A 51108-nucleotide genomic window follows, 5' to 3' on the forward strand; every position below is an offset into this window, starting at 1 on the left:
CTTCCGCCGCCTCGCCAAGGATTACGAGCGCTATCCCAGCACACTCGCCGATCTCCACATCGTCGCCTTCGTCTGCCTCATGCTCAAACAGGCCGCTCAACTGGCAAACGGTTCATAACAGCCTCTAGGCTCGATGCTTCGGCAGAATTAAAGCCTTCGTGGCGGTCAAACGAAAAATCCGCCTCAACGCGAGACTGCCGGGTGACGTTGTTCATGAAGATGAGGCGTTCCGGAGACCACCGGACACCGTTCATTGTGGCATGCCAGACTCACGCGTCGAACGTGAATAGTACATTCTGAACGAATCAAGCTTCGGCGATGGCAACGTCGTTTGGGATGATCTTGTTGCCAGCCGCGACGCAGGGGAAGGTCGTGTCCCTTGACGTGGGATAGCTCCCTGAGAGTCACCTCGATGACCGGCGTGAGCCGGAAGGATCAAGTTGCCAGGGTCGGCAGGTTGACGAGCGGATCATCGCTGATTGGGGGGATACTTTGTCGGGTCATGGAACGTGACTGTGCTCAATGACCCGGTCGTCAATCCACTCCAGCGGGACGCGCCGACGAGCCTGCCTCGACGGGCCGTGACAACCCCGGTTTCGTGGGAGAAATTAGGCCGAGGCGCCGGCGGAAGAATCGAACAAGAAATCGTCGGCGGCTGGGACTGGGACGGACAGGCCTGAGCCGTAGGCGGCTTTCGACAGGCGCCATGGGCGATCGACCTGAGCGCGGATGGCCTCGGACGGACGCAGGCGCCGCAATGCGCCGTCCTCTCCCAGTTCTTCCACAGTGAGAAAGCCGTAGACCTGCAGACGGGCAGCGATCAGCTTGGTCTCGCGGTCGCCGGCCGCAACCGCAAGCGTCCCGCTGGCATAGACCGCATCCATGAGCGCGCGCTGGTCCACCCGCCTCGCGGCGAGGGAGGGCGAAACGACCGGAGCCTGGGGCTGGGGCCTGCCGGGACGCCGGAAGGGAACCACGTTGTCGATCGCCGTGTGAACGCTACGCATACACCGTTACCCTTGAAACCATGCGTGGGGATCAGCGAACGCCGCTGCAGCCCCACGATCGCTAGGTTTCGACGAGTCGGATTAATGGGCGGTTTACGGTAAATCCCGGACCTGTCTCGAAGGAGCACTGACTGGCTGCGGAGCGGGGAGACGAATGGCGCGCTTCGCCCCCGTCGCCGCCCCGTGACAATGCCCTACCGCAGGGATTGCCGCCCGCTCAGCGGGATTGAGGGCGCCGCGGAATTGGTGCTCTCCTTGTAGATCGGCACGATCAGCCGCAGCCAGCCGCGGGTCTCGCGGCCACCGTAATTGCGCTCGGCCACGTCCCGGGTGACGTAGGCCTGGACGTTCACCGGCCCGAAATTGTAGCCGACGAGGCCGCCCACCGCGATTTGACCCTGGCGGCGATACCCGGGGAAACGCGTGGGCAGATCGGTGGAGGCGAACGCCACCGGACCGACCTCCCATTTGCCGAACTTCTTCGTCGCGGTGAGATCGAGGTTGAGATAGTCGGGATAGACTACGCCCTGCGCGGTCACCGGATCGACGAAGATCCCGTAGAGCAGGTTCGCAGTCAGGTTGAAGCCGTTGCCGCTATACGTCGCGGCGAAACGGTGGCTCAGCGACGCGTTCTGGGTTAGGAAGCCCGTCTCGATCGGCAGGTATCCACCGAAGAGATAGCTCACCCCTAGATCGTTGCCGAGATTCCAGGCGAGCTGGGCAGCGAGCAGAGGCTGGCCAATGCCGCTCTGGTAGGGCGTGCCACGCGGGCTCGAGGCCACGACCGGCTGGATCGCCGCGAAGTTGAGCCGTGCGCCCAGCAGGTTCCACGGTGTCGCCCAAAGGAAAGTGGGTAGGTTGATGTTCGATTCGGAATCGAGCGGCCGGGTGTCGCGGACGCCGAAGCTCGACGTGTTGACGAAGTAGAGGCCGACGGGAAGCTGCGCGCCGACCGGAAGGCCGACCGTCTGTCCGGGTTGCGCCGCCGAACCGGCCTGGGCTGGCCCGGAAGCGACAGTCGTTAGGCCAAGGCCGACGCAAAGGGTGAGACCGAGCGTGGAGGTTGCGTGGCGGAAACCGTGAATCATCCAGTACCTCTTCCGGGAGCGTGATAGGGAAAGCGCCGCATTCGAGCGAGCTCTCCTTCATCGACGCACCAGCACCGGATCCCATTCCCTCCGTACCTCAATCGTAGCGGCGCTGTCACTCAAAGGTCACATTCGTATAGCCCGTCGTTCGACAAAAAAGCCTGCGAATAACAAAGCCATCGATCTATATTTGATCTTTAAATACCGATATTTGAATTATTATTCGCGGTGACTTCGGCGAATGTACCAGCAAAAATCATTGACGGTAGGCCTGCAGTCTCCATCTACGCCGATGCGGGCAACGTTGTCCCGTATTGATCACGGCGTCGGTGCGGCACCGGCGGGGGCCGGCAGGGCGGCCCGCTTTTCGGGGTTCCTAATCTGGCTGTAGACGATGCTGGAGAAGCTCCCGATCACCGTGTGCCAGCCGGGCTTGCCGTAGGCCGGGTCGTCGCGGGCGGCTTGGCAGAACGCCGTGGTCAATCCGTTTACGATATCGTCGTCCTTGGCGCCTCCGGCCGCGGCCTTTACCTTGGGAAGGAGAGCAACGACAACCGGGATAAAGTTCTCCTGCGCCAGCCCCTTCAGGCTCGTTGCGGCGCCTGCGTCGGCGATGGCTTTGGCCACATCCGGTTGAGCGATGACGGCGCAGGATGCGGTTCCCGCCAGCATGGTCTGCGTGGCGGCGCGGGCGGTGCCGACGAGGCCGCGCTGGGCGATGACGGGGGCGTTGTTGCCCCAGGCGTTGCGGATGTAATCGGTCACGTCGGCGACCTCCTGATCGGTCATGCCCGCCCCCACCGCCGGCATCGGCGCATAGCCGTTCTGGGCGGCGAGCCCGCCGAGAATCACGCGGATCACCGTCTCCGGACCCTCCGCCTGGACGGAGGTGTTGCCGGCGAGGGCCGGAATCGCCCCTTCGACGCCCTTGCCGTCCGGCTTGTGGCAGGAGGAGCAGTAGCTCAGATAGGTCGCGGCACCCGGCGCATCGGCCTGGTTAAACGCCCGAAGATCCTTGACCTTATAGCTTTCTTTCGCTTTCTGCGTGCGCAGATAGGCGACCATCGCCTTCAGGTCGGCATCGGTTAGCTTGGAGAGGGATTCCTCGATGGTCTGGCGCATCGGCCCGGCGGCGACGCCCGGCTGGTTGCCCGGAGCGGCGCCGGTTTTGAGGTATTTGACCACTTGATCGTCGGTCCAGGAGCCGATTCCGGTGTGGTCGTCGGGGGTGATGTTGGGGGCGTACCAGCCGTCGATGACGCCGCCGCCGAGTTTTCCGGCCAATCCGCTGTTTCCGACGATCTTGTTGGCGTTGTGGCACATGCCGCAATGGCCGAGCCCCTCTACGAGGTAGCCGCCGCGATTGACCTCAGCGCTGGCATTCGGATCCGGCTTGAATTCGCCCGCGGTGAAGAAGGCGGTACGCCAGGTGATGAGTGCGGTGCGAATATTGAACGGGAACGGGATCTCAGAAGGTTTGCGCGGCTCCTTCACCGGCTCGAGGGAGCGCAGGTAAGCAAAGATCGCATCGGAATCGTCACGCGTGACTTTGGTGTACCAGGCGAAGGGGAAGGCCGGATAGAGGTAGCTGCCCTCGTTGTCGATGCCTTCGTGCAGGGCGCGGTAGAAGTCGTCGGCGGTCCATTTACCGAGCCCGGTCTCGTCGTCCGGTGTGAGGTTCGGCGTGCGGATCTTCCCGATCGGCGTGTTGAGGACGTAGTTCCCGGCAAAGGGCTTGCCGCCCGGCGCGGAATGGCAGGCGACGCAATCGCCCGCCGTCGCCAAGTATTCGCCCCGCTTGATCTGTTCCGCATCTTGGGCTGAAGCTTGGGAAGAAACACCGGTCGCGGCGGCGATGAGACCGGCCGAACCGAGCAGGAGGGCAGATATGCGACGCATGAAGCCGGTTCTCCACTCGTGAAGTCCAGGATGGGACAGCTGTCGTTCAGGCACGCTTCGTGACCGTTCTGCCCGGTTGGCGACGGTCGGGCATGGCCGGATCGGATGCGCCACGCGACCCCCCGAACATGCGCAACGCGACCTCCCCTAGATGCGCCATCAGCGAGGCGAACAGGCAGAGCGCCACCACCGTCCAATCCGACCCGATCAGCGCGGCCCGGATCGCCAGCATCAGCGCCGCGCCCGAGGCGAGATTGCAGAAAAGGGGCGCAAGGAGCGGGCGATCCCCCCCATGAAGACGCCATGCCACGAGGGCGGCGGCCTCCAGGGCCACCAGACCGAGGATCACGTCGATGATCCGCCCGGAGGCGAACAGAGCCGCCAGGGTCGCCGCATCCGGAATCATACCCGGCTTCCGATCGTACGAGCGGGGCGGGCCTCACCGAACGGCCCGTTCAGTCGCACGATCGCCCGGTTCAGCAAGGTCGCGACGCTGACCCAGGCGAGGTAGGGGGCGAGCAGGAGGGCCGCGATCCCCGAGACCTGGGCCGTCACCGCGATCAGCGCCACGATGGAGAGCCACAGGGCGATCACCTCGAGATAGGCCCAGTCCGGCCGGCGCAGGCGGAAGAAGATGCCGCTCCAGGCGATGTTGAGGACGAGGTTGACGCCGTAGGCGGCGAGCAACGCGGCGCGGGCCGAGGTTCCGGCCTCCGCGTGCCAGGCGATCACGGCGGAGATCGCCGTGAGGGTGAAGATCGTGGTCCAGACCGGACCGAAGGCCCAGTCCGGCGGCTTCCAGGACGGACGCCGCAGGGATTGATACCAGGGGCCGGTGGTCGTCAGGAGCCCGCCGGCCAGGGCGGTGACGAGGGCGGCGGCCGCCGCGACCACGACCGGGCCAGTCTCGAACCCGCCGATCACGGGGAGACCCAGCGGAACAGGTGCGCCAGATCCTTGAAGAAGATCCTCACATGGGCGGCGGGCTTTGCCCGCACCAGTTCCTTGTTCATGTAGGAATCCCAGGTGAGCTGCTGGACGTCCTTGTCCTTGCAGATCGAGACGAAGCGCTCGCGCAGGGAATCGTTGCGGTACCAGACCCATTGCATCATCTGCAAAATCAGGAAGACGCGGCCGTGCAGGCGCAGGAAACGACGCCGGGCCAGGGCCAGGGAGGCGGCCTTGCCGGTGGCGAGGAAGGTGTCGGCCGCCTCCGCCGCGAGCCGGCCGCCGAGCATGGCGTAGTAGATGCCCTCGCCCGAGGCCGGGGCGACGATGCCGGCGGCGTCCCCGGTGAGCAGCACGTCGCGGCCATTGTCCCAGCGCTTGAGCGGTTTCAGCGGCAGCGGCGCGCCTTCGCGGCGTATTGTTTCCCCGGCATCGAGGCCGGTAGAGGCGCGTAAAGAGCGGATCGCCCCGCGCAGGGAGAAGCCCTTGCGGGCGCTGCCGGTGCCGATGCTGATCGTGTCGCCATGGGGAAAGACCCAGGCGTAGAAATCCGGCGAGAGCTTGCCCTGGTAGTAGACGTCGCAGCGCGTCCCCTCGACGTCGCCGCTTCCATCCGCCGGGCGCCGGACGATCTCGTGATAGGCGAAGACCTGTTTCATGGCCGCGTGGCCGGGAATCTCGGCCCGCCCGACCACCGAACTCGCCCCGTCCGCGCCGATGACGAGGCGGGTGCGGACCCGGTGCTCCGCGTCGCCGGAGCGGTAATGCACCACCGCCCCGCCGTCGTCGTCGCGGACGATGCGGGTGAAGCTGCCGGCCCGGTGGTCGGCGCCAGCCAGGGCCGCGCGGTCGCGCAGCCAGGGGTCGAAATGCTCGCGGTCGACCATGCCGACGAAACCGTCGCCGATGGGCATGTCCACCCGCTTGTCCTTGGGGGAGATCATCCGCGCCGAGCGCACGCGGGCAACGAGCAGATGATCGGGAATCGCGAAGTCACGGATCAGGCGCGGGGGAATCGCACCGCCGCAGGGCTTGATCCGGCCCGGCTTGTCGAGGAGCAGGACGCGGCGCCCCATCCGGGCGAGATCTGTGGCGGCGGTGGCCCCGGCCGGGCCGCCCCCCACCACCACGACGTCGAAGGTCTCCGGCTCCGGCATGGGTCTCACCTCAGCGATAGCGGGGTTGAAGTACGGGCCGTCGCGGGCGGGCGGCACGGCGCAGCAGCGTGGCGCTCGCGTGCTCGATCCTGAGAGCCAGGAGGGCTCCCACCAGGAACAGGGCGGCCTCGGCCAGGAACACGGCGGCATAAGCATGGACCGGCTCGGGGCTGACGAGGCGGGCGAGGTCCACCGCCATGGTCCCGAGGAAGCCGCCGGCCCCGAAGGCGACGCCCTGGGCCGCGCCCCAGACCCCCATCCGGGTGCCGCGCTCGGCCTCGCCGCCGGCCCCCGCCAGGCCCATCATCGAGCCGATGGCGGCCACGGCAAACATGCCGTTGAACAGGCCGAGGGCGAAGACCGCGACGCGCAGGGGGAAGTCCGGCCCGATGAGGCCGCCACCGGCGATCCCCGCCAGCGCCAGGGCCGAACCGGCGCAGCCGGTGGCAGTCCACAGCTTCAGCGAGCCGAGATAGGAGCCGCCGATCCCCATGGTCAGGCCGGCCACGGTGAGCATGCCGGCGAGCACGCCGCCATGCTGCAGGCCCGAGAGCTTGGTGGTGACGCCGGGCGTCATCGCGAAGACGAGGCCGGCGAAGGGTTCGAGGATGAGTTCCTGCGCGCTGTAGGCCAGCATCGCCACGAAGATGAAGACGGTGAAGCGGCGCGAGGCCGGCTCGGACCAGACCCGTGCCAGCACCTCGCGGAACGGCCGCTTCGGGGCCCTCTCCGCATGGCTAGACGGCGCCCGCACCGGCTCGATGCCACTGACCGCGAGCAAGGCTAGGAGGAAGGCGAGGAGCGAGACCGTCCCCGACACGGCCACGAGCCGGGCGCCGGAGAACGGATCGAGGAAATGTCCGGCGATCGGGGCGGTGATGGCGAAGCCCGCGATCATCATCACCCAGACGATGGTGGCCGCAGCCCCCCGGCGGCGCGCCTCGACGCCGCCCGCCAGGAGCACGAGGAGGGAGGTGCCCGCGGCACCCGCCCCCATGCCCACGGTGAGGAAGGACAGGATCGCCAGAGCGATACCGGAGGCAAGATGGGTTTCCATCAGGGCGGTCGCCGCCGCCGCGCCGAAGCCGCCGAGGCACAGCGCGGCCATACCGCCGACGATCCAGGGCGTGCGCCGCCCGCCCATATCCGAACCGTAGCCCCAGCGCGGGCGCAGAACCTGCACGGCGTAATGGAGGGTCACGAGGGCGCCGGGAATCATCGCCGGCAAAGCGAGTTCCACCACCATGACCCGGTTGAGGGTCGAGGTCATGAGGACGACCACGGCGCCAAGCGCGGTCTGGACGAGACCGAGGCGGATTATGGCGAGCCAGCCCATGGTCGGCGCCATCACGCGGCTCCCTGCTGGACGAGGGCCCTGAGGGCGAAGGCCGCCACCAGCATGCCGAGCACGTAGAGGGTGGTGCCGGTGCCATTGTACCACGCCGCTTTTTCGCGGGGATTCTTCAACAGGCGGGACATCAGGACGAGTTGCGCGGCGAGCAGGCCTGCGACGAAAACCGCATGCCCGGACCGGTCCCAGGCATAGAGGAGGGCGATCACCACCAGCTGGGGCAGGGCCATGACGAGGCAGGCGAGGCGGGCGGCCCGGTCGGTCCCGAGCTGGACCGGCAGCGAGCGGAGATTCATGCGCGCATCCCCTTCCACCGACTTGAAATCGTTGAGGGTCATGATGCCGTGGGCGCCCACGGAATAGAGGAGGGCGACGGTGAGGATGCGGTGGTCGGGCAGGGCCCCGGCCATCACGGCGGCACCGGTGAACCAGGGCAGGCCCTCGTAGCAGAGCCCCACCGCGGCGTTGCCCCACCACCCGTTCTGCTTCAGCCTCAAGGGCGGCGCGCTGTAGATCCAGGCGAGAATCAGTCCGAACAGGGCGGCATAGAGGATCCAGACCCCCAGAGCGGCCGCGACGGAGAGGGAGAGGGTGGTCCAGGCCAGCGCCACGTAGAGGCCCCAGCGGCCGGGCATGCGGCCGGACGGGATCGGCCGGTTCGGTTCGTTGATCGCGTCGACATGGCGGTCGTACCAGTCGTTGGCCGCCTGTGAGGTGGCGCAGACCAGGGGGCCGGCGAGCACGATCCCGGCGACGATGACCGGCCAGTGCCCGCTCGCCGGAACCCCGGAGGAGACCACCCCGCAGGCGAAGGCCCACATCGGCGCGAACCAGGTGATCGGCTTCAACAGCTCCAGCAGGGCGCTGGGAGCGGGCAGTCCGCGGATGGCGGAAGAAGCGGGGGAGACCGACGTTGCCATGACGTCGAAGCTAGGTTCCGACGTCGCGGTGTGTCAAGTTTGATTTACACGTCGACCGACAAATAAGGGCGACAGTCGGACGCAGACCGCCCGTCGCCGAGGCTCATTCGTCGTCGGCCACATCCGGCCCGTCGAGGTCGCCGATCCCGTAGCGGCGCAGTTTGGCGTAGAGCCCCTGGCGGCTGAGGCCCAGCATCTCGGCGGCCGAGGCGCGGTTGTCGCGGGTGATGCGCAGGGCGGCCTCGATACAGAGGCGCTCGATCAGGTCGGTCGATTCGCGCACCAGGTTCTTCATCGAGACCCGCCCGACCAGCTCGGTCATCTGCTCGACGGACCGCGGCAGCTCCCGCCCGCCGGGGGCGGCGGCGGTGCGGCGGGGGGTCGAGCGGATGGTGAAGCCGAGACAGGGCTGACCGCCGCCGGGGACCGAGACGGCGGCGACCTCGACCTCTTCCACCACCCCGTACTCGCCGCGCAGGCTCGTGGCGTAGTGGCGCACGGAGCCGTGGTGGCCGAGGGTCGAGAACAGGGCGGCGGCCTCGGTCTCATCGCGGCCGAGCCAGCGGTCGAGGGGTTCGCCGCGCACCTGCTCCTCGGTGGCAAGCTGCACCAGATCGAGGAAGGCGGCGTTGGCCGCGAGGATGCGCCGCTGCGGATCGGTGACGACGAAACCCTCGGGTAGGCTCTGGATCACGTCGAGGGCCGAGGCCCCGGTCCGGCTCGGGGGAGCCGCGTCGGACGGCTCCGCCGACAGCCGCAGGAGGGCGCTGGTGGCGTTCTCCTGCCGGAACAGCGAGGCGGCGACGCGGGTCTCGCCGCGCCCGTTGCCGAGCCGGGCGACAAGGTCGCCCGCCTGTCCGGTCACGCGCAGACCGGCGAACAGCGATTCGAGCTCGCGGGTGCTGCCCGCATCGAACAGGTCCACCACGTCCTGGCCGATGATGCGCTTCTCCGAGCGGCCGATGAGTCGGGCGGCGGCCGGGTTCACCTCGGTGACCCGGCGCGTGGCGGCATCCACCACCAGGACCGGCTCGCCGGCGAGTTGGAACAGCAGGCGGTAGCGGGTCTCGGCGCCGCGCAGGCGCAGGTAGTCGCGCTCCAGCGCCTGCTGGGTTTCCGCCAGCTTGCGCTGCAGCGCCGCCATGGCGCGCAGGTTGCGGCCGATGACGATCACCGGGCCGCCGGTCTCGAGGCGCATGGCCGAATAGCGCACCGGCAGGTCGATGCCGGTGGCGGAGGGATGGTTCACCTGGCGCCAGCGCGTCACCGCGCCGGGGGCCGCGTCACGCAGGAGCGCGGCGATCTTGGGCCGGCTCTCGACGGTGACCGTGTCCACCCAGAGCTGGCCGAGCCAGGTCTCGCAGCCCTCGTCGGTGAAGTCGGCATTGCCGAAGGCCGCGTCGCGGATCACCCCTTCCGCGTCGATGATCAACGCGAGGTCCGTCGCCGCGGCGACGAGGAGCCCGGCCGCCTCCGCATCGAGGGGACCGAGGGTTTTGCGAAGCGCTGCGAACGTTTCCGCCGCTGCAGGGAGTGCCAGACTGGTCAAGGATCACCACGATGTGACGACGTCGAGCCGGTCTTTCAGCAGGGTCTGGCCCGCGGATCAAGCAAGCTCTCGGCGATGGAAATGGCGACACGGGCATCGCTCGCCGTCGCATCTGCGCCGACGAGAACCGAATGGTCGGGGTTTTCGGTGAAGATCGGCCCACCGACCATGACACGGACCGACGGATTGCGCGAGGCGCGCCGAAGCTCCGTCACCATGCGCGCGAGGGCCGGAAGCAGGGTTTCGGACCCGAGCGACACCCCGATCACGTCGAACCAGCCCGTGCGGGCGGTCCGGATCGGGTCGGGATGGAGCTCGTGCGCCGCGCTCGTGACGTCCCATCCGGCATCGCGGAAGAAGCGCTCGATGAGGGAAAGGCCGAAGCTGTGCGTCTCGCCCGGGCAGGCCATCAGGAAGATGCTGCGCCCGTGCGGGTCCGGTGCCGGCTCCGAGCGGAACCGGGCGGTCAGATCGTGCATGATGCGTTGGAGGCGCCCCATGGCGATGGTGAGCTCCGCGAAATCGCAGAGATCCTCCTCCCACAGGTGGCCGAGATGGCGTGCCGTGGGGGCGAGGAGGTCGAGGAGCAGGCTGTCGAGGGCGAGGCCGTCCTCGATGAGGACGACGATCCGGCTCTCGACATCATCGCAATCGGGCGCGAGCACCAGGGCGGCGAATTCGGCGATCTGGTCCGGCGTCGGCAGGATGCCGGGACGCTCCGAGCGCGGGTCGGCCCGATGGGCCAGCATCAACCGCGGGATGATCTCGGCTTCGACCACGCTGGCGAGGTCGCGGTCCCAGGCCGGGCCCCGATCAGGATATAATGCATTATTACGTCGCGGATGGACTTCGCTGGACGACCTCTCAAACATCGAGGCCGCCCGAAGCGAACTGACGTCATCCATTGGAACCTCCCAATGTTGCTGACGGCTTCTTGATCCAGCTCGATCTTGAGTGTCGAACTTCGCATCATCGACTTGCGAATGCCTTTGACGCTGCTTGCAATGAGAAAATGATTACAAGCGGGCCTTGACGGCGACGATACCGCTTACCATGGATTTGGCAATCCTCCCTCTCACATTATTATGCATCAAATCTGTAAAATGAAAACGACGTAAAGCTAGCTTGACACTCTTCCGACGGGTTCCTAACCTCCCTCTCAACGGGCCTCCGACCATGCGGGGCCGGGTCGAGACGGGATGGAGCCGATGCCTGCAAGAGGAGGCCAGCCGAGACGACCTCTCTATTCGCCGGCCGAGCGCGCCCGGCGCGACGCCTCCGCCTGGACCCTGGTCCAGGGCATCCTCGCGCCGCTGCAGTTCCTGGTCTTCCTCGTCAGCCTCGGCCTCGTCCTGCGCACCTTGGCGACGGGGGAGGGGGCGTCGGCCGCCAACGTCTCCATCGTGGTCAAGACCCTCGTCCTCTACGCGATCATGGTCACCGGCTCGATCTGGGAGAAGGACGTCTTCGGACGCTACCTGTTCGCGCCCTCCTTCTACTGGGAGGACATGGTCAGCATGCTCGTGCTGGCCCTCCACACCGCCTATCTCGTGGCGCTCGCCACGGGCGCCCTCGACACGACGGGGCTGATGCTCCTGGCGCTGGCGGCCTATGCCTCCTACGCCGTCAACGCCGCGCAATTCCTGCTCAAACTGCGCGCCGCCCGGCTGCAGGCGTCGCCCCGCGCCGTCCTCTCCACGGAGGGCGCGCGATGAATGCCCACGCTCCCCTCACCGCGTTCGAGAGCGAACACGGCCTCGAGATCCGGCAGGAACGCGGTCAGCGGGCGGTGTTCTGTGGGCTCACCGGCATCGTCTGGCTTCACCGCAAGATCCAGGACGCCTTCTTCCTCGTGGTGGGGTCGCGCACCTGCGCGCATCTCATCCAGTCGGCCGCCGGGGTGATGATCTTCGCCGAGCCGCGCTTTGCCACCGCCATCATGGACGAGCGCGATCTCGCCGGTCTCGCCGACATGAACGACGAACTCGACGCGGTGGTGAGCCGCCTCGTGGCGCGCCGGCCCGAGATCAAGCTGCTGTTCCTGGTGGGGTCGTGCCCCTCGGAAGTGATCAAGCTCGACCTGTCGCGCGCCGCCCAGAGGCTGTCGCGCAGCCTCGCGCCCGACGTGCGGGTGCTGAGCTATTCCGGCAGCGGCATCGAGACCACCTTCACGCAAGGGGAGGATGCCTGCCTCGCCTCCCTCGTGCCCGAAATGCCGGCCGAGGCGGCCAATGCCGAGCCCACGCTCCTCGTGGTCGGCGCCCTCGCCGACGTGGTCGAGGACCAGTTCGCCCGGATCTTCTCGGAAATGGGAATCGGGCCCGTACGCTTCCTGCCCGCGCGCCGGGCCGGCGCGATGCCGCCGGTGGGGGAAAACACCCGCTACCTCCTGGCCCAGCCCTTCCTCGCCGACACGGCGCGGGCACTGGAGGAGCGGGGCGCCACGCGGCTCGCCGCTCCGTTTCCGCTGGGCGCCGAAGGCACCACCGGATGGCTCAAGGCCGCGGCGGATGCGTTCGGCGTGGCGGCCGGACGGTTCGCGGCCGCCACTGCGCCGGGGCTGCGCCGGGCCGAGCAGGCGCTCGCCCCCTACCGGGCGATGCTGAGGCAGCGCCGGATCTTCTTCTTTCCCGATTCGCAGCTGGAAATCCCCCTGGCGCGTTTCCTCTCGCGGGAGATGGGCGCCGAACTGGTGGAGGTCGGCACCCCCTACCTCCATCGCGGGCATCTCGACCGCGAGATGGCCCTGCTGCCGCGCGGCACCCGGATCGTGGAGGGGCAGAGCCTCGACGACCAGATGGACCGCTGCCGGCAGGCCCGTCCCGACCTCACCGTCTGCGGCCTCGGCCTCGCCAACCCGCTGGAGGCGGAAGGGCTCGCGACCAAGTGGTCGATCGAGCTGCTGTTCACCCCGATCCAGGGCTACGACCAGGCCGGCGACTTGGCCGAGCTGTTCGCGCGCCCCCTCGTCCGCCGTACCCGGCTGGAGGTGTAGCCCGATGCAGCTCACCGTCTGGACCTACGAGGGACCGCCCCATATCGGCGCCATGCGCGTCGCCACCGCCATGCGCGGCCTGCACTACGTGCTGCACGCCCCCCAGGGCGACACCTATGCCGATTTGCTGTTCACCATGATCGAGCGGCGCGATGCCCGTCCGCCGGTGACCTACACCACCTTCCAGGCGCGCGACCTCGGCTCCGACACCGCCGCGATCTTCAAGGACGCGGTCGCCGCCGCCTACGAGCGCTTCCGCCCCGAGGCGATGATCGTCGGCGCCTCCTGCACGGCGGAGTTGATCCAGGACGATCCGGGCGGTCTCGCCAAGGCCCTGGCCCTACCGATCCCGGTGATCCCGCTGGACCTGCCCGCCTACCAGAAGAAAGAGAACTGGGGCGCCTCGGAAACGTTTTATCGGCTGGTGCGGACGCTGGCCGTCCCGGTGAAACCCGCCGCGCCGCGCGAGACCCGGCGTCCGCTCTGCAACATTCTCGGCCCGACCGCTCTCGGCTTCCGCCATCGCGACGATCTCGTCGAGATCCGGAAGCTTCTCGACGCCCTCGGCATCGACGTGAACGTGGTGGCGCCCCTGGGCGCTTCGCCCTCCGATCTCGGCCGGCTGGGTGCTGCCGATTTCAACGTCGTGCTCTATCCCGAGATCGCCCGCGCCGCCGGGCAGCACCTCCAAAAGACCTTCGGCCAGCCGATGGTCGAGACCGTGCCGATCGGCGTCGCCGCCTCGATCCGCTTCGTGGAGGAGGTGGCGACGATCGCCGGTGTCGATCCGTCCCCGGTCCTGTCCGGCGCGCCCTCGCGGCTGCCCTGGTACTCGCGCTCGGTCGATTCGACCTATCTCACGGGCAAGCGCGTCTTCATCTTCGGCGATGCCACCCATGCCCTCGCCGCCGCCCGGATCGCCGCCACCGAACTCGGCTTCAAGGTGGTGGGTCTCGGCAGCTATGCCCGCGAATTCGCCCGCGAGATCCGGGCCGAGGCGGCGCTCCACGGCATCGAGGCGACGATCACCGACGATTACCTCGAGGTAGAGGCGGCGATCCAGGCCAGCGCCGCCGAACTGGTGCTGGGCACGCAGATGGAGCGCCACATCGCCAAGCGTCTGGGCCTGCCCTGCGCGGTGATCTCGGCCCCGATCCACGTCCAGGATTTCCCCGCCCGCCACTCGCCGCAGATGGGATTCGAGGGCGCCAACGTCCTGTTCGACACCTGGGTCCATCCCCTGATGATGGGGTTGGAGGAACATCTGCTCGGCATGTTCCGCGAGGATTCCGAGTTCCACGCCGACGCCGCACCCTCCCATCTCGGCCCCGGCCACTCGCCTGTCCCTCCCCCCTCTGCGGGCTACGATACCCACGCATCTCGCGGGCCGCACGGGTCCCCTCTCCTGGCAGGAGAGGGACAGGGTGAGGTGTGTGACCTCTCCGGAGATGGACCACACCTCACCCCAGCCCTCTCCTTCCAGGAGAGGGAGACCGGCGCGCCTCCTATCGAGCCCTCTCGGATAGAGGAACGGCCGTCGAGCGGATGTGTGAATCCCGGAGCCCCCGCAGAGGAGGGAGGGAGTTCCGGTGCCCTACACAGCACGTGGGCTCCCGACGCCGAGAAGGAACTCAGGAAGATCCCGTTCTTCGTGCGGGGCAAAGCCCGCGCCAACACCGAACGCTTCGCCCGCGAGCGGGCGCTCCCCCTCATCACCGTCGAGACGCTGTACGATGCCAAAGCGCATTTCGGACGCTGAGCGTCCCGCCCTCAGCCTCGTCGTCGTGACGATGGACAATCACATGGCGAGCGCCCTGGAGCGCGCCCGCCACCGGCTGCGCGACGAGATGCCGGGGCTCACGCTCTGCTTCCACGCGGCGGCCGAATGGGACACCGACCCGGGGGCGCTGGCCGCCTGCAAGACCGACATCGCCCGCGCCGACATCGTGGTCTCCACCATGCTGTTCATGGATGAACACGTCCGCGCCATCCATCCGGCACTGCTCGCCCGCCGCCCGCATTGCGACGCGATGATCGGCTGCCTGTCGGCCAGCGAGATCGTCAAGACCACCCGCCTCAACCGCTTCGACATGGACGGCACCAAAAGCGGTGCCCTCGAATTCCTGAAGAAGCTGCGCGGCAAGACCGGCGCCCAGGGCAACGGCGCCCGCCAGATGGCGATGATTCGCCGGCTGCCCAAGATCCTGCGCTTCATCCCCGGCTCGGCCCAGGATGTCAGGGCCTATTTCCTCACCCTGCAATACTGGCTCTCGGGCTCGGACGAGAACATCGCCAATCTCGTGCGCTTCCTCGTCGGCCGCTACGCCGCCGGGCCGCGCGAGAGCTGGCGCCGGATCGCCGCCGCTCCGGCGCCCCTGAGCTACCCCGAGACCGGTCTCTACCATCCGCGCATGAAGGGCCGGATCGGCGAGGATCCCTCGCTGCTGCCGGTCCCGTCCGCAGGGGTGAAGGGCCGCGTCGGCCTGCTGGTGATGCGCTCCTACGTGCTCGCCGGGAACACCGCCCATTACGATGGCGTCATCGCCGCCCACGAAGCGCGCGGGCTCAGCGTCGTGCCGGCCTTCGCCAGCGGCCTCGACAACCGCCCGGCGGTGGAGGCCTTCTTCCGGAGCAACGGCCGGCCCGCCATCGACGCCCTCGTCTCGCTCACCGGGTTCTCCCTGGTGGGCGGCCCCGCCTACAACGACGCGGCCGCCGCCGAGGAGACCCTGCGCGACCTCGACGTGCCCTACCTCGCTGCCCACGCCCTCGAATTCCAGACCGTGGAGCAATGGGAGGCCTCCGACCGCGGCCTCTCCCCCGTGGAGGCCACGATGATGGTGGCGATCCCCGAACTCGACGGCGCCACCGCGCCGATGGTGTTCGGCGGCCGTTCCAGCCGCTCGCCCGGCGCCAATGCCCGCGACATGAGCGTCCACCCGGAGCGGGCCGACATGCTCGCCACCCGCGTGGAACGCCTCGTCTCCCTGCGCCGCAAGGACAGGGCCGCGCGCAAGGTGGCCATCGTCCTGTTCGGCTTCCCGCCCAATGCCGGGAGCATCGGCACCGCCGCCTTCCTCTCGGTCTACCACTCCCTTCACAACACGCTGAAGGGCCTGAAGGCCGACGGCTACGACGTCGCCGTGCCGGGCAGCGTCGACGACCTGCGCAACGCGGTGCTGGCCGGCAATGCCGCCCGCTATGGCACCAGCGCCAACGTCCATCACCGCATCCCGGCCGACGACCATGTCCGGCGCGAGCGGCATCTCTCCGAGATCGAGGCGCAATGGGGCCCGGCTCCGGGACGCCAGAACAGCAACGGCTCGCAGATCTTCGTGCTCGGGGCGCAATTCGGCAACGTCTTCGTCGGAGTCCAGCCGGGCTTCGGCTACGAGGGCGACCCGATGCGGCTGCTGTTCGAGCGCGGCTTTGCCCCGACCCACGCCTTCTCCGCCTTCTACCGCTACCTGCGCGAGGATTTCCGCGCCGACGCCGTGCTGCATTTCGGCACCCACGGGGCGCTCGAATTCATGCCCGGCAAGCAGACCGGCCTGTCGGATTCCTGCTGGCCCGAGCGTCTGATCGGGCCGCTGCCCAACGTCTACCTCTACGCCGCCAACAACCCGTCCGAGGGTATGATTGCCAAGCGCCGCTCGGCCGCCACCATGGTGAGCTACCTGACCCCGAGCCTCACCCAGGCCGGGCTCTACCGGGGCCTGATCGACCTCAAGGCCTCCATCGAGCGCTGGCGCGGCCTGGAGCCCGAGGCGGAAGCCGAGCGTCGCGACCTCGGCCAGATGATCCAGGCGCAGGGCTCCGCCCTCGACCTGACATTGGCCGAGCCGGCCTGGTTCGGGGACATGTCCGGCAGGGTCCTGGCGCTGGGCCTCGCCCTCAGCGAACTCGAGCACACCCTGATCCCGCACGGGATGCACGTGGTCGGGGAGGGGACGCCGCCTTTGGAGCGGATCGACCTCCTGCTCGCCCTGGCTGACGCGTCGAGCGGCGTGAAGCCCGACCGCGCCGGCATCGAGGCCCTGGTGGCGGGGGCCCCCCTCGACCGGGCGCTGGCCGAAGCGGGCCTGCCCCTCGACGACGAGCACCGCGCCGCCTTCGCCGCCCTGCGCGAGACCGACGCCCTGCTGGCGCAAGACCACGAGCTTCCCGCCCTGCTGCGGGCGCTCGACGGCCGCTTCATCGCCCCGGTCGCCGGCGGCGACCTCCTGCGCAACCCCTCCGTGCTGCCCACGGGACGCAACATCCACGGCTTCGACCCCTACCGCCTGCCCTCCGCCTTCGCGGTGGCCGACGGTACGCGGCAGGTCGCCCGCATCCTCGCCCGCTACCGCGACGAGGGCGCCCCCCTGCCGGAGAGCATCGCCCTGGTCCTGTGGGGCACCGACAACCTGAAGAGCGAGGGCGGCCCCATCGCCCAGGCCCTGGCCCTGATCGGTGCGAGCCCGCGCTTCGACGGCTATGGCCGCCTCTGCGGCGCGACGCTGATCCCCCTCGACGAGCTCGGCCGCCCGCGCATCGACGTGGTGGTGACCCTGTCGGGCATTTTTCGCGATCTGCTCCCGCTCCAGACCAAGCTCCTGGCGGAAGCCTGCTATCTCGCGGCCACTGCCGACGAGCCGTCGGAGCGGAACTTCGTGCGCAAGCATGCCCTCGCCCACATGGACGAGCACGGCATCGACATGGAGACGGCCGCCCTGCGGGTGTTCTCCAACGCCGAGGGCACCTACGGCGCCAACGTCAACAACCTCGTCGAATCCGGCCGCTGGGAGGACGAGGACGAGATCAGCGAGACCTTCTCGCGGCGCAAGTCCTTCGCCTATGGCCGCAACGGCCGGCCCACCGCCCAGCGCGCCCTGATGGGCAGCGTGCTCGCCAAGGTCGATCTCGCCTACCAGAACCTCGATTCGGTGGAGGTCGGGGTGACCTCCGTCGACCATTACTTCGACGGTCTCGGCGGGATGGGCCGGGCGGTGGCCCGCGCCAAGGGCGAGGCCGTGCCGATCTTCATCAGCGACCAGACACGGGGGGAGGGCGTCGTGCGCTCCCTCTCCGAGCAGGTCTCGCTGGAGACCCGGACCCGGATGCTCAACCCGAAATGGACCGAGGGCATGCTCGGCCACGGCTACGAGGGCGTGCGCCAGATCGAGGCGCATCTCACCAACACCATGGGCTGGTCGGCCACCTCCAACGCCGTCGCGCCCTGGATCTACCAGCGCATCACCGAAACCTACCTCCTCGATCCGGCGATGCGCGAGCGTCTGGCGGCCCTGAACCCGACCGCGTCGGCCAAGGTCGCCCACCGTCTGATCGAGGCGCACCAGCGCGGCTTCTGGACTCCCGACGCGGCCACGCGCGACGCGCTCGACCGTGCCGAGGAGGAGCTCGAAGACCGTCTCGAAGGCATCACCGCAGGGGTCGCCGCATGAACATCGCCATCCGTAATCCCGTGGCCACGCGCCGCGAGGAAGGCAGCCTCCAGGTCGAACTCGATCCGGCGCTGAAGATCGGCACGGCGAAGGTCTTCGCCGTCTACGGCAAGGGCGGCATCGGCAAGTCGACCACCTCGTCGAACCTGTCGGTGGCCTTCTCGAAGCTCGGGAAACGCGTGCTCCAGATCGGCTGCGACCCGAAGCACGATTCGACCTTCACCCTGACCAAGCGCCTCGCCCCCACGGTGATCGATGCCCTGGAGGCCGTGCAGTTCCATTCCGAGGAATTGCGGATCGAGGACTTCGTGGCCGAGGGCTATAACGGCGTGATGTGCGTCGAGGCCGGCGGCCCGCCGGCCGGCACCGGCTGCGGCGGCTACGTGGTCGGCCAGACGGTGAAGCTTTTGAAAGAGCATCATCTCCTCGAAGACACCGACGTGGTGATCTTCGACGTCCTTGGCGACGTGGTCTGCGGCGGCTTCGCCTCGCCGCTGCAGCATGCCGACCAGGCTCTCATCGTCACCGCCAACGACTTCGATTCGATCTTCGCCATGAACCGGATCGTCGCCGCGATCCATTCGAAGTCGAAGAACTATCCGGTGCGCCTCGGCGGTGTCATCGCCAACCGCTCGGCCAAGACCGACGAGATCGACCGCTTCAACGCCGCGGTCGGCCTGGAGCGCATCGCGCATTTCCCCGACCTCGACGTGGTCCGGCGCTCGCGCCTGAAGAAATCGACCCTGTTCGAGATGGAGCCGACGCCGGAGCTCATCGCGGTGACCGACGAGTACATGCGGCTCGCCGCCCATCTCTGGGCCGGCGGCAAGCCGCTCTCGGCGATGCCGATGAAGGACCGCGACCTGTTCGAGTTCCTGGGCTTCGATTGAGGGTGGGCGCCATGACGAGCACCAGCTACGCGGCGCGCCGCTCGCAACTGACCACCTATTTCGACCGCACGGCGGTGGAGGCCTGGGCCCGTCTCACCACGGACGCCCCGGTCTCGAAGATCCGCGCCACCGTGCGGGCGGGGCGGGACGCCATGCGAGCGAACCTGCTCTCCTGGCTCCCCGACGACCTGACCGGCCGGCGCGTCCTCGATGCCGGCTGCGGGACGGGAACCCTCAGCGTCGAGGCCGCCCGGCGGGGCGCGGAGGTGGTCGCCATCGACGTCTCGCCGACGCTGGTGGGTCTGGCCCGTGAGCGCAGCGCCGAACTCCTCGGCGGTCACCATATCGACTTCCGCGTCGGCGACATGCTCGACCCCCGGCTCGGGCGCTTCGACCATGTGGTGGCGATGGATTCGCTAATCCATTACGGCGCCGGCGACATCGTCCGGGCGCTCGCCGAACTGGGCCTTCGCACCGACGGATCGCTGGTCTTCACCGTGGCCCCGCGCACGGCGCTCCTCACGCTGATGCATGCCGCCGGCCGGCTCTTCCCGCGCGGCGACCGGGCGCCCGCCATCGTGCCGATCACCGAAGGCGGCCTGCGCCGCCGGATCGGCAGGAAGGCCGCGCTCGCCGGCTTCGCGGTGGGCCGGACGCAGCGGGTCAACAGCGGGTTCTATCTCTCCAACGCGGTCGAATTGGCGCGGAATAGCCCTCCCCGGACTGCAGGGGAGGGGGGAATCATGTCATGAAACCCGCCGACCTCACCGCCCGCCTGCTCACGCGCCTCGGCCCCGGCCTGATGCCGTTCCTGCCCTTCGCCGATGCGGCGACGCCGGAACTGCCGCTGGGTCGGCTTCTGCGGCTGTCGCTGTTCCAGGTGACGGTGGGCATGGCCGCCGTACTCCTCATCGGCACCCTCAACCGGGTGATGATCGTCGAGCTCGAAGTCCCGGCCTGGATCGTGGCGGTGATGCTGTCGCTGCCCCTGGTCTTCGCCCCCCTGCGGGCGCTGGTGGGATTCCGCTCGGACAGGCACCGCTCGGTGCTCGGCTGGCGCCGTGTCCCCTACATCTGGTTCGGCACCCTGCTGCAGTTCGGCGGGCTCGCCATCATGCCGTTCGCGCTGCTGATCCTGTCGGGCGACACCACCGGCCCGGTCTGGCCCGGCCATGTGGCGGCGGCGCTCGCCTTCGTCATGGTCGGGGCCGGCCTCCACACCACCCAGACCGTCGGTCTCGCGCTCGCCACCGATCTCGCCCCCGCCCATGCCCGGCCGAGGGTGGTAGCGCTCCTCTGCGCCATGCTGCTCGCCGGCATGATGGTCAGCGCCATCGCCTTCGGCTTGGCTCTCGCGAATTTCTCGGCCCTGCGGCTGATCCAGGTGATCCAGGGCGCGGCCGTCGTGACCATCGTGCTCAACGGCATCGCCCTGTGGAAGCAGGAGGCGCGTCAGCCCGGACGCACGGCGACGGACCTGCCGCGCCCGAGCTTCTCGCAATCCTGGGCCGCCTATGCCGGCAGCGGCCTCGCCCGCCGGCGCCTCATCGCCACCGGCCTCGGCACAGCGGCCTTCTCGATGCAGGACATCCTGCTCGAACCCTATGGCGGCCAGATCCTGCACCTGCCGGTGGCGGCCACTACGGCGCTCACCGCCATGCTCGCGGCCGGCGGCGGGGTCGGCCTGCTGCTGGCCGCGCGCGGGCTCAACCGGGGCGGCGACCCGTTCCGGGTGGCGGCCGCCGGCAGCGGGGTCGGCATCCTGGCCTTCTCGGCGGTGATCTTCGCGGCCCCGCTGGCCTCGGCCCAGCTCTTCACCACCGGCGTCACTCTGATCGGCCTCGGCGGCGGGTTGTTCGCCCACGGCACGCTCACCGCCTCCATGGCGAAGGCGGGGCCGGAGGATACCGGCCTGGCCCTCGGCGCCTGGGGCGCAGTCCAGGCCAGTGCGGCCGGCATCGCCATCGCGGCGAGCGGCATCCTGCGGGACGTGGGCTCCAGCCTCTCGGCGTCCGGGGCGCTGGGCGAGGCCATGAGCGACCCGTCGGTGGGCTACCTCATCGTCTACCACATCGAGATCGCACTCCTCTTCGCGACCCTTGTCGCCATCGGACCGCTGGTCCGAGACACCACCGGTCGTCACACCGCCACAAGCGGCAGGGAGGCGCGCGCCCTCCTGCCGTCCTCCGTTCCCGGTCAAGGAGCCTGATCATGCCAAGAGGTGAAATCACGGGCTATGTCGATGTCGCCCAGGTCGTGCTCTACGCGTTCTGGATCTTCTTCGCCGGCCTCGTCTTCTACCTGCGCCAGGAGGATCGGCGCGAAGGCTATCCCCTGGAAAGCGAGGCGGCCGGCCGCCTCAAGCGCCCCGACCCGATCCTGATCCCGAGCCCGAAGCAGTTCCTGCTCTCCAACGGCCTGGTGAAGACCGCCCCCCAGACCGACATGCAGCCGGCCTGGAACTACAAGGGCCACAAGCGCGAGGTCTGGCCCGGCTCGCCGCTCGAGCCGGACGGCGACGGCCTTCACGACCAGATCGGCCCCGGCTCCTATGCCGATCGCGATGATCACCACGACCGCACCTGGGACGACGAGAAACGGATCGTTCCGCTTCGGGTCGCCGAGCATTTCGTGGTCCACGAGGACGGCCCGAACCCGATCGGCATGACCGTGTTCGGCGCCGACCGGCAGGTGGCCGGCACCGTCACCGACCTCTGGATCGACCGCGGCGAATCCATGGTCCGCTACATCGAGGTCGAGCTCGGCTCCGGCGGGCGCCGGGTGCTGATGCCCAACACCTTCTGCAGGACCGGGCGGTTCTCGCGTACGGTGAAGACCGAGGCCCTGCTCGCCCACCAGTTCGCCGACATCCCCGGCCAGAAGGACCCGGATTCGGTGACCCTCTACGAGGAGGAGCGGATCATGGCCTTCTTCGGCGCCGGCACCCTCTACGCCACGGCCGAGCGCCAGGAGCCGTTCCTGTGAGCCGCGCCGCGAAATCCCCCCTCGGCGTTCCCGCCAACGCCTTCGACGCGCCGCCGGGCCTGCCCGCGCCGCTGCCACCCGGAGAGCACATCCTCTGGCAAGGCCGTCCCTGCGCCTTCGGTATCGCCGCGCGGGCGCTGCATGCCCGCCTCGTCGGCCTCTGGTTCGTCGGGCTGGCCCTCTGGGCGGCGATCCCGCCCCTCGGCGAGGGCGCCTTCGGACAGGCCGTGCTTCTCGCCGGACCGACCCTCCTCGTCGGCGCCGGCGCGGTCGCGCTCCTCGGCCTCCTCGGCTGGCTCTCGGCGCGCTCGACCACCTACACCATCACCAACCGCCGGGTGGTGATGCGCCTCGGCATCGCCCTGCCGATGACCCTCAACCTGCCGTTCGGCCTGATCGAGGGCGCGGGGTGCAAGGTCTTTACGGACGGGAGTGGTGACCTGCCTTTACGGCTGCGCCGGGGCAACCGCGTGGCCTACCTCCATCTCTGGCCGCATGCCCGTCCCTGGGCCGTCACAAACCCCGAGCCGATGATGCGATCGGTGCCGGATGCGAAGCGCGCCGCCGAAATCCTTGCCCGCGCACTGTCAAGTGCACTTGACACAACGGAGGAAACTGCGACTCCTATGGTGGTCGCGCGGCAGCGGCCCGTCCGCCCGCCGCGCCTCGCCAACGCGAGTTGAAATCAGGGAGGAGACGCGATGACGGCGAAGGCTGATGCCGCCCGGATTCCGCGACCGCTGGTCATCGGGGCGCTCGGGCTCATGGGGTTCGTGACCGTCGTGGTGGGGGTCGGCCGCAGCGAGGGGATCGGCCTCTCGCAGATGCCGCCGGCCCGGATCGTCCGCTCCTTCGATCTGAACCCGGAGGACCGCGCCGACGGCGCCATCGTCATCCGGGATGCGCGCTCCCAAGACGTCATCGCCACGATCGAACCCGGCCAGGACAATTTCGTCCGCGCCACCCTGCGCGGCTTCGGCCAGGCCCGCCTGCGCGCCGGCCTCGGCCGGGAACAGCCCTTCCGCCTGACGCGCTTGAGCGACGGCGGCCTCGAACTCTCCGACCCGTCGACCGGCCGCGCCGTCAATCTCGGCGCCTTCGGCCCGTCGAACTTCGTCGCCTTCACGAGGCTCCTCCCCGAGACCAGGCTCGCCGACAGCGGAGCCGCCCGATGATCGCGTCGTTCGGACGTCGCACCGTCGAGGTGCCCTGCACCGTCGAGATCGAGCAGACCCCCGAGACGCTCCACGCCCACGTGACCCTGGACGCCGCGTTCGAGATCGAGCCGGGCGACGAGGTCCAGGTCCACGACGCGCCGACCTCCGTTCCCTATGGCGAGCGCCTCGTGGTCCGCCGCACCGCCACGGTCACCCGTGCCGGCATCCTGGAGCGGCTCTGGACCAAGTTCGCCGGCCATTTCGAGCTCACCGAACTCTACGAAGTCAGCTTCTCAGAGAGGAGGCGCCTGTGAACGTCTCGATCCAGCACCAGGCCCCGAAGGGCATCACGCCGAAGCTGCCCATGAACGAGGGCACCAAGGCCGCCCAGGAGACGACCTTCCTCTCGCCCCGCTTCTACACTACGGATTTCGAGGAACTCGACCGCACCGATGTCGAGCCCGTGCGCCAACAATGGGACGTCCTGATCGCGGAACTGCGCGCCGACCCGAACAAGCGCCACTTCACCCGCAACGAGGAGTTCGACCTCGACATGTCCGGCCTCGATCCGGACCTGCGCAAGGAGTTCATGGATTTCCTCGTCTCGTCGATCACCGCCGAGTTCTCCGGCTGCGTGCTCTATGCGGAGATGAGGAAGCGGGCCAAGAACCCCGATATCCGCGAGCTGTTCGGCTTCATGAGCCGCGACGAGGCGCGGCACGCCGGCTTCATCAACGACGTGCTCAAGGATTTCGGCATCGGCGTCGACTTAGGGTTCCTGACCAAGTCCAAGAAATACACCTTCTTCCGGCCGAAGTTCATCTTCTACGCCACCTATCTCTCCGAGAAGATCGGCTACGCCCGCTACATCACGATCTTCAGGGAGCTGGAGCGCAACCCGGAAAGGCGGTTCCACCCGATCTTCAAGTGGTTCGAGAAGTGGTGCAACGACGAGTTCCGCCACGGCGAGGCCTTCGCTCTGCTGATGCGGGCCAACCCCAAGCTGACCACGGGCATCAACCGCTACTGGATCAAGTTCTTCCTACTTGCCGTCTTCGCCACCATGTATGTGCGCGACCATTGCCGGCCGCATTTCCACAAGGCGCTCGGGGTCGATCCGACCGATTACGATTTCAAGGTGTTCCGGATCACCTCCGACATTTCGAAACAGACCTTCCCGCTCACCCTCGATCTCGACAATCCGAAGTTCAAGGCGGCCCTCGACCGGCTCCTCGTCTGCTCCAACAAGCTCGCCGACGCCAAGGCGCAGGGCGGGATCGTGGGGAGGCTGAAACAGGGGGCCTGGATCGCGGCCTCGGCGGTGAACTTCGCCCGGCTCTACGCGCTACCCACCATCGACAACCCGATGCCCGCCGAGATCCGCCTCGAGCCGGTCTGGTAGGACGCGGGAGGATGGCCGCCCACGCCGTTCCTGCGCTCTACGCGGTGCTGATCTGGTGGTTCTCCACCGGGCTCATCATCCTGCTCGATCACCGCCCCCGCCACACCCATCCCTGGAGCATGGCGGCCGGCACCCTGGTGCTGATGGCCGCGCTCTACGCCATCGGCGCCAGCGCCGGGGACACCAGCGAGACGGGCGCCTACACGGCGTTCACGGCTTCACTCCTCGTCTGGGGCTGGCAGGAGATGAGCTATTACATGGGCTACGTCGCGGGGCCGCGCAAAACCGGATGCCCGCCGGCGACAAGGGGGTTCGCCCTGTTCCGGGCGGCGGCGGCCACGAGCCTGTGGCACGAGGCGGCGATCGTCGCCGGGATGGCCGCGATCCTCGCCCTGACCTGGGGAGAGCCCAACAAGTTCGCCCTGTGGACCTACCTGATCCTCTGGGGAATGAACCTCTCGGCGCGGCTCAACATGTTCCTCGGCGTTCGCAACCTCAACGCCGAGTTCCTGCCCGAGCGCCTCGGCTACCTCGCCTGCTTCCTCAGGAACCGGCGCATGAACGCGCTGTTCCCGTTCTCGGTGGGCATCGCCGCCCTGGTGACGATCCTGCTCGCGCGGGCCGCGATGGGGGAGGGAATCGGTGCCCACGAGGTCGCCGGCTTCACCATCGTCACCACGCTGATGGCGCTGGCGACCCTCGAACACGGCTTTCTGATGCTGCCGCTGCCTTCGGCGGCCCTGTGGGCCTGGAGCCTGCCGAAGGCTGCCCGCACCCAGAATCCTCCCGCCTATGCGGGGGAGAGTGCTGGCAGTGCAGGCGGGAGAGGGGTCGGCACAGGCTTTTCCGGAGAGCCGGTTCCCCTCTCCCGACCCTCGCTCACGCGAGGGCCACCCTCCCCCGCGGAGGGGGGAGGGAACGCTCTCTGACGCTCCGGTGAGACGAATCACGAATAGCCAACGCGAAACATCGCGATCCATAGGGAAGGGGACGGCCATGAACTATGAAGACTTCTTCGGCGATGCCTTGTCCGGTCTGCACCGCGAGGGCCGCTACCGTGTCTTCACCGATCTCGAGCGCCAGAACGGCTGCTTTCCCCACGCCACCCACCACAGCCCGGGTGGGCAGCGCCCGGTGACCGTCTGGTGCTCCAACGACTATCTCGGAATGGGCCAGAACCCGGTCGTGCTCGAGGCCATGCACGAGGCCCTTGACCGCTGCGGCGCCGGGGCCGGCGGCACCCGCAACATTTCCGGCACCAACCATTATCACGTGCTGCTGGAGCAGGAGCTGGCCGACCTCCACCGCAAGGAGGCGGCCCTGCTCTTCACCTCCGGCTACGTCTCGAACTTGGCGGCTCTGGGCACACTGGCCGGCAAGCTGCCGGGCTGCGTCGTGCTGTCCGATGCCGAGAACCACGCCTCGATGATCGAGGGCATCAAGGCGTCCCGCGCCGAGCGCCACATCTTCCGCCACAACGACCCGGAAGACCTCGACCGCAAGCTCAGGATGATCGACCCGTCGCGGCCAAAGCTCGTAGCCTTCGAGTCGGTCTATTCCATGGACGGCGACATCGCCCCCATCGCGGAGATCTGCGACGTCGCCGAAGCGCATGGCGCGCTCACCTATCTGGATGAAGTCCACGCGGTCGGCCTCTACGGCCCGCGCGGCGGCGGCATCTCCGAGCGCGAGGGCCTCGCCCACCGCCTCGACGTCATCGAGGGCACGCTCGGCAAGGCCTTCGCGGTGCATGGCGGCTACATCACCGGCTCGGCCAAGCTCTGCGATTTCGTCCGCAGCTTCGCCTCCGGCTTCATCTTCACCACCTCGCTGCCGCCCGCCGTAGCGGCGGGGGCCGCGGCGAGCATCAAGCACCTGAAGGCCAGCGGCACCGAGCGCGCGCGCCATCAGGAGCGCGTCGCCCAGGTCCGCGCCCGGCTCGACGCCGCCGGCATCCCCTATCTCCCCAACGACAGCCACATCGTGCCGGTGATGGTCGGCGACCCGGTCCTGTGCAAGGCGATCAGCGACACGCTCCTCGACGAGTTCGGCATCTACGTCCAGCCGATCAACTACCCCACCGTGCCGCGCGGGACCGAGCGCCTGCGCATCACCCCGTCGCCGCTGCATTCGGACGCCGATGTCGAGCATCTGGTCGGGGCGCTCGCCGCGATCTGGACGCGGATGGGCGTGGAGCAGGCGGCGGCGGAGTGAAGGCAAGAACCCTCCTCCCTTCGCGGGGGAGGGAGAGGCGCACACCATGTCGAGACACCGGGAGACGGCCTATGGTCCTGAATGGAACGACCCGAACGGTGTTTCCCGGATCAGCCTCCCATCCTCGCTCTCGCCCCGAGGCGCCGGAGCCCGACGCGAGCCAAGCAATCCTCCGGAAACCCCGAAGCGACCCCGAACCGTCCATCACATCCCCGCCCATCACCTTCCCGTTCTCCGCCATCGTCGGCCAGGACGAGATGCGCCGCGCCCTGATGATCGCCGCGGTGGACCCGTCCGTGGGCGGCGTCCTCGTCTTCGGTGACCGGGGCACCGGCAAGTCCACCGCGATCCGGGGCCTCGCCGCCCTGCTGCCGCCGATGAAGGCGGTGATCGGCTGCCCCTATTCCTGCGACCCCGCCAAGCCCGCCGGCGAATGCCCGCATTGCGCCACTCATGCATCATCGCGAAAGAGTCATCTCGCGCCGGTGCCGGTGGTGGACCTGCCGCTGGGCGCCACCGAGGACCGGGTGGTGGGCGCCCTCGACCTCGAACGCGCCCTGACGCGGGGCGAGAAGGCGTTCGAGCCCGGCCTTCTGGCCCGCGCCAATCGCGGCTTCCTCTATATCGACGAGGTCAACCTCCTCGACGACCACCTCGTCGATCTCCTCCTCGATGTGGCGGCCTCCGGGATCAACACCGTGGAGCGCGAGGGGTTGAGCATCCGGCACCCGGCGAAGTTCGTGCTGGTGGGCAGCGGCAACCCGGAGGAGGGGGAGCTGCGGCCCCAGCTCCTCGACCGGTTCGGCCTCGCCGTGGAGGTGACCACGCCCACGGATCTCCCCACCCGCATCGACGTGGTGCGCCGGCGCGACGCCTACGAGCGCGACCCCGCGGGGTTCTGCGCCCGCTATGCCAAGGCCGACCGGGCACTGCAGAAGCGCCTCACCGCCGCCAGGGCGCGGCTTCCCGGGCTCGACATGCCCGATGCGACCCTGGAGGCCGCGGCCCGGCTCTGCCTCGCTCTGGGCACCGACGGCCTGCGCGGCGAGCTGACCCTGATGCGCACCGCCCGGGCGCTGGCCGCCTATGAGGGGGCCGACACCGTGGGGATCGACCATCTCCGCCAGGTCGCGCCGAGTGCCCTGCGCCACCGCCTGCGCCGCAACCCGCTCGACGAATCCGGCTCCACCGCCCGGGTCGCGCGGGCCGTGGCCGAGGTCCTGGGCTCGTGAGCGAGGCTCCGGCGACCTGGACCGACGCCCTGCGCATCGCCCGGCTCATCGCCGCCGACCCGCACGGCTGCGGCGGCGTGGTGGTGCGTGCCGGGGCCGGCCCGGTGCGCGACCGCTGGCTCGATGCCGTTCGCGAAAACCTCAGCTCCGGCAAGCCGTTACGGCGGATGCCGGCGGGCATCGCCGAGGACCGGCTCGTCGGCGGGCTCGACCTCGCGGCGACGCTTTCCGCCGGGCGGCCGGTGGCCCAGGCCGGGCTGCTGGCCGAGGCCGATGGCGGTCTTCTCGTCGCCGCGATGGCCGAGCGGATGGGGCAGGGCACCGCCGGACATCTCGCCGCCGCCCTCGATACCGGGCGGCTGAGGGTGGAGCGGGACGGGCTGGCGGAGACCCGGCCGGCCCGGTTCGGGCTGATTCTCCTCGACGAGGGGATCGGCGAGGACGAGGCCGCGCCGGCCGCGCTCGCCGATCGGCTGGCCTTCCATCTCGACCTCACGAGCGTGCCGCCGAGCGCCACGCGACCGGTGCTTCGACCGCCATCGGACGGCCTTTCGCCGGAATCCGAAACGCCGTCCGATGGCGGTGCGCGGAGCGGCCACGATCCCGTCGCGGACCTCAGCGAGGTCGCGGCCCGGCTCGGCATCGCCTCGCTGCGCGCGCCGCTCCTCGCCCTTCGGGTCGCCCGCCTCCTCGCCCGCCTCGACGGCCGCGCCGAGATCGCCGAGGCGGATGCGCGGGAGGCCGCGCGCCTCGTCCTCGGCCACCGCGCCACCCGCCTCCCGGAACGCGAGCCCGCCCCCGAGGAAGAGGAGCGGGAGCGGGCGGAGGGCGCGCCGGAGACGCCGCCGCCCCCGGACGGGGCGGCCCCCGGCTCCGATCCCGAGGAGAGCACCGCGTCCACCCCCGACGACCGCATCGTCGAGGCCGCCCGCGCCGCGATTCCCGCCGGGCTCCTGGCGATGCTGATGCGGGACGGCCCGCGCCTGCGGGTGCCGAGGGCCGGCAAGGCCGGGGCGAAGGCCGTCTCCCCCCGCTCCGGCCGGCCCATGGGCGCGCGGCCGGGCGATCCCCGCCGGGGCCGGCTCGATCTCATCGCGACCTTGCGCGCCGCAGCCCCCTGGCAGGGCATCCGCCGGCGGGCGGAGGGGGGCGGCACCTGTCTCATGATCCGCCCCGACGACATCCGCATCACCCGGTTCCGGCAGCGGACCGAGACCACGACGATCTTCACCGTGGACGCCTCCGGCTCCTCCGCCCTGGAGCGGCTGGCCGAGGCCAAGGGCGCCGTCGAACTGCTTCTGGCCGAGGCCTATACGAGGCGGGACAAGGTCGCCCTCGTCGCCTTTCGGGGTGCCGGCGCGGAGCTGGTCCTCGCGCCGACGCGCTCCCTGGTGCGGTCGCGGCGCGGCCTCGCCGCCCTGCCCGGAGGCGGCGGGACGCCGCTCGCCGCCGGCATCGACGCCGCCGGAGCGGTGGCCCTCGGGGTCAGGCGCGGCGGCGGGACGCCGGTGGTGGTGATGCTCACCGATGGACGGGCCAACGTCGCCCGGTCGGGGATCGCCGGGCGGGAGCGCGCGGCTGAGGATTCGCTGAAAGCCGCGCGCCTTTTCCGCGAGGCGGACTTCCGCGCCATCCTCATCGACACGGCCCAGCGGCCGCAGGATTCGGCGCGCCGCCTCGCCGACGCCATGGGGGCGCGCTATCTGCCCCTGCCCCATGCCGATGCCGGGGTGATGAGCGCCGCGATCCGGTCGGCGACGGAATAGGGGTTCCAGCATGCGCGCGCCCGCCGAACGACCCCGCTGGGAGCGCGAGGGCGCCGACTGGCCGCACCGGGAGGCGAGCCGCTTCGTCACGGCCTCCGGCCTCAATTGGCACATCCAGGAGATGGGGGAGGAAGGGGCCCCGACCGTGCTGCTCCTCCACGGCACGGGGGCCGCCACCCATTCCTGGCGCGGGCTGATGCCGCTCCTGGCGACGCGGTTCCGAATCGTCGCCCCGGACCTGCCGGGCCACGGCTTCACCGACCCGCTCCCCGCCGCGAAACTCTCCCTGCCGGGGATGGCGAGCGCCGTGGGCGACCTCCTCGACAGCCTCGCCCTCCGCCCCACCCTGGTCGTCGGCCATTCGGCGGGGGCGGCGCTCCTGGTCCGGCTCTGCCTCGACGGGCGGATCGCCCCGGACCTCCTGGTGGCGCTCAACGGCGCGCTCACCCCGTTTCCCGGCCTCGCCTCGGTGCTGTTCCCGAGCATGGCGCGGCTGCTCTTCCTCAACCCGGTGACCCCAAAACTCTTCGCCTGGACAGCCGACCGCCCGGCGGTGGAGCGCCTGATCCGCGGCACCGGCTCCCGCCTCGACCCGCAGGGGCTCGATCTCTACCGACGCCTGTTCCGCACACCCGGCCATGTGGCCGGGGCGCTCGGCATGATGGCGAACTGGGACCTCGCCACCCTCGACCGCGCCATCGACCGCCTCGCCACCCCGACGCTCCTCGTGGTCGGCAGCGAGGACAAGGCCATCTCCCCCGACACCGCCTTCGCCCTGCGCCAACGCCTGACCCACGCCCGCGTCGAGCTGCTGCGCGGCCTCGGCCACCTCGCGCATGAGGAGGCGCCGAAGAAGGTTTCGGAGGTGATTTTTGCGGCGATGGATTTGGCGGTGGGGGAGGCGGTCGGGGCTATTGTGTTGCAGTGATGAGGGGGCCGTGGAGTCTCATTCTGCCAACGAGGCCTAGCGGCACTGCGCCGTGAGTGGAAGTTGGCTTCAGTCCCAGGAGCGGGCATTCTGCTATCTCCCTAGCACAGCCATACGAGCAGATTTATTAGCTGCAGCAAAGCGATGTGACGGGCATAGCTGCTTGGTCGGCCGCACTACGAAGCGGCTCCCCCGGTCGGAGGCATCGGTCGAGGTGGTGGATGGCCTATGCTCCCGCTTCTAAAGAGGCGACCTCTTATGCCATTCCATCGAACGTGAAAGCCGGACTCGTTTGTGAATTCCGCCACGACGGTTTTCCAAGCGGACCACTTCAATGGGGAATCGTCTCCTCCCCTTCGCATCTTGGCGAACCGTCTGCGTAACTTTTTACGGCGATATCACCGCGCGAACCGCTTGTATTCAACGAGCCACGGCATAGTTTGAATTAGCGTTTTGGTTGGTGGCGGTCGCCGGGTTCACATTGAGCGCCGGAGTGATGTTGTCAGCCGGGCTTGCGCTTGGGGTCAAAGCCAGGAGCAGCCTATGGGGTGCCGAGGTCGGCGGTCTTCGGATTGCAGGCCGAGGTCCTGTTGAGCGTCGGACGGGCTTTACCTCTGTAACGACCATAGCCCTTGATCTCGATATCGAGATGAAGTTTCGGGTGGTCACAAAGGACTATTTACGGCTCCGTCCGGGAGGTGTGCGGCCGAACCGCTTGCATCCCGGCCAAAAAGGCTAAGCTCCACTAGGAGAAGGATGTGACGACGATGCCCGCATGCAAAAACATGCCAGCCGATCTGGCCGGCGAAACTTAGCCGTGGCACGTGCGTCGGCAGCGTTTTGGTTGGTGGCGGTCGCCGGGTTCACATTGAGCGCCGGAGTGATGTTGTCAGCCGGGCTTGCGCTTGGGGTCAAAGCCAGGAGCAGCCTATGGGGTGCCGAGGTCGGCGGTCTTCGGATTGCAGGCCGAGGTCCTGTTGAGCGTCGAGCCTACAGAGGTAGGGCGAAGGCAACCGAAGTCGTCCACCAAGACAGAGCTTATTCATCTTGGGAAAGCATCTCGACGAAACAACTACTCTGAAAAATCTGCAGGCGGCATGGCATAAAATTCGGTCGAATGGGCGCCTGTCGTCTGCAGAAGAGACGCGAGCAGCAATCGATAGTTTCGGGCAGAATGCCGACCAAAAGCTAAGACAGATCCAGAAGTTAATTCGGCAAGGAAAATTTCAGTTCACGCCTCAAAAGGGTGTTCTTGTCAAAAAATCGAGCGGCGGACACCGAGGCATCGTCATGGCCTCCGTGGAAAATCGTGTCGTCGAACGCGCGTTGCTCAATCACCTTCAAGGAAAATCGCCCCTCGTACAGCGAGTGATCAACGAGCCTACGAGCGTAGGCGGAGTCCCCGAACGCAGTGTTCCGCACGGCCTAAAGTTGATCCGTGATGCGATCTTGGAAGGTAAGAGGCACTTCGTTCGATCAGACATCTCAGGTTTCTTCGATCACATCCCGCGCAGTCAAGTTATCGAGAGAATTGCTGCCGATATAGAAGAACCGGAATTCATTCGGGTCCTTACTGAAGCAACCGCAGTCGTTCTCTCGAATGAGGCTACACTTGGCGAGGATCGACGCGTCTTTCCAACGGATAATGAGGGAGTGGCGCAAGGTTCGCCGCTCTCACCGCTATTTGGCAATATTCTGCTGAACGATTTTGATCAAGAATTCAACACAAGAGGCATACGCTGCATTCGCTTCATCGATGATTTTGTATTGCTAGCCGACTCCAACAGTCAGGCGGCGAAGTCTTACGATAGTGCCAGGAGGGCGCTTGAACGTCTAAACTTGAAAAGTCACGATCCCTTTAATGGAAAAACACCGAGGGATAAGGCGGCGTACGGCCATGTCGATAAGGGGTTCGTATTCCTGGGATACGACATATTCCCGGCTCTATTGCAACCGTCTGCCAAGGCAAGGCAGAAGCTAGAAAGTGTTGTCGCAGACCACCTCAGATCAGGGCGAGATGATATTATTGAAGTAAAAAGACAGGGACATAGCTTTGCTGCAAGAAAGAAATACGTTCAAACACAGGCGACTATTGATCGCGTTATACGTGGATGGGGTGAGGCCTTCTCGTATAGTACTGCAAAGCAAACAACGATTGATCTTGATCTAGCAATCGAGAGCAGGCTCGTTGATTTCCGGGAATGGTTTGCTAGGCAGCTCCGAGGAACCGATTGGAAGACGAAGCGCCGGCTCGGCGGGATTTGTCTTCTGGAAGACGTAAGAGAGAAATCTCTCGACGACCTTCCCGTGAAACTTGCAGCTCTTCCTCGAACGAGAATGGGCGCCAAGGCGCTCACGATATCGACGGATGGCGCGATCCAGGGACAGGGCCGCCGGAAGGGGAAAGATCAAGGCGCGGGGGGCTGGGCGTTCGTCGTTCATTCGCCCGATGTCGAGCGATCCGGCTACATGGCGGGCGAAACAAACAACAGAATGGAACTGCGCGCGGTGATAGAGGCGCTAAAATACGCCGGGGGCGGCTCGTCCGTCATCATCCGCACCGACTCGCAATATATCACGAATACGGTGAACCGGGGTGCTATCGTCGCAGCGAACCGTGATCTTTGGGATGAGTTCGCCGCAGTCAGCGCAAACATCAAGCTTCGGGTTGTTTGGGTGAAGGGCCATAGTGGCGGCGACCCTTTCAACGACAGGGCGGACAAGCTCGCAGTTCAGGCCGCGAAATCCGGGGGCACGACGAAGTCGGCGTTGGCGAAGGCGCTTCAGCCGCCCGTCGCGGCAGCGGATGCCGGCGAAGCCAAATGACTGTGCAAACCAGCCTTACCGGCGCCGGCAGAGCATGAGTACGTCAGCTTTGAGGTAGGGTCGTCGACGGTTGCGGCTGTAATGGTCGCGCTCGGATGGGCGGCGAGCCCGTCCCGTACCGAAGCCAAGGAGCAGCCCGACAACAGGCTGGTTGAACCGCCAACAAGCCGACGTTCCGAAGTTCCCAGAAGGGTCAGTATGTGCCCTTAGCCGGAACTCACATTTGGCTCGCTATTGGGCGGTGTTTGCGGCGTGTATATCCGATTCAAACGGAAACCGGTTAGTTGTCGCGAGCGAAGCTCTAACCTTGGAAGCGCCTGAAACCTGGCTCGCATCGCCACCCGCAAATCAGCGCTTGCCTCCCTAATTTCCCCTGATAGTGTCACCCTATGTTGACACTCAGCGATGTGCCGACCTCCTCGTCCCGGCCGGCCAGTCGCCCCCATGCGGTGGTGATCGGCAGTGGCTTCGGGGGGCTGGCCGCCGCGATCCGGCTCGGGGCGCGGGGCTACCGGGTCACGGTGCTGGAGCGGCTCGACCAGCCCGGCGGGCGGGCGCGGGTGCATCGGCAGGATGGCTTCACCTTCGATGCCGGGCCGACCATCGTCACCGCGCCGTTCCTGTTCGAGGAACTCTGGACCCTGTGCGGGCGGCGCATGGAGGACGACGTCGTGCTCGCGCCGATGCTGCCGTTCTACCGCATCCGCTTCGAGGACGGCGCGACCTTCGATTACAGCGGCGATCTCGCCGCCATGCGCGACGAGGTGGCGCGGTTCTCGCCCGGGGATGTCGCCGGCTACGAGCGCTTCATGGAGCGCTCGCGGGCGATCTGCGAGGTCGGGTTCGAGCGGCTCGGCCACGTGCCCTTCGGCTCGGTGGCCGACATGCTGCGGATCATGCCCGATCTGGTGCGTCTCGGCGGGCATCGCAGCGTCTACGACGTGGTGGCGAGCCATATCCGCGACGAGCGCCTGCGGACGATCTTCAGCTTCCATCCGCTCCTCATCGGCGGCAGCCCGTTCCGGGCGAGCGCGATCTACTGCCTCATCGCCCATCTCGAACGGCGCTGGGGCGTGCATTTCGCGCTCGGCGGCACCGGCCGCCTGGTGGACGGGCTCGCCGGGCTGATCCGGGGGCAGGGCGGGTCGCTCCGCTGCGGCGCGGAGGTCTCGCGCATCCTCGTGGAGGACGGGGCCGCCACCGGCGTCGCCCTCGCCTCGGGCGAGCGCATCGCCGCCGACATCGTCGTCTCCAACGCCGATTCCGCCTTCACCCACCGCACCCTCCTGCCCGACGGGGTGCGGCGGCGCTGGACCGACCGCCGCCTCGACCGGTCGCATTCCTCCATGGGCCTGTTCGTCTGGTATTTCGGCACGAACCGGACCTTTCCGGACATCGCCCACCACACCATCCTGATGGGGCCGCGCTATCGCGGGCTCATCGACGACATCTTCCGGCGCAAGGTGCTGTCGAAGGATTTCAGCCTCTACCTGCATCGCCCCACCGCCACCGATCCGCTGCTGGCGCCGCCGGGCTGCGATGCGTTCTACGTGCTCTCCCCGGTGCCCAACCTCGCCGGCGGCCAGGATTGGACGGCGGAGGCGGAGCCCTATCGCCGCGCCATCGCGCAGCATCTCGAGGCCACCGTGATGCCGGGCCTGTCGGAGAGCATCGTCACCTCGAAGGTGACGCATCCGGGGGATTTCGCGGCCGATTTCCTGAGCTTTCGCGGCTCGGGCTTCGGCCTCGAACCGGTGCTGACGCAATCGGCCTGGTTCCGGCCGCACAACGCCTCCGAGGACGTGGCGCGGCTCTTCCTCGTGGGGGCCGGCACCCATCCCGGCGCCGGCCTGCCCGGCGTCCTCTCCTCCGCCCGAATTCTCGATACCGTGGTGCCGGATGCGCGCGTCTTCGCTTGAACTTTCTCGGTTGGAACTTGCCCGGCCGCCCCTCTGGGCGATCCCCCATGCGGATGCGGCCGACCACGCCGCCTGCCGGGCGGCGATCCGCACCGGGTCGCGCAGCTTCTTTGCCGCCTCCGCCCTGCTGCCGCCCTCCATCCGCCGGCCGGCCTACGGGCTCTACGCCTTCTGCCGCCTCTCCGACGACGCGGTGGACGACGTCGCCGAGAGCGGGCGCCGGCCCGCCGTGGCGCGGCTGCGGCTGCGCCTCGCCCGCGCCTATGACGGACAGCCCTGCGACGCCCCAGCGGACCGGGCGCTCGCCGACATCGTCGCCGATCACGCCATCCCCCAGGCGCTGCCCGCGGCTTTGATCGAGGGCCTCGCCTGGGACGCGGCCGGGCAGCGCTACGAGACGCTTGCCGACCTCACCGCCTACGCGGCGCGGGTCGCCGCCTCGGTGGGGGCGATGATGACCCTGGTCATGGGCGTGCGCGATCCCGACGTGCTCGCCCGCGCCTGCGACCTCGGCATCGCCATGCAGTTCACCAACATCGCCCGCGATGTCGGCGAGGATGCGCGGGCCGGTCGGCTCTACCTGCCGCGCGCCTGGCTGAGGGAGGCCGGGATCGACCCGGACGGGTTCCTGCGCGCGCCCACCTTCACCCCCGCCCTCGGCGGCGTCGTGGCGCGCCTGCTGGCGGCGGCGGACCTCCTCTATGCGCGCTCGGAATCCGGCATCGCCGGACTGCCCCCCGCCTGCCGCCCGGCGATCCGCGCGGCGCGGCTGATCTATGCCGAGATCGGCCGCGCGGTGGAGCGGGCCGGCTACGATTCGGTCTCGCGCCGCGCCCGCGTGGACGGGCGCCGGAAGCTCGCGCTCCTCGCCCGCGCGCTGGTCTCGACGGACAACACGGCGGCCCTGCGCGAAAAACCCCTGCCGGAGATCCTGTTCCTGATCGAGGCGGTGGCCGCCCGGCCGTCGAGGGCCCCCCGGACCCCGCCCTGGTGGAACGTGCCGGCGCAGGTGGCGCAGGTGCTCGACCTGGTGGAGACCCTGCGCGAGCGCGAAGCGCTCGGCCGCGCGCCGGCCCCCTCGTGAGCGACCGGCTCTTTGCCGCCTTCGACATCGGCCTCGTCTTCGCCCTGGCGCTGGGGCTCGCCCTCTGGCAGCTGATCGTCGTCCGGCGCAGCATCGCTAAGGACCGGAACGATGCCGCCCGCCGCCCGCCGGACGATCCCACCGGGTGAAGGCCGTCCCTCTACCCAAAAGAGTTCGACATGAGACGCGACAGGCTCCCTCTCCTGGAAGGAGAGGGTGGGGGTGAGGTGTGTGGACTCTCCGAAGAAGTCGCACACCTCACCCTGTCCCTCTCCTTGCAGGAGAGGGGACCCGCGCTTGCCCGAGACTGCGCGGATCATCCGCAGCTGCTCTGACCCGATACGCCAGCCTCACCCGAGCGCGGCGGCGATGCTGGCCGAGAGCGGCGTCGTCGGGCGGCCGATGAGCGTCGAGAGCTGGCGGCCCTCGTCGAACAGGGCGCCGTGCGCGGCGTCCACGTCCCATGCGGCGAGCCCCTCGGAGAGGGCCTCCGGCAGGCCGAATCCCTTGAGCAGGGCCGCGTACTCCGCCTGCGGCAGGTCCCTGTAGGGGATATCCCGGCCGGTCTGCCGGGAGAGTTCGGCGGCGAAGTCGGCGAGAGTGTAGGCCTCGTCGCCCGCCAGTTCGTAGGTCCGCCCCTCATGGCCGTCGCCGGAGAGCACGAGGGCGGCGGCGGCGGCGTAATCGGCCCGCGCGGCCAAGGCGATCCGGCCCGCCCCGGCGCTGCCGAGGAACGCGCCGCCGGCCAGGGCGCCGGGAATCGAGGCGGTGTAGTTCTCGGTGTACCAGCCGTTCCTCAGGATCGTCGCCGGCAGGTTTGAGCCCGCGATGGCCGCCTCGGTGGCGCGGTGCTCCTCGGCGAGGCTGATCGGCGAGGTGTCGGCATGCAGGAGGCTGGTATAGACGAGCCGCCCCACCCCGGCCGCTGTCGCCGCCGCGATGACGTTCCGGTGCTGGGCAACGCGCTGGCCGACTTCGCTCGAGGAGATCAGCAGCAGGCGGTCGATGCCCCGGAAGGCCTCGGCCAGGGTCTCGGGCCGCGCGTAATCGGCCACCCGCATTGCGACGCCCCGGTCTCGAAGGCTCTCGGCGGCCTCGCTCTCCAGGGATCGCACACCGGCGACGACGGCGCCGGCCGGCACCCGTTCCAGCAAAGCCGCGATGACGAGGCGCCCCAAGTGACCGGAGGCCCCGGTGACGAAGATCGTCGGATGAGCAGAATCGGACATGGCGGGCTTCCCTGTGGTTCAGTTTCGATACAAGGGAACTAAGTGAGACCGCATCGGCTGTGAAGGAGGCAGGATTTTGGGACAAGGTGACGCCGAGGGAACCGCCCCCGCACCGGCTCAGGCCGAATTGGCGCGGACCTTCGCGGGCTGGCAAACCCAGTCGTTCGAGGCCGGCCGCTGTCCCGTCCGCAACGTGCTGGACCGGACCGGCGACAAATGGTCGATCCTGATCCTCACCGCGCTCGCCGGCGGCCCGCACCGGTTCAGCGCGATCCTCCGCCTGATCCCCGACCTCTCGAAACGCATGCTGACCCAGACCCTGCGCGACCTCGAACGCGACGGCTACATCGCCCGCACGGTCTACCCGACCAAGCCGCCCAGCGTGGAGTATCGCCTGACGGAGCTCGGCGGCACGCTGATGGAACCCCTGGCGGTGCTCATCCGCTGGGCGGAGCGGAGCCATGCGGAGATCGAGGCGGCGCGGGTGCGGTTCGATGGGGGAGGGGTGAGCCGGTAGAGGACATCTCAGACCCGAGATCCGACGCGAACGTCCGCGATGGGAAAAACCGAACGATCCGACGTTACCGGCGTGAAGGAATGACGGCCCTCTCTCGTTCGAGGGCGTCGAGAATGACGCGCAATCCGGCAAGAGCGGCTTCAGCGGCAGGCGGACTGAGCTGAGCGTTCACCGCCGCTCCGTCGAGGGCGAGGGTGGCTGCCCAGGCGGTTTCGGCGCGGGCGTCGGTCGCCGGCAGGAGCGCCGCGATGGCATCGCGCACCTCCTGCTTGTGCCGAGTCGCGATGCCGGTGATTCCGGGCACGCTTTGTCCGGCCTCCGCGACGGTGTTGGCGAAGGCGCAGCCTCGAAAGTCGGCTGTGGCGAACCAAGCCCGCGCCGCGTCGAGCAGGGGTGCCAAGGGAGCGTTTTGACGCTCGTCTTCGCTCTGGTCCGCTCGTGCAGCGACCAAGGCCTCCCGGAACCATGCCGTCCAGGCCGCGTGCCGATGCTCCAGATAGGCGAGGACCAGGTCGTCCTTCGACGGGAAGTGCCGATAGAAGGTCACCTTCGTCACGCTCGCCTCGGCGATGATGCGGTCGACGCCAGTGCCGCGGACACCGTTTTGATAGAACAAGGCCTGTGCCTTGTTCAGGATTCGGTCGCGGGCGGAGGGGAGCGAAGACGAGGAAGGTCGTGGAATGCGCATGGTTGTTATCTTGTAGACAGGTCGTCCCACATCGACCAATGTAGACAGGTCATTCTACCAAGGTCGTTGTCATGACAGCATCGCCAACCGGCCTCCTCGCCGAGCGCCCCGCTTCCGCATCGGCCCTGTCCACCATCGGTCTCTTTGCTTTCGTGGTCGTGGCTTGGAGCCTCAACTGGGTCGTCATGAAACTGGCCGTGCAGGAGGTCACGCCACTCTGGGCGGTCGCCATCCGTACCGCCCTGGCTGCATTGGTTCTGTTCCCGGCGTTGTTCGCGACCCGACAACTCGCCCTACCGCCGCGTGCCGACATACCGGTCGTCCTCGTGATCGCCCTCTTCCACATGGTCGCCTTTGCCGCCCTCATGACGGCAGGTTTAATCTTCGTTCCGGCCAGCCGCGCCATCGTGCTGGGTTACACCACCCCCCTCTGGGTAGCGCCCGCCGCTTTCCTCTTCCTCGGTGAGCGCGTGTCCGCACGACAGGCCATCGGCATCGCGATCGGCATGGCCGGCCTGCTGCTGCTTTTCAGGCCGGGCAGCCTGGACGGGAGCAATAAGACCGCGCTCGTCGGCAATGGGTTGGTGATCCTGGCAGCCCTCTGCTGGTCGGTCAGCATCGTCTACACGCGCGCCCATTCCTGGACGGCAACGCCGCTCCAGCTCATGCCCTGGCAGTGCCTGCTTGCAACCATCGTCCTCCTGGTTCTGGCCCTCCTCGTGGAGGGGGCGCCGCCAATCCGAGTGGGCACACCCGCTTTGGTGGCGCTCGTCTACAATGGCGTGATCGGCACCGCGCTGGGCTTCTGGGCGATGACGGTGTTGAACCGCCGCGTACCGGCGACCACCGCCTCACTCGGCGTCCTCGCCACTCCCGTGCTGGGGATCGGTCTCTCGGCGGTGATCCTCGGTGAAGGGCTGGACCCGCTGCTCGTCCTCTCGGCGCTCACCATCCTTTTCGGGGTCGCTGTTGGCGTCAAAGGACGGGCGTGAGCGGACAGTTGCTAAGCTCGGTAATTGGACGCGACCGATGGGTGTCAGGCCATCGAAGTGCACCGCCCCCCATCACCCCACCCGCCGCGGCATCCGGAACGGCAGCATGAACTGCACCAGCGGGTTGGCGAAGCGGGTGAGGGACAGGCTCTCGTGCACCGGGCGCACGGGCTCGCCGTCGAGGGTCGAGGCGAGGAGCGAGCGGGCATAGAACGGCGTGTCCTCGAAGGTGCGGACGACGCTGGAGGCTCCGTCGTCGCTGCGGGTGGCGCGGGGCATGCGCCAGAACCGCGTCGGCGGCAAAGCGGCGGGGAGCGGCGGGCGGAGGTCGCGGCGGGTGCCGTCGGCGGCAAAGCGCAGGGACAGGTTCTGGAGGCTGCCGTCGCGGCGGCGCACGTCGTAGAGGATCGCCGATCCGTGCTTGAGGTCGGCCCGGCACCAGGTCCAGTCGCTAAAGCTCCGGCCGAGGGCGGTGTCGCCGTGGTTGGTGTCGAAATAGGCGGTGCCGCGCCAGGACAGGCTCGGGGCGTCGAGGGTCACCTCCACGGGGGAGGAGGGCGCCATCGGCCACCAGCGGTGCTGGCTTGTCGCGTCGAGGGTGAAGGTCTCGCGCGTGAAGCCGTTGGGGCGCAGGCGGATCGTGCCGCGCACCCGCGAGGGGATCGGCGCCGTCACCTCGTCGAGGGTGATGGTGAGGGTGGTGCCGTCCCAGGCGAGGCCGCTCGGTCCGATCCGGATCTGCGACGCGTCCCGCCTGAGGGAGTCCCGGCCGCGCTCGGTCATGCAGAAGCGGTTGGCGCGCTCGCCGTAGAGCACGACGTTCATGGCGCAGTGGTTGAACGGGTCGCGGCTGAGGTCCAGGGCGTAATAGGGCGAGAACACGCTGCCGATGAAGGCGATGATGGTGAGCCCCTGGCGTCCGTCCTCGCTCAGGGCGTCGACATACCACCAGACGTAACCGTCTTTTCCCACCGGCGTGTCGAAGCGCGGCCCTTCGCGGCGAGATCGGCCAGCAGGCTGTCCGCCGCGATCCGCCCCGATTGCGCCGCCATCGGCACCCCCGGCCCCGGATGGACGCTGCCCCCCGCCAGATAGAGCCCCGGCAGCGCCGTCCTGGCGCCCGGCCGCTTGAACGAGGCCATCCAGCCGTGCGAGGCCCGGCCGTAGAGGGCGCCCCCCGTCGCCGGAAACAGCCGCTCGAACCCCGCCGGATCGGTGGTCACCGTGCCCAGCGTCGCCTCGATCGTCAGCCCGCATTCCGTCAGCTTGCGACGCAGGTTGGTCTCGCATGTGGCGATCTCCGTGGGGGCGAGGGGGCGTTCGAGGCCGAGGGCCGGGGCGTTGACGAGGCAGAGCAGGCGCTCCGGCGCAGCGAGGTCCGAATCGTCGTCGGCGCGGTCCTGCGCGCAGACATAGACCGTGGGGTCGTCCGGCAGCCGGCCGGCGCGGAGCGCGGCGAATTCGTTCCCGTAATCGCGAGAGAAGAACACGTTGTGCCGCACCAGTGGGAAGCCCGAGGTGCGGGCTCTGGCGCAGAGCGTCACCGCCGAGAGGGAGCTGGCATTCGGCGGCACCGCCTCCACGGCCCGCGCCGCGCGCGATCCGAACAGGCCTGCGCCCAAAGCCGCCGCATCGGCATTGGCCACCACGAGATCGGCCGCGATCCGCTCGCCATCGGCGAGGTCGACGCCGACGATGCCGCGTCCGGTCTCCACCGCGAGGGCGGCCACCTGCGCCCCGTAACGGATGCGGGCGCCGTTCTCCTGCGCCAGCTCGGCGATGATGGCGGCGAGGCGGCTGAGACCGCCCTCCACGTGCCAGACACCCTGGCTCTCCACATGCGCCACCAGCATCAGCGTCGCCGGGGCCTCGAAGGGCGAGGAGCCGCAATAGGTGGCGTAGCGCCCGAACAGCTGGCGCAGGCGGGGATCGTGAAAGTACTCGCCGAGCGCCCCCCACAGGGTGGTGAAGGGCTGGATGCGCAGCAGCCCGCCGAGGCCCGACAGGCCGACGCGGCGGCCGAGATCGATGGGGCTCGGCCGCTCGCCCCGGATGAACGGCCCTTCCAGGGTGCCGTAGACCTCCGCCGCGCGGGCGCGGAAGCGGCGATAGCCGTCCTCCTCGCGGGGCCCGGCAAAGGCGCGGATCGCCGCCGCCGAGGCCTCGGGATCGGCGAACAGGTCGAGGCGCTGGTCCGCCCCCCAGGCATGGCGGGCGAGGATGGAGGCCGGCTTCAGCGCCACGCGGTCCGACAGGTCGGCACCGCATTCCGAAAAGATCTCCTCGAAGACCCAGCGCATGGTGAAGACGGTGGGGCCGGCCTCCACCCGCGCCCCGTCCGCCGGAACGCTGCGCATCTTGCCGCCGGGCGTCGAGGCCCGCTCGAGCACGGTGACGTCGAGCCCCGCATGGGCGAGGCGCAGGGCCGCCACCAGCCCGCCGATCCCCGCCCCGATCACCGCAATCCGCTGCGCCGCCACTGTGTCACCTGTTTCTGCCTTGACGAGTGTCAATATTATCTGACACTTTGCAATGGCAATATCAAAAGACACGAGGGAGTGGCGCCATGGATGCCAACCGCCGGATCGAGCAGGCTCTCGACGCTGCCGTCGCCCATGCGGAGGCGCCCGGCGCGCCGCCGCTCCTGGCGGAAGCCATCCGCTACGCGGTCTTTCCCGGCGGCCACCGCATCCGGCCGCGCCTGTGCCTTTCGGTGGCGAGGGCCTGCGGCGACGACGACCCGGCGGCCTCCGACGCGGCGGCGGCGGCGATCGAACTTCTGCACTGCGCCTCCCTGGTCCATGACGACCTGCCCTGTTTCGACGACGCGCCGATGCGGCGGCAGAAACCCTCGGTCCATGCCGCGTTCGGCGAACCCCTGGCGGTGCTCACCGGGGACGCGCTCATCGTCTCGGCCTTCGAGACCCTGGCGCGGGGCGCGGCGCGCTCGCCGGGCCGGCTCGCCGCCCTGGTCGGGCTCGTCGCCCGCGCGGCCGGCTCGCCCAACGGCATCGCCGCCGGGCAGGCCTGGGAATCGGAGCGCCATGTCGGGCTCACCGAGTATCAGCAGGCCAAGACCGGCGCCCTGTTCGCCGCGGCCACCGTCACCGGGGCGGCGGCGGCGGGCGCCCAGGCCCTGCCGTGGCGGCTCCTCGGGGAATGCCTCGGCGAGGCCTATCAGGTCGCCGACGACCTGCGCGACGTCGCCTGCCGCCAGGAGGAGGTCGGCAAGCCGGTGGGCCGCGACGCCACGTTGGGCCGGCCCAACGCCGCCGCCCTGCTCGGCATGGCCGGGGCGCTCTCCCGGCTCAAGCATCTCGTGCGCGAGGCCGTGGAGGTGATCCCGGCCTGCCCCGGCGCCGACGAGCTCCGCGCCGAGATCGAGGCGCAGACGCGCCTGTTCCTGCCGGCGAGCCTCGCACGGGAATTGGTGTGAGGGGAGGGCGTTGTCCCCTCCACCCTGCGGCTACGATAGCCCCACATCTCGCGGGCAGCGCGGGTCCCCTCTCCTGGAAGGAGAGGGAGCTCGTCGCGCCTCATGTCGAACCCTCTCGGATAAACCGAACAGCCGTCGAGCAGATGGGTGAATTCAGGAGCGACGGGGGAGGGAAGCGCGCCCTCTTCTGGCGCGAGCGCTGGCTCGGCTTTCGCAACCGCACCATCGCCAATCCGGCCTTCCAGCGCTGGGCCGCCGCATTTCCCCTGACGCGGGGGATCGCGCGACGGAACACCCGCGCGCTGTTCGATCTCTGCGCCGGCTTCGTCTATTCGCAGACCCTGTTCGCCTGCATCAGGCTCGACCTGTTCGCGATCCTCGCCCCCGGCCCGCTCGGGCTCGAGGCCCTGGCCGCGCGGACCTGCCTGAGGCCGGAGCGGGCCCTGCGCCTGCTGGAGGCGGCCGCCTCGCTGAACCTTCTGCGGCGCCTGCCCGACGGGCGCTTCGCCCTGGCCGATCTCGGCGCGGCGCTGATCGGCAATCCGTCCGTCGCCGCGATGATCGAGCACCATGCGCTCCTCTACGAGGATCTGCGCGACCCGGTGGCGCTCCTACGCGGGGAGGGCGGCTCGAGCCGGCTCGCCGCCTACTGGCCCTATGCCGGACCGGCCGGCGACGCGGCGATCCCGGCCGAGGCGGTGGCGGATTACTCGGCCCTGATGGCCGCCTCCCAATCCCTCATCGCCGAGGACATCCTCGACGCCTATCCGATGCACCGGCACCGCCTCCTCATGGATGTGGGCGGGGGCGAGGGGGCCTTCCTGCGCGCGGTCATGCGGGCGACGCCCGGTCTCGCCGTCCGGCTGTTCGACCTGCCGGCGGTGGCCGCCCGCGCCACGGAGCGTTTCGCGGCCGAGGGCCTGTCCCACCGCGCGGACGCCTGCGGCGGCAACTTCCGCACCGCGCCCCTGCCGACGGGCGCCGACGTCCTCTCCCTGGTCCGGGTCGTCCACGACCATGACGACGACACCGTCCGCCTCATCCTGCGCGCCGCCCACGACGCGCTCGGCGATGGCGGCACCCTTCTGCTGGCCGAGCCGATGGCGGGAACGGCGGGGGCCGAGCCGGTCACCGACGCGTATTTCGGCTTCTACCTGCTGGCGATGGGAAGCGGCCGCTGCCGCCGCCCGGCCGAACTCACCGCGCTCCTCCAGGAGGCGGGCTTCCGCGACTGCCGCGAGATCCCGACCCGGCGCCCGCTGCTGACCCGGCTGCTGGTGTGCCGACGAATTGACACGCTGCAGCGTAAGTAAGGCTTGACGAATAAAAGTGTCAATCTAGGATGACACATCGAACACGCGCCGAACCCGCCGCCATCGGGTCGGGTCACGGGACAGGGGAGGGTCGACCACAATGCACGCGCTCGCCGTCCTCTTCGAACGCCCCGAACAGCTGTCGCTCGCCGAGCTCGCCCTCGACGCTCCGGGCGCGGCCGACGCGGTGGTCGAGACCCTGTGGAGCGGCATCAGCACCGGCACCGAGCGCCTGCTCTGGACGGGCCGGATGCCGCCCTTCCCGGGCATGGGCTATCCCCTGGTCCCCGGCTACGAATCGGTGGGCGAGGTGGTGGAAGCCGGCCCCGCCTCCGGCCTCGCCGTCGGGCAGCGGGTCTTCGTCCCCGGCGCACGCTGCTTCGGCCCGGTGCGCGGCCTGTTCGGCGGCGCGGCCTCACGCCTGGTAAGCGAAGGCGCGCGCCTCGTTCCCATCGATGCGGATTTGCGCGAACACGGCATCCTCATCGCCCTGGCGTCCACCGCCTATCATGCGCTCAACGCGCGTCCCGAAGGCCGCTCGCTCATCGTCGGCCACGGGGTGCTCGGACGACTTCTCGCCCGCCTCACACGGATCGCCGGCGGCGAGCCTGTGGTGTGGGAGACGAACGCGATCCGGGCCACGGGCGCACATGGCTACGAGGTCCTGCATCCGGATGCGGACGAGACCCGCGATTACGGCGCCATCACCGATGTCAGCGGCGACGCCGCGATCCTCGACACGCTGATCGGCCGGCTCAGGCCCGGCGGCGAGATCGTGCTCGCCGGTTTCTACGAGGCGCCGCTCTCCTTCGCCTTCCCGCCGGCCTTCCTGCGCGAGGCCCGCATCCGCGTCGCCGCCCAGTGGCGGCCGGAGGATCTCGCCGCGGTCCTGACCCTGATCGAGGGGGGACGCCTCTCCCTCGACGGCCTGATCACCCATCGTGAACCGGCGGCGCACGCGCCGTCCGCCTATCGCACGGCGTTCGGCGAGCCCGAATGCCTGAAGATGATCCTCGATTGGAGAGCCGCTTCATGAACATGCAGCTGAACGGAGCCGCACTCCTGCGCGCCGAAGCCGCCATCGAGCCCGATGCGGCCCCCGTCTCCGCCACCAAGGAGACGCAGATCATCGCGATCTACGGCAAGGGCGGCATCGGCAAGTCGTTCACCCTGGCCAATCTCAGCTACATGATGGCCCAGCAGGGCAAGAAGGTCCTGCTCATCGGCTGCGACCCGAAGAGCGACACCACCTCGCTCCTGTTCGGCGGCCGCGCCTGCCCGACCATCATCGAGACCTCCACCAAGAAAAAACTCGCCGGCGAGCAGGTCGCCATCGGCGATGTCTGCTTCAAGCGCGACGGCGTCTACGCCATGGAGCTCGGCGGGCCGGAAGTCGGGCGCGGCTGCGGCGGGCGCGGCATCATCCACGGTTTCGAACTGCTCGAAAAACTCGGCTTCCACGAATGGGGCTTCGACTACGTCCTGCTCGACTTCCTCGGCGACGTGGTCTGCGGCGGCTTCGGCCTGCCGATCGCCCGTGACATGTGCCAGAAGGTCATCGTCGTCGGCTCGAACGATCTTCAATCGTTGTATGTGGCCAACAACGTCTGCTCGGCGGTGGAATACTTCCGCAAGCTCGGCGGCAATGTCGGTGTCGGCGGCCTCGTCATCAACAAGGACGACGGCACCGGCGAGGCCCAGGCCTTCGCCGCCGCCGTGGGCATCCCGGTCCTGGCCTCGATCCCGGCCGATGACGACATCCGCAAGAAGAGCGCGAATTACGAGATCATCGGCCGGCCCGAGAGCCAATGGGGCTCGCTCTTCGCGGATCTGGCCCAGAACGTCCACGACGCGGCGGCCAACCACCCGACGCCGCTCTCCCAGGACGGCCTCCTCGGCCTGTTCAAGGGCGAGGCCGTCGGCCGCGGCGTCACCCTGGTCCCCGCCACCTTCGAGGATATGTGCGGCACGGCCCTGGTCGTGAAGCCGTCCCTCGAAGTCGTCTACGACGAGGTCTGACGCGCATGGCCGTCTCCCTCGACATCGCGGATCTGCGCGCTCGCCAGGATCTTCGCGCCAGCAATGACCGCCCCGCCTCGACCCTGGCTCCCGCCGCATTGCCCGCGGAGGCGGTGAACCTCGCCGCCACCCAGTCCGACGGGCTCGGCTGCCATTCCGGCAAGGACGCGATGCGGGCGGCCGCCGAAGCCGCCGGGATGTCGGAGACGCTGGAGCAGCTCAGACAGGACTACCCCCAAGGGCCGCACGACCAGCCCCAGAGCATGTGCCCGGCCTTCGGCAGCTTGCGCGTCGGCCTGCGCATGCGGCGCACGGCGACGATCCTGTCGGGCTCGGCCTGCTGCGTCTACGGGCTCACCTTCACCTCGCATTTCTACGGGGCCAAGCGCAGCGTCGGCTACGTCCCCTTCAATTCCGAGACCCTCGTCACCGGCAAGCTGTTCGAGGACATCCGCGAGGCGGTGTTCGACGTGGCCAAGCCCGCCGATTACGACGCGGTCGTCGTCATCAACCTCTGCGTTCCCACCGCCTCCGGCGTGCCGCTGCGTCTTCTCCCGAAGGAGATCGACGGGGTCCGCATCATCGGTATCGACGTGCCCGGCTTCGGCGTGCCGACCCATGCGGAAGCCAAGGACGTGCTTGCCGGGGCCATGCTGAAATTCGCCCGGTCCGAGGCCGAGCAGGGTCCGGTCCAGGCCCCGCGCCTCGGCCGCTCCGAGCGCCCCAGCGTGACGCTGCTCGGCGAGATGTTCCCGGCCGACCCGGTGGTGATGGGCGGCCTGCTCGAGCCCCTCGGCCTCAGCGCCGGCCCGGTGGTGCCGACCCGCGAATGGCGCGAACTCTACGCGGCCCTCGACTGCGCGGCCGTGGCGGCGATCCATCCGTTCTACACCGCCTCGATCCGCGAATTCGAACTCGCCGGCCGCCCCATCGTCGGCTCCGCCCCCGTGGGCCATGACGGCACCGCCGACTGGCTCGACCGGATCGGCGAGGCCTGCGCCGTGCCCCGCGCCACGGTGGAGGCCGCCAAGAACCGGCTCCTGCCGATGATCCGGGGCGCGCTCGCCGCCACACCGATCACGGGCCGGATCACCCTCTCGGGCTACGAGGGGTCGGAACTCCTCGTGGGCCGGCTCCTCGTGGAGAGCGGCGCCGACCTTCGCTACGTCGGCACCGCCTGCCCGCGCACGCCCTATTCGGAGGCCGACCGCGACTGGCTGGAATCACGCGGCGTCATGGTCCGCTTCCGCGCTTCCCTGGAAGACGACCTCTCCGCCATGCGCGAGTTCCGCCCGGATCTCGCCATCGGCACCACGCCGGTGGTGCAGGCGGCCAAAGAGCGGGCGATCCCCGCCCTCTACTTCACCAACCTGATCTCGGCCCGCCCGCTGATGGGCGTCGCCGGAGCCGGGTCGCTCGCCAAGGTGATCAACACGGCCCTCGGCAACCAGCACCGGTTCGACGCCATGCGGAACTTCTTCCACGGGGTCGGCGAAGGCCATGCCGCCGGCATCTGGGAAGAGGTGCCGAAGGTCCGCCAGAACGTCGCCTCGGCGACGCGCGGAAAGCCCTCCCACAACCCGATCGGGGAGATGGCCTGATGCTCGTCCTCGATCACGACCGGGCCGGCGGCTACTGGGGCGCCGTCTACGTCTTCACCGCCATCAAGGGTTTGCAGGTCGTCATCGACGGCCCCGTGGGCTGCGAGAACCTGCCGGTCACCTCGGTGCTCCACTACACCGACGCGCTGCCGCCGCACGAATTGCCCATCGTGGTCACCGGCCTCGCCGAGGAAGAGCTCGGCCGCCACGGCACCGAGGCCGCGATGAAGCGGGCCCATGCCACCCTCGATCCGGGCATGCCGAGCGTGGTCGTCACCGGCTCCATCGCCGAGATGATCGGCGGCGGCGTGACCCCGGAGGGCACCAACCTCCAGCGCTTCCTGCCGCGCACCATCGACGAGGACCAGTGGCAGACCGCCGACCGGGCGATGTCCTGGCTCTGGCAGGAATACGGCGCCCGGAAATTCGCCAAGAAGGGCATCCCGGCCCGGCCGCCCCGCAAGGACGGCGAGCGTCCCCGCGTCAACATCATCGGCCCGGCCTACGGCACCTTCAACATGCCCTCGGACCTCGCCGAGATCCGCCGCCTCGTGGAGGGGATCGGCGCCGAGGTGAATCTCGCCTTTCCGCTCGGCTCGCATCTCGCCGACGTGGCCAAACTCGTGAACGCGGATGCCAATATCTGCCTCTACCGCGAGTTCGGCCGCCTCCTCTGCGAAGCCCTCGAGCGGCCCTACCTGCAGGCGCCGATCGGCCTGCACGCCACCACCAAGTTCCTGCGCAAGCTCGGCGAGATCCTCGGCCTCGATCCGGAGCCCTTCATCGAGCGCGAGCGCCACACCACGATCAAGCCGATCTGGGACCTGTGGCGCTCGGTGACCCAGGACTTCTTCGGCACCGCGAGCTTCGGCATCGTCGCCTCGGACACCTACGCAAAGGGAGTCCGCCGCTTCCTCGAAGACGAGATGGGCCTGCCCTGCACCTTCGCGATCTCGCGCCGGCCCGGCGCCAAGACCGACAACGCGGCGGTGCGGGACGCGATCAAGGCCAACCCGCCCCTCGTCCTGTTCGGCTCGTTCAACGAGCGCATGTACGCGGCCGAATGCGGAGCGCGGGCGGTGTTCGTGCCGGCCTCGTTTCCGGGCGCCATCATCCGGCGCCATACCGGCACGCCGTTCATGGGCTTCTCGGGCGCGACCTACCTCATCCAGGAGGTCTGCAACGCCCTGTTCGACATGCTCTTCCACATCCTGCCGCTCGCCCGCGACATGGACCGGGTCGAGGCGACGCCGGCACGGATCCATCGCGAACTGCCCTGGGACGAGGCCGCCCGCACCCTCCTCGACGACCTCGTCGAGGCCCATCCGGTGCTGGTGCGGATCTCGGTGGCCAAGCGCCTGCGCGACGCGGCCGAACGGGCAACCCGGAATGCCGGGCAGGAGCGGGTCGGCCCGGCCGAGGTCGAGCGCGCCCATGCGGACCTGACCCTCGGAGCGGCGGCATGAGCGCCCCCGCCCCGCACCCTCTTTCCGGCTGGAGCGGCGCGGCGCCGTTTCCGTCGAGAACCGGCCTCCTCGCGAGGCCGACCGCCGCGGATTGCGGACAGGAGATTTCCGCCATGCAGTCAATGACCATGTCCCCCCGGACCATGTCCCCCCGCCAGGCTCTGTCGCGTCCCGCCCCGTCGCGCCTGCAGCGGCACGAGCTGCACTTCCGCCTCCTCCTGGTGGCGACCTATCCGTTCTTCCTCGCGGCGGCCGCGCTCCAGCGCCTCGTCCCGGCCCGGGCTCCGGTGGGCCACGGCCTCATCGCCCGGCGCTCGGTCTTCGGCGAGGCCAAGGCCATGGCCGTGTCGGCGATCCCCTTCGTCTTCATGGGCTGACGTTTTCCGGAGCCGGATCGCCCCGGGCCGATGCCCGCCCGATCCGGAACCCGAACGACCTCCCGTCCGACGAGGGGGGAACGACCGTCGCGAGCGCCGTTGCCGGCCCCCGCGACCTCACCCGCCGCGCGTGGACCACGCACGGCCAGACGAAAGCGGAGGCTCACACCATGTCCAGCGGAATCGAGAAAGCCAGCAGCCTGTCCGGGCTGACGGAACCGGAAGCCAAGGAGTTCCACGCGATCTTCCTGACGAGCTTCATCATCTTCACGGCCATCGCCGTGGTCGCCCATATCCTCGTCTGGATGTGGCGCCCGTGGCTGCCCGGCCCGAAGGGCTACGCCGCCCTCGACACCGTCACGAGCGCCGCGCACGGCCTCGTCTCGCTGATCTCCTGAGGAGGAACGCACCCATGCACAAGGTCTGGCTTCTCTTCGATCCGCGCCGCACGCTGGTGGCGCTCTTCACCTTCCTGTTCATCCTGGCGCTGCTGATCCACTTCATCTTGCTCAGCACCGACCGGTTCAACTGGCTGGAAGGCCCCAAGGCCCCGCGCGCCGCCAATGCGCAGACGCTGGTCCTGCCGACGATGCCCGCCTGACCGGCGGGATGCGGACCATCCTCCTCCCCCTCCGGGTCTCGGGCTCGCCCGAGACCCGCATCTCCGGTGCCCCTATCGGGCAAGCCCGAGATGGGGGCGGGGAGGAGC

At 68.9% G+C, this 51108-nt stretch carries 46 protein-coding genes and 1 pseudogene; 33 read left to right on the forward strand and 14 right to left on the reverse strand.

The window, feature by feature from the left end; genetic code table 11:
- Positions 1 to 118 (forward strand): annotated as a pseudogene (locus FPV16_RS19535) (IS5/IS1182 family transposase); the annotation flags it as partial.
- Between the two features lie 490 nt (positions 119 to 608).
- Here FPV16_RS19535 and FPV16_RS19540 read toward each other — a convergent pair.
- The 10 genes from FPV16_RS19540 to FPV16_RS19585 all read right to left on the reverse strand — a co-directional run bounded on the left by FPV16_RS19540 (position 609) and on the right by FPV16_RS19585 (position 10698).
- Positions 609 to 1007: a hypothetical protein gene (locus FPV16_RS19540; protein WP_227440034.1), complete on the reverse strand. Its 399-nt coding sequence runs from the start codon at positions 1005 to 1007 to the stop codon at positions 609 to 611.
- 194 nt (positions 1008 to 1201) lie between these two features.
- Positions 1202 to 2095: a transporter gene (locus FPV16_RS19545; protein WP_227440035.1), complete on the reverse strand. Its 894-nt coding sequence runs from the start codon at positions 2093 to 2095 to the stop codon at positions 1202 to 1204.
- A 318-nt stretch (positions 2096 to 2413) separates the two neighbouring features.
- The gene (locus tag FPV16_RS19550; RefSeq protein WP_227440036.1) at positions 2414 to 3994 is read right to left on the reverse strand and encodes a c-type cytochrome; all 1581 of its coding nucleotides are present in this window, start codon (positions 3992 to 3994) and stop codon (positions 2414 to 2416) included.
- 46 nt (positions 3995 to 4040) lie between these two features.
- Entirely contained in the window at positions 4041 to 4400 is a 360-nt protein-coding gene (locus FPV16_RS19555; protein WP_227440037.1) for a hypothetical protein, read from the reverse strand.
- Positions 4397 to 4918 (reverse strand): TspO/MBR family protein, encoded by a 522-nt coding sequence (locus tag FPV16_RS19560; protein ID WP_227440038.1) that lies wholly within the window; start codon positions 4916 to 4918, stop codon positions 4397 to 4399. The genes FPV16_RS19555 and FPV16_RS19560 overlap by 4 nt, the downstream gene beginning before the upstream one ends.
- Entirely contained in the window at positions 4915 to 6099 is a 1185-nt protein-coding gene (locus FPV16_RS19565; RefSeq protein WP_227440039.1) for a geranylgeranyl diphosphate reductase, read from the reverse strand. The genes FPV16_RS19560 and FPV16_RS19565 overlap by 4 nt, the downstream gene beginning before the upstream one ends.
- 10 nt (positions 6100 to 6109) lie before the next feature.
- A complete protein-coding gene (locus tag FPV16_RS19570; protein WP_227440040.1) occupies positions 6110 to 7447 on the reverse strand; it encodes a BCD family MFS transporter in 1338 nt (445 codons plus the stop codon).
- On the reverse strand, positions 7447 to 8370 hold the full coding sequence (gene chlG / locus FPV16_RS19575) for a chlorophyll synthase ChlG (protein ID WP_227440041.1): 924 nt from the start codon (positions 8368 to 8370) through the stop codon (positions 7447 to 7449). Before chlG ends, FPV16_RS19570 begins: the two co-directional genes overlap by 1 nt.
- 103 nt (positions 8371 to 8473) lie before the next feature.
- Positions 8474 to 9919, reverse strand: coding sequence for a transcriptional regulator PpsR (ppsR, locus tag FPV16_RS19580; protein WP_227440042.1), 1446 nt, complete (start codon positions 9917 to 9919; stop codon positions 8474 to 8476).
- A gap of 35 nt (positions 9920 to 9954) precedes the next feature.
- Entirely contained in the window at positions 9955 to 10698 is a 744-nt protein-coding gene (locus FPV16_RS19585) for a B12-binding domain-containing protein (protein ID WP_227440043.1), read from the reverse strand.
- 429 nt (positions 10699 to 11127) lie between these two features.
- Here FPV16_RS19585 and bchF point away from each other — a divergent pair, with 429 nt between their 5' ends.
- From bchF to FPV16_RS19690, 21 genes are all read left to right on the forward strand, one after another.
- A complete protein-coding gene (gene bchF / locus FPV16_RS19590; RefSeq protein WP_227440044.1) occupies positions 11128 to 11634 on the forward strand; it encodes a 2-vinyl bacteriochlorophyllide hydratase in 507 nt (168 codons plus the stop codon).
- Positions 11631 to 12914 (forward strand): ferredoxin:protochlorophyllide reductase (ATP-dependent) subunit N, encoded by a 1284-nt coding sequence (locus tag FPV16_RS19595; RefSeq protein WP_227440045.1) that lies wholly within the window; start codon positions 11631 to 11633, stop codon positions 12912 to 12914. The genes bchF and FPV16_RS19595 overlap by 4 nt, the downstream gene beginning before the upstream one ends.
- 4 nt (positions 12915 to 12918) lie before the next feature.
- Entirely contained in the window at positions 12919 to 14673 is a 1755-nt protein-coding gene (gene bchB / locus FPV16_RS19600) for a ferredoxin:protochlorophyllide reductase (ATP-dependent) subunit B (protein ID WP_227440046.1), read from the forward strand.
- The gene (locus FPV16_RS19605; protein ID WP_227440047.1) at positions 14648 to 18358 is read left to right on the forward strand and encodes a magnesium chelatase subunit H; all 3711 of its coding nucleotides are present in this window, start codon (positions 14648 to 14650) and stop codon (positions 18356 to 18358) included. The genes bchB and FPV16_RS19605 overlap by 26 nt, the downstream gene beginning before the upstream one ends.
- Positions 18355 to 19248 (forward strand): ferredoxin:protochlorophyllide reductase (ATP-dependent) iron-sulfur ATP-binding protein, encoded by an 894-nt coding sequence (gene bchL / locus FPV16_RS19610; protein WP_207411755.1) that lies wholly within the window; start codon positions 18355 to 18357, stop codon positions 19246 to 19248. The genes FPV16_RS19605 and bchL overlap by 4 nt, the downstream gene beginning before the upstream one ends.
- A gap of 11 nt (positions 19249 to 19259) precedes the next feature.
- A complete protein-coding gene (gene bchM, locus FPV16_RS19615) occupies positions 19260 to 20000 on the forward strand; it encodes a magnesium protoporphyrin IX methyltransferase (RefSeq protein WP_227440048.1) in 741 nt (246 codons plus the stop codon).
- On the forward strand, positions 19997 to 21457 hold the full coding sequence (locus FPV16_RS19620) for a BCD family MFS transporter (protein ID WP_227440049.1): 1461 nt from the start codon (positions 19997 to 19999) through the stop codon (positions 21455 to 21457). Before bchM ends, FPV16_RS19620 begins: the two co-directional genes overlap by 4 nt.
- Before the next feature lie 2 nt (positions 21458 to 21459).
- Complete coding sequence (puhA, locus tag FPV16_RS19625) at positions 21460 to 22233, forward strand: photosynthetic reaction center subunit H (RefSeq protein WP_018043261.1); 774 nt, start codon at positions 21460 to 21462, stop codon at positions 22231 to 22233.
- Positions 22230 to 22916 carry a photosynthetic complex putative assembly protein PuhB gene (gene puhB / locus FPV16_RS19630; RefSeq protein WP_227440050.1) on the forward strand — a complete coding sequence of 229 codons (687 nt, stop codon included), beginning with the start codon at positions 22230 to 22232 and terminating at the stop codon, positions 22914 to 22916. Before puhA ends, puhB begins: the two co-directional genes overlap by 4 nt.
- Positions 22917 to 22934: 18 nt before the next feature.
- Positions 22935 to 23408, forward strand: a complete 474-nt coding sequence (gene puhC / locus FPV16_RS19635) for a photosynthetic complex assembly protein PuhC (protein WP_227440051.1) — start codon at positions 22935 to 22937, stop codon at positions 23406 to 23408.
- On the forward strand, positions 23405 to 23704 hold the full coding sequence (locus FPV16_RS19640; protein WP_227440052.1) for a hypothetical protein: 300 nt from the start codon (positions 23405 to 23407) through the stop codon (positions 23702 to 23704). Before puhC ends, FPV16_RS19640 begins: the two co-directional genes overlap by 4 nt.
- A 50-nt stretch (positions 23705 to 23754) precedes the next feature.
- Complete coding sequence (acsF, locus tag FPV16_RS19645; protein WP_227440074.1) at positions 23755 to 24792, forward strand: magnesium-protoporphyrin IX monomethyl ester (oxidative) cyclase; 1038 nt, start codon at positions 23755 to 23757, stop codon at positions 24790 to 24792.
- 11 nt (positions 24793 to 24803) lie between these two features.
- Positions 24804 to 25721 (forward strand): putative photosynthetic complex assembly protein PuhE, encoded by a 918-nt coding sequence (gene puhE / locus FPV16_RS19650; RefSeq protein WP_227440053.1) that lies wholly within the window; start codon positions 24804 to 24806, stop codon positions 25719 to 25721.
- 67 nt (positions 25722 to 25788) lie between these two features.
- On the forward strand, positions 25789 to 27006 hold the full coding sequence (gene hemA / locus FPV16_RS19655) for a 5-aminolevulinate synthase (protein WP_227440054.1): 1218 nt from the start codon (positions 25789 to 25791) through the stop codon (positions 27004 to 27006).
- A gap of 218 nt (positions 27007 to 27224) precedes the next feature.
- Positions 27225 to 28238 carry a magnesium chelatase ATPase subunit I gene (bchI, locus tag FPV16_RS19660; RefSeq protein WP_319802255.1) on the forward strand — a complete coding sequence of 338 codons (1014 nt, stop codon included), beginning with the start codon at positions 27225 to 27227 and terminating at the stop codon, positions 28236 to 28238.
- Positions 28235 to 30004, forward strand: a complete 1770-nt coding sequence (locus tag FPV16_RS19665) for a magnesium chelatase subunit D (protein WP_227440055.1) — start codon at positions 28235 to 28237, stop codon at positions 30002 to 30004. Before bchI ends, FPV16_RS19665 begins: the two co-directional genes overlap by 4 nt.
- Positions 30005 to 30014: 10 nt before the next feature.
- Complete coding sequence (gene bchO, locus FPV16_RS19670) at positions 30015 to 30932, forward strand: alpha/beta fold hydrolase BchO (RefSeq protein ID WP_227440056.1); 918 nt, start codon at positions 30015 to 30017, stop codon at positions 30930 to 30932.
- Between the two features lie 1047 nt (positions 30933 to 31979).
- Entirely contained in the window at positions 31980 to 33758 is a 1779-nt protein-coding gene (locus FPV16_RS19675; RefSeq protein WP_227440057.1) for an RNase H family protein, read from the forward strand.
- Between the two features lie 389 nt (positions 33759 to 34147).
- Positions 34148 to 35677 carry a phytoene desaturase gene (locus FPV16_RS19680; protein ID WP_227440058.1) on the forward strand — a complete coding sequence of 510 codons (1530 nt, stop codon included), beginning with the start codon at positions 34148 to 34150 and terminating at the stop codon, positions 35675 to 35677.
- The gene (locus FPV16_RS19685) at positions 35658 to 36761 is read left to right on the forward strand and encodes a phytoene/squalene synthase family protein (RefSeq protein ID WP_227440059.1); all 1104 of its coding nucleotides are present in this window, start codon (positions 35658 to 35660) and stop codon (positions 36759 to 36761) included. Before FPV16_RS19680 ends, FPV16_RS19685 begins: the two co-directional genes overlap by 20 nt.
- Complete coding sequence (locus FPV16_RS19690) at positions 36758 to 36910, forward strand: hypothetical protein (protein ID WP_227440060.1); 153 nt, start codon at positions 36758 to 36760, stop codon at positions 36908 to 36910. The genes FPV16_RS19685 and FPV16_RS19690 overlap by 4 nt, the downstream gene beginning before the upstream one ends.
- A gap of 201 nt (positions 36911 to 37111) precedes the next feature.
- Here the strand turns inward: FPV16_RS19690 and FPV16_RS19695 are convergent, their stop codons facing one another.
- Positions 37112 to 37990: an SDR family oxidoreductase gene (locus tag FPV16_RS19695; protein ID WP_227440061.1), complete on the reverse strand. Its 879-nt coding sequence runs from the start codon at positions 37988 to 37990 to the stop codon at positions 37112 to 37114.
- Positions 37991 to 38066: 76 nt separating this feature from the next.
- On the opposite strand from FPV16_RS19695, the gene FPV16_RS19700 reads away from it, so the two are divergent.
- Positions 38067 to 38507, forward strand: a complete 441-nt coding sequence (locus FPV16_RS19700) for a winged helix-turn-helix transcriptional regulator (RefSeq protein ID WP_227440062.1) — start codon at positions 38067 to 38069, stop codon at positions 38505 to 38507.
- A 64-nt stretch (positions 38508 to 38571) separates the two neighbouring features.
- On the opposite strand, the gene FPV16_RS19705 is transcribed toward FPV16_RS19700, so the two are convergent.
- Positions 38572 to 39195 (reverse strand): TetR/AcrR family transcriptional regulator, encoded by a 624-nt coding sequence (locus tag FPV16_RS19705; RefSeq protein WP_227440063.1) that lies wholly within the window; start codon positions 39193 to 39195, stop codon positions 38572 to 38574.
- Positions 39196 to 39266: 71 nt separating this feature from the next.
- Here FPV16_RS19705 and FPV16_RS19710 point away from each other — a divergent pair, with 71 nt between their 5' ends.
- Complete coding sequence (locus tag FPV16_RS19710; protein WP_227440064.1) at positions 39267 to 40187, forward strand: DMT family transporter; 921 nt, start codon at positions 39267 to 39269, stop codon at positions 40185 to 40187.
- 72 nt (positions 40188 to 40259) lie between these two features.
- On the opposite strand, the gene FPV16_RS19715 is transcribed toward FPV16_RS19710, so the two are convergent.
- Both FPV16_RS19715 and crtD read right to left on the reverse strand, forming a co-directional pair.
- Positions 40260 to 41159 carry a carotenoid 1,2-hydratase gene (locus tag FPV16_RS19715; protein WP_227440065.1) on the reverse strand — a complete coding sequence of 300 codons (900 nt, stop codon included), beginning with the start codon at positions 41157 to 41159 and terminating at the stop codon, positions 40260 to 40262.
- Positions 41117 to 42667, reverse strand: a complete 1551-nt coding sequence (gene crtD, locus FPV16_RS19720) for a 1-hydroxycarotenoid 3,4-desaturase CrtD (protein ID WP_227440066.1) — start codon at positions 42665 to 42667, stop codon at positions 41117 to 41119. The genes FPV16_RS19715 and crtD overlap by 43 nt, the downstream gene beginning before the upstream one ends.
- Before the next feature lie 86 nt (positions 42668 to 42753).
- Between crtD and FPV16_RS19725 the strand changes: the two genes are divergently transcribed.
- The 9 genes from FPV16_RS19725 (at position 42754) to pufA (ending at position 51000) form a co-directional block, all read left to right on the forward strand.
- Positions 42754 to 43623 (forward strand): polyprenyl synthetase family protein, encoded by an 870-nt coding sequence (locus tag FPV16_RS19725; RefSeq protein WP_227440067.1) that lies wholly within the window; start codon positions 42754 to 42756, stop codon positions 43621 to 43623.
- Positions 43624 to 43766: 143 nt separating this feature from the next.
- Positions 43767 to 44936: an acetylserotonin O-methyltransferase gene (locus FPV16_RS19730; protein ID WP_227440068.1), complete on the forward strand. Its 1170-nt coding sequence runs from the start codon at positions 43767 to 43769 to the stop codon at positions 44934 to 44936.
- A 100-nt stretch (positions 44937 to 45036) separates the two neighbouring features.
- Positions 45037 to 45972 carry a chlorophyll synthesis pathway protein BchC gene (bchC, locus tag FPV16_RS19735; protein ID WP_227440069.1) on the forward strand — a complete coding sequence of 312 codons (936 nt, stop codon included), beginning with the start codon at positions 45037 to 45039 and terminating at the stop codon, positions 45970 to 45972.
- Positions 45969 to 46955 carry a chlorophyllide a reductase iron protein subunit X gene (locus tag FPV16_RS19740; RefSeq protein WP_018043288.1) on the forward strand — a complete coding sequence of 329 codons (987 nt, stop codon included), beginning with the start codon at positions 45969 to 45971 and terminating at the stop codon, positions 46953 to 46955. Before bchC ends, FPV16_RS19740 begins: the two co-directional genes overlap by 4 nt.
- Positions 46956 to 46960: 5 nt before the next feature.
- On the forward strand, positions 46961 to 48556 hold the full coding sequence (gene bchY / locus FPV16_RS19745; protein WP_227440070.1) for a chlorophyllide a reductase subunit Y: 1596 nt from the start codon (positions 46961 to 46963) through the stop codon (positions 48554 to 48556).
- On the forward strand, positions 48556 to 50022 hold the full coding sequence (gene bchZ, locus FPV16_RS19750; protein ID WP_227440071.1) for a chlorophyllide a reductase subunit Z: 1467 nt from the start codon (positions 48556 to 48558) through the stop codon (positions 50020 to 50022). The genes bchY and bchZ overlap by 1 nt, the downstream gene beginning before the upstream one ends.
- A 113-nt stretch (positions 50023 to 50135) precedes the next feature.
- Positions 50136 to 50399 carry a hypothetical protein gene (locus tag FPV16_RS19755; protein WP_227440072.1) on the forward strand — a complete coding sequence of 88 codons (264 nt, stop codon included), beginning with the start codon at positions 50136 to 50138 and terminating at the stop codon, positions 50397 to 50399.
- 170 nt (positions 50400 to 50569) lie between these two features.
- Positions 50570 to 50797, forward strand: coding sequence for a light-harvesting antenna LH1, beta subunit (pufB, locus tag FPV16_RS19760; RefSeq protein WP_227440073.1), 228 nt, complete (start codon positions 50570 to 50572; stop codon positions 50795 to 50797).
- Positions 50798 to 50811: 14 nt separating this feature from the next.
- The gene (gene pufA, locus FPV16_RS19765; protein WP_018043293.1) at positions 50812 to 51000 is read left to right on the forward strand and encodes a light-harvesting antenna LH1, alpha subunit; all 189 of its coding nucleotides are present in this window, start codon (positions 50812 to 50814) and stop codon (positions 50998 to 51000) included.
- The last annotated feature ends 108 nt before the right edge of the window (positions 51001 to 51108 follow it).

This window comes from Methylobacterium sp. W2, assembly GCF_020662345.1.
In the GTDB taxonomy this organism is placed as follows: Bacteria; Pseudomonadota; Alphaproteobacteria; order Rhizobiales; family Beijerinckiaceae; genus Methylobacterium.

Bases quoted from the DNA above. Each gene is read 5' to 3' on its own strand.
- FPV16_RS19540 (WP_227440034.1), bottom strand. From the start codon at position 1,007: ATGCGTAGCGTTCACACGGCGATCGACAACGTGGTTCCCTTCCGGCGT.
- FPV16_RS19545 (WP_227440035.1), bottom strand. From the start codon at position 2,095: ATGATTCACGGTTTCCGCCACGCAACCTCCACGCTCGGTCTCACCCTT.
- FPV16_RS19550 (WP_227440036.1), bottom strand. From the start codon at position 3,994: ATGCGTCGCATATCTGCCCTCCTGCTCGGTTCGGCCGGTCTCATCGCC.
- FPV16_RS19555 (WP_227440037.1), bottom strand. From the start codon at position 4,400: ATGATTCCGGATGCGGCGACCCTGGCGGCTCTGTTCGCCTCCGGGCGG.
- FPV16_RS19565 (WP_227440039.1), bottom strand. From the start codon at position 6,099: ATGCCGGAGCCGGAGACCTTCGACGTCGTGGTGGTGGGGGGCGGCCCG.
- FPV16_RS19570 (WP_227440040.1), bottom strand. From the start codon at position 7,447: ATGGCGCCGACCATGGGCTGGCTCGCCATAATCCGCCTCGGTCTCGTC.
- chlG (WP_227440041.1), bottom strand. From the start codon at position 8,370: ATGGCAACGTCGGTCTCCCCCGCTTCTTCCGCCATCCGCGGACTGCCC.
- bchF (WP_227440044.1), top strand. From the start codon at position 11,128: ATGCCTGCAAGAGGAGGCCAGCCGAGACGACCTCTCTATTCGCCGGCC.
- FPV16_RS19595 (WP_227440045.1), top strand. From the start codon at position 11,631: ATGAATGCCCACGCTCCCCTCACCGCGTTCGAGAGCGAACACGGCCTC.
- bchB (WP_227440046.1), top strand. From the start codon at position 12,919: ATGCAGCTCACCGTCTGGACCTACGAGGGACCGCCCCATATCGGCGCC.
- FPV16_RS19605 (WP_227440047.1), top strand. From the start codon at position 14,648: ATGCCAAAGCGCATTTCGGACGCTGAGCGTCCCGCCCTCAGCCTCGTC.
- bchL (WP_207411755.1), top strand. From the start codon at position 18,355: ATGAACATCGCCATCCGTAATCCCGTGGCCACGCGCCGCGAGGAAGGC.
- bchM (WP_227440048.1), top strand. From the start codon at position 19,260: ATGACGAGCACCAGCTACGCGGCGCGCCGCTCGCAACTGACCACCTAT.
- FPV16_RS19620 (WP_227440049.1), top strand. From the start codon at position 19,997: ATGAAACCCGCCGACCTCACCGCCCGCCTGCTCACGCGCCTCGGCCCC.
- puhA (WP_018043261.1), top strand. From the start codon at position 21,460: ATGCCAAGAGGTGAAATCACGGGCTATGTCGATGTCGCCCAGGTCGTG.
- puhC (WP_227440051.1), top strand. From the start codon at position 22,935: ATGACGGCGAAGGCTGATGCCGCCCGGATTCCGCGACCGCTGGTCATC.
- FPV16_RS19640 (WP_227440052.1), top strand. From the start codon at position 23,405: ATGATCGCGTCGTTCGGACGTCGCACCGTCGAGGTGCCCTGCACCGTC.
- acsF (WP_227440074.1), top strand. From the start codon at position 23,755: ATGAACGAGGGCACCAAGGCCGCCCAGGAGACGACCTTCCTCTCGCCC.
- puhE (WP_227440053.1), top strand. From the start codon at position 24,804: ATGGCCGCCCACGCCGTTCCTGCGCTCTACGCGGTGCTGATCTGGTGG.
- hemA (WP_227440054.1), top strand. From the start codon at position 25,789: ATGAACTATGAAGACTTCTTCGGCGATGCCTTGTCCGGTCTGCACCGC.
- bchO (WP_227440056.1), top strand. From the start codon at position 30,015: ATGCGCGCGCCCGCCGAACGACCCCGCTGGGAGCGCGAGGGCGCCGAC.
- FPV16_RS19680 (WP_227440058.1), top strand. From the start codon at position 34,148: ATGTTGACACTCAGCGATGTGCCGACCTCCTCGTCCCGGCCGGCCAGT.
- FPV16_RS19685 (WP_227440059.1), top strand. From the start codon at position 35,658: ATGCGCGCGTCTTCGCTTGAACTTTCTCGGTTGGAACTTGCCCGGCCG.
- FPV16_RS19695 (WP_227440061.1), bottom strand. From the start codon at position 37,990: ATGTCCGATTCTGCTCATCCGACGATCTTCGTCACCGGGGCCTCCGGT.
- FPV16_RS19705 (WP_227440063.1), bottom strand. From the start codon at position 39,195: ATGCGCATTCCACGACCTTCCTCGTCTTCGCTCCCCTCCGCCCGCGAC.
- FPV16_RS19710 (WP_227440064.1), top strand. From the start codon at position 39,267: ATGACAGCATCGCCAACCGGCCTCCTCGCCGAGCGCCCCGCTTCCGCA.
- FPV16_RS19725 (WP_227440067.1), top strand. From the start codon at position 42,754: ATGGATGCCAACCGCCGGATCGAGCAGGCTCTCGACGCTGCCGTCGCC.
- FPV16_RS19730 (WP_227440068.1), top strand. From the start codon at position 43,767: ATGGGTGAATTCAGGAGCGACGGGGGAGGGAAGCGCGCCCTCTTCTGG.
- bchC (WP_227440069.1), top strand. From the start codon at position 45,037: ATGCACGCGCTCGCCGTCCTCTTCGAACGCCCCGAACAGCTGTCGCTC.
- FPV16_RS19740 (WP_018043288.1), top strand. From the start codon at position 45,969: ATGAACATGCAGCTGAACGGAGCCGCACTCCTGCGCGCCGAAGCCGCC.
- bchY (WP_227440070.1), top strand. From the start codon at position 46,961: ATGGCCGTCTCCCTCGACATCGCGGATCTGCGCGCTCGCCAGGATCTT.
- bchZ (WP_227440071.1), top strand. From the start codon at position 48,556: ATGCTCGTCCTCGATCACGACCGGGCCGGCGGCTACTGGGGCGCCGTC.
- FPV16_RS19755 (WP_227440072.1), top strand. From the start codon at position 50,136: ATGCAGTCAATGACCATGTCCCCCCGGACCATGTCCCCCCGCCAGGCT.
- pufB (WP_227440073.1), top strand. From the start codon at position 50,570: ATGTCCAGCGGAATCGAGAAAGCCAGCAGCCTGTCCGGGCTGACGGAA.
- pufA (WP_018043293.1), top strand. From the start codon at position 50,812: ATGCACAAGGTCTGGCTTCTCTTCGATCCGCGCCGCACGCTGGTGGCG.